The sequence below is a fragment of the Cupriavidus sp. 21MJTG02-4 genome, from assembly GCF_057798975.1.
On record NZ_JBYOJP010000008.1, the window covers coordinates 1 to 57,179 of the forward strand.

Below are 57,179 nucleotides of genomic sequence, written 5' to 3' on the forward strand. Positions count from 1 at the left end.
AAGGAAGGCTCCTCGCGCGTGGTCACGCAGTTCCTGGGCCATATCGTGCGCGGCGAACCGATCAAGCTCGTTGACGGCGGTGCGCAGCAGCGCGCGTTTGCCGATATCTCGGACGGTATCTCGGCGCTGATGCACATCATCGAGAACAAGGATGGCGTCGCCAGCGGCAAGATCTTCAACATCGGCAACCCGTCCAACATCCACTCGGTGCGCGAGCTGGCCGAGATGATGCTGAAGATGGCCGCCGACTACCCGGAGTACGCCGAAGAGGCCCGCAAGACGCAGATCATCGAGACCTCGTCGGGCGACTTCTACGGCAAGGGCTACCAGGACGTGCAGCACCGCGTGCCGAAGATCGACAACACCATGCAGGAACTGGGCTGGAAGCCCGAGGTGACGATGGAGCAGGCGCTGCGCCGGATCTTCGAAGCGTACCGCGACAAGGTGGTGGAAGCGCGCACCCTGGTCAGCGACTAAGCCATACGCGGCGCTTGCGCGTCGGCGCGGTCAAAGCCCGCCTTGCGGGCCAGCACAATGGCCTGCGACCGGTTTTCCACTTCCAGTTTGGAAAATATGCTGGTGATGTGGTTGCGGACGGTCTTCTCGCTGAGGTCGAGGCGGGCAGCAATCTGGGCGTTGTCGCGTCCCTGCGCGATCAGCTCGACGATATCGCGCTCCCGGCGCGTCAGCGCCAGGAACGCCGGATCGGCCACCGCCACGGGGGCCGGCAGGAAGTTGTGAACCTCGTCGAGCCAGCGCTGCCACTCGCGTTCGGTTTCGAGCAGAAGGTGATTGCCGCTTTCCAGCGGCACGAAACGTGCGCCGGGAATCTCGCTGGCGATCAGGCGCCCCTCGTCGAACGGCACGCGCGCATCGCGCACCGCATGCAGCACCAGCGTCGGGCAGGACACCCGCGGCAGCAGCGCCACCACGTCGATCTCGTTGAACACCCGCATGAAGCGCGCCGCGTTAACCGGCGAGGTCGAGACCCTTTCCAGTTCATTGAACCACCGGTGCTGCTCGGCCGTGCCGCCGGGAATGAACTGCGTCGTGAAGAACTGGCGGAAGGCGGGGTTCTCCTGGCCCCAGCCAAGTTCGGCAAGCTTGTTCATCAGCTCGGCTTCGTCGCGCAGGTGCGGATTCAGGTGCAGATCGCGCTTGAGCCGCCCGCGCGCGTAGCCGCCATGCAGGATCAGGTGGCTGACCCGCTCCGGGTGCGCCACCGCGTACGCCACGGCAATCGATGCGCCCTGCGAGATACCCAGCAGCGGAAAATGGTCCACACCCGTGGCATCGACGATCGTTTCCAGGTCGCGCAGCCACGCGTCGAACGACAGGTCTTCGACCTCGCGATCGGACAGCCCGCAGCCGCGTTCGTCATAGCGGATCAGCGTGTGGTCGCTGGACAATGCCGTCAGCAGATGGCTCCACACCGGGCTGCCGACATCGAACTCGAGATGGCTCATCCAGTTCGCCGCCTTGACCAGCGGCGGGCCGCTGCCGGTGATGGCATACGCCAGCCGCACGCCTTCGCGGCTGGTGCACAGGCGGATCTGCTGCTTGAACATCGGCATTTCGGCTCAGGCCGCACAGGTTGCCGGCGCGGGCAGCAAACGGCCCACGCAATTGGCGCGCGACGTGACCTACCTAGAGTAGCAAAGGAATCCGCTTGCCGAGATGGCAAAGCGCTGCCACGCCCGGTGAAAACCGGGATCCGGCGCGCCTGGCCTCAGGCCTGCGCCGGCGCGGGCGTGTGGCGGTCATGGCGCACACGCCGCGCGGCGCAGGATCAGCGGGCGAGCATCAGGAAGGTTGCCCTGGGATGGCGAGCGTGACTACGCGTGCTGGACCTCCCGTATCAGGCATGCTCCGCCACGGTCTTCTCCTTGCTGCGCGCGAGCGCCATCGGTGAACGGATCGTAGCGGCCGCCCTGCCGGCTGCCGTCGGTGTAAGCATCAGGTTTGCCCATGCGCATCGCGCCCTGGTCAGCGCCCGAGCCATCGACCGCGCACACGGACATGCCCTGACGAGCGATGACGGGCTGCGCTTCGGTTCGCGCTTCGGTTCGCGCTTCGGTTCGCGCTTCGATTCCCGTATCGGCCTGTGCTGCGCCGCGGGCGCCATCGGTGAAAGGATCGCGAGGGCCGTGATGGCCCGGCGCGGCAGCGGCCCGTGGGGCTTCGCCACGCACGTCGGCGTGGGCCATGCTGCAAAGCCCGGCGGCGAGTGCGGCGGCGGCAAGCATGGTCTTGGCAAGGTTCATACGCATGGATGACTCCAGACAGGACCCGCCGGACCGCCTCGCACGGCACCGGGGTACGGCATGGCCTTGTACAGGCGATCTCGCTCGATGAGCACCTTCAGAACGGGCCGCACGGTGATCGCCTTTGCCGTGCCTGGCCGAGGTCGGCGCGCGTTTGCCGCCATCCCATCGTGGCGGCGCCGGCGTACCGGACTGCCGTGTCGTGTCAACTTTGCAGGCAGGCCGCATGGCTGCAGCGGCGCCGGACAAGCAGAAGAAGGCATTGTCGGCCGCCCGCCAGGCGCACACATGAGGCGCTTGTCCCAACTCGGGCCCGACTGCGTTTGCCGACCGCAGGCATGGCGGGACCCATGCCCCGGATCCCCTCCGCCACGGCCATGCGCATGGCGGAGATATCCACCGCGCAAGCGGTTGCGGCGCATGCGGACCGCACCCGTCATCACTGGTCTCGCGCACTGCGCGCTCAACGGGGTGGCAAGTGAGGCCAAGCCGTCGAACCGGGACCGATGTCCCGCCAGCGGCCGGCAAAGCTGCCGCGTCAGGCCACCCGATCGGGACGTGCGCCTCATGCCGTGACGGCCCGATGCGTGAATGATTCGCTCACCGTCAATCGCGACGGCGCTATCCCGACAGGAGTTGCCATGCAAGACCTCGCCCCGACCACCGACACGCAGCGCTATGCCCGCTGCATCGCCGCATCCCGCCGCATTCGCTGGGACATCGACCGCGACGTGATCCGCGACCGCAGTTTCGACCTGAACCACAAGTTCCTGCCGGACGGCCTGTCGCTGGTCGATGAGCTCACCTTCCTCACGCCGGACGAACAACGCTTCCTGAGCCAGGTGCAGGGGCGCACGTACGCCAATATGTTCGGGCTGGTCGAGCGCTTCGTCAGCGCGAAGATCCTGGAGCTGACGCAGAACCACCGCCTGGGCGACCAGACCGCGCTGGAAGCGCTGATCCGCTTCACTGACGAAGAGCTGAAGCACCAGGAACTGTTCCGCCGCATCGAGCGCCTGGTGGCGGCGCACATGCCCGCCGGCTACCACTTCGATGCCGCGCCGAACGACGTCGCCGCTTTCGTGCTCGGCAAGCGGACCTGGGCCGTGCTCGCGATGACGTGCCAGCTCGAGCTGTTCTCGCAGGCGCACTACCGTGCCAGCATCGGCATGGCACCGGACCTGTCCGAGTTGTACAAGGATGTGTTCCTGTTCCACTGGCGCGAGGAGTCGCAGCACGCCATCCTCGACGAACTGGAGTGGAAGCGTGAAGACCTGCGCATCTCCGCCGCCGAGCGCGATGCCGCCGTGGACGACATGATCGCGCTGGTCGCCGGCATGGACGAGATCCTGCAAGCCCAGGCCAGTGCCGATGCGGAATACTTCCTGCGCGTGACCGGCAAGCCCGCGGAATCGGCCCAGGCCACGCAGGTGCGAGAACTCCTGCTCAAGGCCTATCGCTGGACCTATATCGTCACTGGCGTGCTGGAGCCGCGCTTCGGCAAGCTGCTGGGTGACATGATCAGCCCGGCACAGGCCGCGCGCATCGAGGCAGCCATGGCCCCGCTGATGTACGCCATGCCTGCTGCCGGCCAGCCCTCACCGGCCATGGCGGCCTGACGCCGCTGAAACGACGAAGCCCCCGCAGGGCGCGCCTGGGGGGCTTCGTACTGCCGTGGCTCAGATCAGATCTCGACCTTGGTGCCGAGCTCGACCACGCGGTTGGCGGGAATCTGGAAGAAGTCCGACGGCTTGGCGCCGTTCTGATGCATCCACGCGAACAAGCTCTCGCGCCACATCGACATGCCCGGCAGCTTGGACGGAATGACCGATTCGCGCGCGATGAAAAAGGACGTCTCCATCAGCTCGAACTGCATGCCGAGCTTGCGCTGGGCCAGGTCCAGCACCTTGTGCACGTCCGGGGTTTCCTTGAAGCCATAGTCCGACTTCAGAATGTACACGCCGCCGCCCAGGTCCTTGCAGCTCAGGCGATGCTCGTCGTCGACATACGGAATGTCGCGCGTGACAAAGCTGAGGAAGACCACGCGTTCATGCAGCACGCGGTTGTGCTTGAGGTTGTGCAGCAGCGACACCGGCACCGACTCGGTATTGCCGGTCAGGAACACGGCCGTGCCTTCGACGCGGTGCGGCGGGTGCGCCAGCAGGCCGGCAATGAACGGCTCCAGCGGGATGCCGTCTTCGAGGCTGCGTGCGCGCAACAGCTTGCGGCCGCTGTACCAGGTCATCAGCAGGAAGAACGCCATGCTGCCCAGCAGGAGCGGGAACCAGCCGCCTTCGGCGATCTTGAGCAGGTTCGCGGCGAAGAATGCCAGATCCACCAGCAGGAACGACAGCCCCAGCAGCGTCACGAGCGCCGGGTTCCACTTCCAGACGTTCCGCATGACCACCGCCGCGAGGAAGGTGGTGATGACCATGGTAGTGGTCACGGCGATGCCGTAGGCCGCCGCCAGGTTCTCCGACTTCTTGAAGGAGACCACCACGGCCACGACCAGCACCAGCAGGATCCAGTTGATGACCGGCAGGTAGATCTGCCCGATCTCGGCCGCCGACGTGTAGCGCACGCGCATGCGCGGCACGAAGCCGAGCTGGATGGCCTGGCTGGTCAGCGAGAACGCGCCCGAGATCACGGCCTGCGACGCAATCACCGTGGCGCAGGTGGCCAGGAGCACCATCGGGATCAGCAGCGGTTCCGGCACCATCAGGTAGAACGGGTTCTCTGCGCCAGCCGGGTTGTGCATCAGCATCGCGCCCTGGCCGAAATAGTTCAGCATCAGGCACGGCATGACCAGCACGAACCAGCCATAGCGGATCGGGCGCGCGCCGAAGTGGCCCATGTCGATGTACAGCGCCTCGGCGCCCGTCAGGACCAGGAACACGGAGCCCAGCACGATAAAGGCCAGCAGCGAATGCTCGAACAGGAACGAGATCCCGTAGTACGGGTTGACGGCCTTGAGGATCTCCGGCGCCTGCACCAGGTTGTACACGCCGAGCAGGCCGAGCGTCACGAACCACACCACCATGATCGGCCCGAACAGCTTGCCCACCGCCGATGTGCCATTGCGCTGGATCAGGAACAGAGCCACCAGGATGATCAGCGTGATCGGTATCACGTACCGGGACAGCTGTGGCGCGGCGATTTCCAGCCCCTCCACCGCCGACAGCACCGAAATGGCCGGCGTGATCACCGCATCGCCATAGAACATGCACGCGCCGAAGATGCCCAGCATCATCAGCACCCTGGCCCAGCGCGAGCGTGGCGCCGCCGTGCGCAGCACCAGTGCCATCAGCGCCAGCACCCCGCCTTCGCCGTTGTTGTCCGCACGCATCACGAACACCACGTACTTGATCGAGACCACGATGATCATGGCCCAGAACAGCAGCGAAATGATGCCCAGCACCGCATCGGGACTGAACGGGATGCCGTGCTCCTTGCTGAAGCACTCCTTGAGCGAGTACAGCGGGCTGGTGCCGATGTCGCCGAACACGACGCCGATGGCGCCGATCACCAGCGCGCGCGTGCTCGGGCTTTCGACAAAGTAGTGGCTGGTGGTTGCGGTTTGGGTGGTCATGAATTCTGGTCTGAACGACCGGTTCGCGGACAGTGGTCAGGCTTATCCGGAACTCGGCCAGACACAGCAGCCGCCGATCGGCCGCCTCCCTGCTCTTCTGTAGTTCTATTGCGTTGCACAAACGGGCGCATTCTAGAGCAACTGTGGTCCGTCGGCCACTGACGATCTGCCCCATACCGCGGGTGGAACGCATCAAGCATGGGAGGGAAGTGGCGGATGGTCAAGTCCCGCCAGCAAATCGGGAGAACTCGGCCCGCGTGGGCGCGACGTTGCGATGCCGCCACATCCCGTGGCTTATAAGGCTCATTTTCCTGGCCGGGATTTCATACCCCCAGGTAGCGATCCAGGGCCTCCGGCCGCGCCACCAGCTCCGTGGCGGGTCCGGTCAGGACGACACGCCCCTTTTCCAGCACCACCACGCGGTCCGCATTGGCCAGCACCGAGCGGAAGTTGCGGTCCACGACGACGGAGGCGATGCCGGTGGCCCGAATGGTGGCGATGACTTGCCAGATCTCGCGCACGATACGCGGCGCCAGGCCTTCGGTAGCTTCGTCCAGCACCAGGCAGTCGGGATTGGTCATCAGCGCGCGGCCGATCGACAGCATCTGCTGCTCGCCGCCGGACAGTTGCTGCCCGCCATGGTCCAGGCGCTCCTTGAGCCGCGGAAACAGGTCGAGCACGCGCGCCTCGTCCCAGTCGTGGCGGCCGTTGCAGCCTTTGCGCGCCGCCATGACCAGGTTCTCGCGCACCGACAGGTTCGGAAACACGCCCCGCCCTTCGGGCACGTAAGCCACCCCCAGGCGCGCCACCTCGTAGGGCTGGGCCCGGGAAACTTCGCGCCCCGCCACGTGGATGTTGCCGGTGCGCTGGCGCACATGGCCCAGCAGCGTGCGCAGCAGCGTACTCTTGCCCATGCCGTTGCGGCCGAGCAAGCCCACGGTCTCGCCGATGCCGACGCGAAAATCCACGTCCCGCAGGATATGGCTGGAGCCGTACCAGGCGTTGATGCCGCTGGCTTCGATCATGGCAGCGCTCATGCCGGCACCTCGCTGTCTTCCGCCTCGCCCAGGTAGGCGAGCTGGACTTCGCGGTTGGCGCGGATGGCATCGGGCGTGCCGCTGGCGATGACCGTGCCATTGACCATGACGGTAATGCGGTCGGCAACCGAGAATACGGCGTCCATATCGTGCTCGACCAGCAGGATCGCGTGACCTTCGCGCAGGCCACGCAGCAACGCCAGCATGCGCGACGACTCCTCGGCACCCATGCCTGCCAGCGGCTCGTCCAGCAACAGGGCCACGGGTTGCGTAGCGAGGCACATCGCCACTTCAAGCTGTCGCTTCTGGCCGTGCGCCAGTTCGCTGGCCAGCCGCCCGGCATGCGCAGACAGCCCGGCGCGCTCCATGGCTTCGTCGGCAAGCGCCCCGCTCATGCGGCATTCGCCCGCGCCTTCCCAAAGCCGCCATGCGCGCTGGGCGCGCGACTGCGCCGCCAGCCGGCAGTTCTCGCGCACGGTCAGCGGCAGGAAGATATTGTTGCGCTGGTAGCTGCGGCCAATGCCATGCCGGGCCAGCCGAGGTTGGGACCAGCCTGTCACGTCCCGGCCCTGCAGGTGGAGCTGCCCTTCCGAAGGCGGCAACTCGCCGGAGAGCATGTTGATCAGCGTGGACTTGCCCGCGCCGTTCGTGCCGATCACCGCATGGATCTCGTGCAGCGCCAGCGAGAGATCCACGCCGGCCACAGCGGTCAGGCCGCCAAAACGGCGCGTCAGGCCCGTGGCCTGCAATACCGGTACCGGTGTGCTCATGCGGCCTCCGTGTTGCGAGGGCGGCGGCGATCGCCGCCCGCCTCGTGCGCCGTGTCGTCATCATCGCCCGCGGTCCCGCCATTGCGCGCGCCCGGAGCGCGCATCTTCACGCGCAGCACGGACGGCAGGCTCACCAGCCCGCGCGGCAGCAGCGCCACCGCGACGATGATGAAACCGCCCATCAGCAGTTGCCAGTGCTTGGTCATGGTGCTGAACCACTCGGCCACCAGCACGAAGGAGAAGGCCCCGAGCACCGCGCCGGCCAGGCTGCCCACGCCGCCCAGGATGACCATCAGCATGGCGTTGCCCGACTGGTGCCACGAAGCGATTTCCGGGTTGACGAAGCCGAACTGCACCGCATACAGGAAGCCCGCCAGCCCCGCCAGCATGCCGCCCGCGACGAATGCGCCGAGCTGGTAGCGGTACGTGGCATAGCCTGCGGCGCGCATGCGCTGCTCGTTATGGCGGATGCCCACCAGCGCGTGGCCGAAGCGCGAACGCAGCAGCAATGCCAGGACGACCACGGTCACGCCCATGGCGCCCCAGACCATCCAGTAGAAATGGCTGGGATCGTTGACCGTCATCTGCCGCAAGCCCGGCACCGGGAATTCCGGGCGGAAGTAAATATACGTGCCGTCGCTGCCGCCGGCGATCTTGGTGTCGTGGAAGACGAAATACACCATCTGCGCGAACGCCAGCGTCACCATGATGAAGTACACCCCGCGCGTGCGCAGCACCAGCATGCCGACCAGCATGGCCAGCGCTGCCGCCGCGGCCAGGGCCCCGGCCAGCAGCAGCCAGCCGTTGCCCGGTCCCGATTCAGGCGCCAGGATGGCCGTGGCATAAGCCGCCGCTGCGAAGTAGGCGGCGTGGCCCAGGCTGACCAGGCCGGTATAGCCGATCAGCAACTGCAGCGAGAGCGCGAAGATGGCCATGATCATGACCTTGCTGAGCAGCTCGATATAGAACTTGTTGCTGTCGGCGGTCAGCAGCAGCGGCAGGCTGGCCAGCACCGCGAATGCCACCAGCCACGCGAAAGCGACGCGCGCATTGCCATGCGATGGCGCCGGGGAAAGCTTGGTATCCATATCAACCCGCCTTGAACAGGCCTTGCGGCTTCCACAACAGGATCACCGCCATCAGGAGGTAGATCAGTACGCCTGCCGCATCCTGCCAGAACACCTTGCCGAAGGTGTCGACGAAGCCCAGCAGCAGCGAGGCCACCAGCGCGCCCTTCACCGAACCGATGCCGCCGATCACCACCACCACGAAGCAGACGATCAGCACCTGCGCGCCCATGCCCGGGTACACGGACGACACCGGCGCGGCAATCATGCCCGCCAGCACAGCGAGCGCCACGCCAAGCGCGAACACCACGCGGTACAGCACGGTCACGTTGATGCCCAGGGACTGCACCATTTCACGGTTGGTGGCGCCGGCGCGGATCATCATGCCGAGGCGCGTGCGCCGGATCACGTAATACATGGCCGCCGCCACCAGCAGGCAGACGGCCGAGATGCACAGCCGGTAGATCGGATACGTCATGTCGTTGCCGATCGGCAAAGAGCCGTCGAGCAGCGCGGGTACCGGCACGCCATGCACATCGTCGCCGACCAGGATGCTGCGCAGTTCCTCGAACACCAGGATCAGGCCATAGGTCATCAGCACCTGCTGCAGGTGGTCGCGTTCATAGAGGAAACTGAAGAACACCCATTCGAGCACGTAGCCGAATGCCACGGCCAGTACGATGCCGAGCGGCACGGCGATCAGCAGGTTGCCCGTGAGGCTGGCCAGCGCGAACGCCAGGTAGGCACCGAGCATGTAGAAGCTGCCGTGCGCCAGGTTGATGACGCCCATGATGCCGAAGATCAGCGTCAGGCCGCTTGCCACCAGGAACAGCAGCAGCCCGTACTGCACGCTGTTCAGGCACTGGATCAGGAAAGAGACGATGTCCATGCTGCGTGGGGAAGATGCGCGGTGCGCGACAGGCCGCGCACCAAGGCATCAAGCCGATCGAAAGGTGGAAATCAGAGACGGCAGCCGCGCGCCGGATCCGCGAGCGACTTCACTGCCACGGTGCTCACCTTGTTCTCGCGGCCGTCCACCTTGCGCAGGTAGAAATCCTGCACCGGGTTGTGCGCCTTGGACAGCGTGAAGGCACCGCGCGGGCTGTCCACCTTGGCCGCTTCCATGGCCTTGTAGAGCTCGGCCTTGCGGGACATATCGCCCTTCACGGCGGTCGCTCCGGCGGCCAGCAGCTGCGCGGCGTCGTAGCCCTGCACGGCGTACACGTCGGGCTGCAGCTTGTAGGTCTTGGCATAGTCCAGGCGGAAGCTCTTGTCGCGCGCGTTGCTCAGGCCATCGGCGTAGTGCAGCGTGGTTTCGAGGCCCTGCGCCGCATTGCCCTGCGCTTCCAGCGTGCCATCGGTCAGGAAGCCCGAGGCATAGAGCGGGATCTTGTCCTTGAGCCCGGCGGCGGCCCAATCCTTGACGAACTTGACGGCACCGCCGCCCGCGAAGAAGACAAAGACGGCGTCGGGCTTGAGCGCTGCCACTTCGGTGATCAGCGCCTGGAATTCCACGTTCGGGAACGGCAGGCTCAACTCTTTCACCACCTTGCCGCCCTTGCCTTCGAAGGCATCCTTGAAGCCCTTCACGGATTGCTCGCCAGCCGCGTACTTCCAGGTCAGCGTGACCACCTTCTTCATGCCGCGCTCGGCCAGCACATGGCCCATGGCATAGCCAGGCTGCCAGTTCGAGAACGACGAGCGGAAGATGTTCGCGCCGCACAGCGGACCGGTCGCTTCATCGACGCCGGCGTTCGGGATAATCAGCAGCGTGTTGTTTTCCTTGGCCACCTTGACGATGCCCATCTGCACGCCCGAATGCACCGTGCCGACCACCACGTCGACCTGGTCGCGCTTGATCAGCTTGGTGGCGTTCTCGGGCGCCTTGGCGGGATCGGATTCGTCATCGACCTTGAAGTACTCGATGTCGCGGCCGCCCAGCTTGCCGCCCTGCTGCTGCACGTACATGCGGAAGCCGTTCTCGATGGCCGTGCCCAGTGCCGCATACGTGCCCGTGTAAGGCAGCATGAACCCTACCTTGATCTTCCCGCCCGGCGCGCTTTGCGCCTGGACGGCCCCGGTGGCGGCAAGCATTGCAGCAACGGCAAGGCAGGCAGGCGCGAGCCTGCGCGATGTGAAGCGGTGCATGATGTCTCCTGGTGGTCAAGCCGGCGGCTTTGGAACCGTGATCGGCCCTGCCCCAGGTTCGTTTTGCATGTCCGGACGCATGCCAGGATGCAAACGCGGGGGGCGGGCGACGAATTATTTTAGGTATGAAGTATGTGCGGTTATAAACCGTACCGCCTCCTGCGTCAACGGCGCCGGCTGGTCGCGATGTGGCGAATGACCGCACCGCGCGAGTTTAAGCAAGGCGGTTTGTGGGGCATATCGATGGATACCCTCGATCTGGGCCATGGTGCCGTACTCGTCGTCCTCGCCCTGCACCGCCAGTACCGGGCAGCGTAGTTGCGGCAGCAGCGCATGCAGGTTCCACTGGCGGAACGCGGGGTCGAGCCAGATGTCGTTCCAGCCCCAGAAGACCGAATCCACATCGTCGTGATAGCGCGCCAGGCGGCTGCGCAGGTCGGTCTGCAGGTAGGCCTGGCGCGCGGCTTCGATGCTGCGCACGGAGCGGTCCTCGACGACGATATGCGGAGCCAGCACCGTGATGCCATCCACGGCATCGGGAAAGCTCGCGGCGTGGATCAGCGCGATCGAGCCGCCGTCGCTGTGGCCGAACAGCCATGGCTTGCCACGGCTGCGGCCGGGACCGATATCGAGCGCGTCGAACAGCGCCGGCAACGCCTCGCGCGCCTGCCGGTGCATGAAGTCGACGCCCCACTTCTCGTCGTGCGGCCGCGGCGTGGAGCGCCCGTAGCCGTAGCGCGAGAACACCAGTCCACGGAAGTCGCCGGCCTCGCAGAAGCGCTGCGGAAAATCGCGCCACATGCTGACCGAGCCCAGCCCTTCATGCAGAAACACCACGAGCGGACGCCCCGTGCGCTCCGCGCGCAGCCACTGGTGCTCGATGCGGATGCAGCGGCCATCAAACGGAATGTCGACCCAATCGGTGTGCATGCCGTCCCTGTCGTCAGGCATTGGCGGCGGCCGTTGCGTGCCGCGCCGCTTCCTCGCGCTGGCGCAGCCGGAAGCGCTGGATCTTGCCCGTGGCGGTCTTCGGCAATTCCTCGACGCATTCGATCTGCCGCGGATACTTGTACGGCGCGAGCCGCGACTTGACGAAGGCCTGCAACTCGGCAGCCATGCCCGCGTGCCATTGCTGCCCGGGCCGCATCACGACAAAGGCCTTCGGCTTGACCAGGTCATCGGCATCGGCCACGCCAATCACCGCCGCTTCCAGAATTGCCGGATGCTGGGCGAGCGCGGCTTCGACCTCGAATGGCGAGACATAGATGCCGCCGACCTTGAGCATGTCGTCGCTGCGTCCGGCGTAGATGTAATAGCCGTCGGCATCCTGCAAATACTTGTCGCCACTGCGCGTCCATTCCCCCACGAACGTGTCGCGACTCTTGTCGCGGTTGCACCAGTACATCAGCGCCGCAGATGGCCCCTTGATGTACAGATCGCCGATCTCGCCGGGCTGGCTGGGTTCGCCGAGCTCGTCGAGCAGCTTGAGTTCATAGCCGGGCACGGGCTTGCCGGTGGTGCCGTAGCGCACGTCTCCCGGCCGGTTCGACAGGAAGATATGCAGCATCTCGGTGGAGCCGATGCCGTCCAGGATGTCGCAGCCGAAGTGGGCGCGGAAGCGCTCGCCGATATCCCGCGGCAAGGCCTCGCCGGCCGAGGTGCAGACGCGCAGGGCCACATCGCTGCGCGGCGGCAGCTCCGGCGCGGCAAGCATGCCGGCAAACAGCGTTGGTACGCCGCAGAACACCGTCGGCCTGTGTTCGCGCAGGCGCCGGAACACCGCAGGCGGTGTCGGACGTTCCGACATCAGCACCGTGGTGGCGCCGACCGACAGCGGAAACGTCAGCGCATTGCCAAGACCATAGGCAAAAAAGAGCTTCGCCGCCGAGAACACCACGTCGTCTTCGCGCAGGCCCAGCACGCGGTGCGCATACAGGTCGGCGGTATGGAACAGGTTGGCGTGCGTATGCACGGTGCCCTTGGGGCGGCCCGTGGAACCGGACGAATAGAGCCAGAACGCCATGTCGTCCGGACCGGTGCTGACCGCCGGCGGCGCCGACCGCGTGCGCGCCACGACGGCCTCAACGCTGCAGCTGGGTGCCGAGTCCTGATGCGGCCCCGCCTGGATCACCAGCGGCGACAGGCCGCTCTTGGCGATCGCGGCCTTCATGGTCGGCAGCAAGGCCTCGGACACCACCACCGCACGCGCGCCGCAGTGGTCGAGCATGTAGGCGTAGTCCTCCGCCGTCAGCAGTGTGTTGACCGCGACCGGCACCACGCCCGCGAGCAGGCAACCCAGGAACACCGTCGGAAAATCGATGGTATCGAGCGCGCACAGCAGCAGCCGCTCTTCGCGCCGGAAGCCGGCGTCATGCAGCGCGGCGGCAAAGCGGCGGCTGCGCGCATCGAGCTCGGAGAAGGTCAGCGTGCCGGCATCGTCGACATACGCAATCTTGTCGCCACGGCCAGCGGCCAGGTTGCGGCCGAGCAGGTCGGCGGCCGCGTTGTACCGGGCTGGCAAGGCGGTGATGCCGGCTTCGGCAGGTCCGGGCGAATGCGATACACCCGCCGGCGAACCGGCAGCGGTATTGGGGGGCGTCATGTCTCCACTCCTTGGTGTCGCCCGCTGCCGGCGCAAGCACCGGAGGCGCGGCGCCGTCAGGCCGGTCGCTCTAGGATTGCCGGTGCGCTGAGGCGATCGCAGCGGCTTGTTGATGCATTTTATTTCATATCGCCTATCATGCAAGTCAGTAGATGCACTATATGACACCGGAGCGCCGGCCCAGCCCAACAGACTCCCTTATAATTCGCCTCTTTTTTCCGGCCGGATGCTGCACAAGAGCCGGCCAAACCGCTTGATTCGCCCGCCATGCGCCGAGACCCCGAACCGCTGCCCTCGCCTGATGCCCAAGCCACCGGCGCCAATGGCGAACGCGATCCCTATCTCACGCAACTGGGCGAACGCATCCGCTCGTTGCGGGCCGCGCGCGGCATGTCGCGCAAGGACCTGGCGCGCGGCGCGGATGTCTCGGAGCGCTACCTCGCCAACCTGGAGACCGGCACGGGCAATGCCTCCGTGCTGTTGCTGAGGCAGGTCGCGCGGGCGCTCGATGTGCCGCTGCCTGTCGTGCTGGCGGAGGTGGACGGGCTCAACGGCCAGCAGGCCACCGAGTTCGCGCGGATGGTGCAATGGCTGGCACAACTGCCCGCGGGCGACCTGGCGCGCGCGCGGGAAGCTTGCCGCCATGCGCTCGCCCCCGCCGAATCGCGTGATGCGCGCCATCGCCGGATTGCCCTGATCGGCCTGCGCGGCGCGGGAAAATCCACGCTTGGCCGCGCCCTGGCGGCTTCCGAAGACATGCCGTTCGTCGAACTCAACAATGTGATCGAGCAGGAAGCCGGCGCCAGCCTGTCGGAGATCCATTCACTGTACGGCCAGGCTGCGTACCGCCGCTACGAGATGCGCGCGCTGGAACGCGCGCTGCGCGAGCACGACAGCATGGTGCTGGCCACGCCGGGCAGCCTCGTCTCCGAGCCAGCCACCTTTAACCTGCTGCTCGCGCGCTGCTACACGGTATGGGTCAAGACCTCGCCGGAAGAGCATATGGCCCGCGTGGTGGCCCAGGGCGACATGCGCCCGATGCAAGGCAACCGCGAAGCCATGACCGACCTGCGCCGCATCCTCCAGGCACGCACGCCGCTCTACGCCCGCGCCGACATTGCCCTGGACACCAGCGGACAAGACGTCCACACCTCGCTGCAGGGACTGCGCGCCCAGCTTCCCAACGTCACCGCCTGAGGCGGCACCGCTTGCCCGCGCCGGAGGCACAGAAAGGGATTGCGCCGCCCGACACCATGCACTATATTTCATTAAAAGCCGCAAGGCACTATAGTGCATCAAGGAGACAGCCATGTCCGCGCCGGCCACCGCCCCAAGCCAAGCATCAGACCAACCCGTCACTTTCGAACGCCGCCCCGATCAATACCGCCACTGGAAGCTCACATTCGACGGCCCGGTTGCCACGCTGGCGATGGACGTCGACGAAGAAGGCGGGTTGCGGCCGGGCTACACGCTGAAGCTGAACTCTTACGACCTCGGCGTCGACATTGAACTGCACGACGCCCTGCAGCGCATCCGCTTCGAGCACCCGGAAGTGCGCACGGTGGTGATGACCAGCGCGCGCGACCGCATCTTCTGCTCGGGCGCCAATATCTTCATGCTCGGCCAGTCGTCGCATGCGTGGAAAGTGAACTTCTGCAAGTTCACCAACGAGACGCGCAACGGTATCGAGGACGCCAGCCGGCACTCCGGACTGAAGTTCATCGCCGCCTGCAACGGCACCACGGCGGGCGGCGGATATGAGTTGGCGCTGGCGTGCGACGAGATCGTGCTGGTCGACGACCGCTCGTCCGCCGTCAGCCTGCCCGAAGTGCCGCTGCTGGGCGTGCTGCCGGGCACCGGCGGCCTGACGCGCGTGACGGACAAGCGCCATGTGCGCCGCGATCATGCCGACATCTTCTGCACCACGACCGAAGGCGTGCGCGGGCAGCGCGCCAAGGACTGGAAGCTCGTGGACGACGTGGTCAAACCCGCCCGCTTTGCCGACTATGTCGCCGAACGCGCCGCCGCGCTGGCCGCCACCAGCGATCGCCCGCAAGGTCACCATGGTGTCGAACTGACACCGCTGTCGCGCACGGTGGAAGACGACGGCTATCGCTACGACACCGTTCGGGTCCATTTCGACCGCGCCGCGCGCAAGGCAACCATCACGGTCTTCGGGCCGGACCGCCACCAGCCGACGGATCTGGCTGGCGTCGTGTCCGCAGGCGTGCAGTGGTGGCCGCTCAAGATGGCGCGCGAACTCGATGACGCCATCCTGACGCTGCGGACCAACCATCTCGATATCGGCATGTGGATCATGAAGACCGATGGCGACCCCGCCGCAGTGCTGGCCGCCGATGCCCTGATGGAAGCGCACGCCAGCCACTGGTTCGTGCGCGAAACCATCGGCATGCTGCGCCGTACGCTGGCACGGCTGGACGTGTCTTCGCGCAGCTTGTTCGCACTGATCGAGCAGGATTCATGCTTTGCCGGCACGCTGCTGGAACTGGCGCTGGCGGCTGACCGCAGCTATATGCTGCACTTGCCCGATGCACCGGATGACGCGCCACGCGTGTTTCTGAGCGAAGCCAACTTCGGCCGCTACCCGATGCCAAACGGCCTGTCGCGGCTGGCCGCGCGCTTCTATCAGGACGAAGCCGCCATCGCCGCCGCGCGCGAGCACATCGGCGCGCCGCTGGACGCGCTCAGCGCGGATTCGCTTGCCCTGATCACTGCGGCACCCGACGACATGGACTGGGAAGACGAGATCCGCATTGCGGTCGAAGAGCGCGCCAGCCTGTCGCCCGATGCGCTCACCGGCCTCGAAGCCAACCTGCGCTTCGGCCCCGGTGAAACCATGGAAACCCGCATCTTCGGCCGCCTGACGGCATGGCAGAACTGGATCTTCAACCGCCCCAACGCGGTGGGGGAAAACGGCGCGCTCAAAGTATTCGGTTCAGGCAACAAACCCCGCTTTGACTGGAACCGCGTCTGACGCCATCACACCCCGACAAGGACAAGGAGACACCCCGTGAGCATCGACTACAGCCAGAAGATCCCCAACAACGTCAACCTGGCGGACGATCGCGCGCTGCAGCGCGCACTGGAGCACTGGCAGCCGGCGTTCCTGGACTGGTGGCGCGACATGGGGCCGGAAGGCTCGCACAACTTTGACGTGTACCTGCGCACTGCGGTGTCGGTCGACCCGTCGGGCTGGGCGCATTTCGACTACGTGAAGATGCCCGACTACCGCTGGGGCATCTTCCTGCAGCCCGCCGATGCGGCGCGGCAGATCCATTTCGGCGAGCACAAGGGCGAAGCCGCGTGGCAGGACGTGCCCGGCGAGCATCGCGCCAACCTGCGCCGCATCATCGTCACGCAGGGCGATACCGAACCGGCCTCGGTCGAGCAGCAACGGCACCTCGGCCTGACCTGCCCGTCGCTGTACGATCTGCGCAATCTATTCCAGGTGAACGTCGAGGAAGGCCGCCACCTGTGGGCCATGGTGTATCTGCTGCACCGCTATTTCGGCCGCGACGGGCGCGAGGAAGCGGAGGCGCTGCTGGACCGCCGCTCGGGCGACCAGGACAACCCGCGCATCCTGGGCGCGTTCAACGAGCGCACGCCGGACTGGCTGTCGTTCTTCATGTTCACCTACTTCACCGACCGCGACGGCAAGTTCCAGCTGTGCGCGCTGGCCGAGTCGGGCTTCGATCCGCTCGCGCGCACCACGCGCTTCATGCTGACCGAGGAGGCGCACCATATGTTCGTGGGCGAATCGGGCGTGTCGCGCGTGATCCAGCGCACCTGCGAGGTCATGCGCGAGCGCGATATCCATGATCCGGCCGACGTGCGCGCCGCGGGCGTGATCGACCTGGAGACCATCCAGCGCTACCTGAACTTCCACTACAGCGTCACCATCGACCTGTTCGGCGCGGACCAGTCGTCCAATGCCGCCATCTTCTACAGTGCGGGACTGAAGGGCCGCTTCGAGGAAGGCAAGCGCACCGACGACCACGTGCTCAAGAGCGACGTCTACCGCGTGCTCGAAGTGCGCGACGGCCAGCTCGGCGAACGCGAGGTGCCGATGCTCAACGCGCTCAATGAAGTGCTGCGCGACGACTACATCCGCGATTCGATCGGCGGTGTGGCGCGCTGGAACAAGGTGATCGAGAAGCATGGCATCCCGTTCCGGCTGACCGTGCCCCACAAGGCCTTCAATCGCAAGATCGGCACGCTTTCCAACGTGCGTGTATCGCCAACCGGAGAGGTGCTGACCGAAGCGCAGTGGCAGGCCAACGCACCCAAATGGCTGGCCACGGAAGCCGACCGCGCCTATGTCGCCTCGCTGATGGGCCGCGTGGCCGAGCCGGGCAAATATGCGAACTGGATCGCGCCGCCGGCCGTCGGCGTCAATCGCCAGCCGATGGATTTCGAGTACGTGCGGTTCAACTGACCGACTGCATCGAGCGCAACACATCAAGAAAGACAGCACTGTCAGCCCCGGGGCCGCATATGGCCCCGCCCACATGGAGACATACCATGGGCGCCCCCGAAATCATCAAGCAGCACCTGATCGATCCGGAAATCTGCATTCGCTGCAATACCTGCGAGGACACCTGCCCGATCGATGCCATCACCCATGATTCGCGCAATTACGTGGTGAAGGCCGACGTCTGCAACGCCTGCAACGCCTGCCTGTCGCCCTGCCCGACCGGCGCCATCGACAACTGGCGCACCATGCTCAAGGGCCAGGCCTACCCGATCGAGGAACAGCTCCTGTGGGACGAGTTGCCAGCCGAGGTACCCCTGCCGGCAGCCGATCTCGATGCCGCGGGCACCGCTGAAGCCGTGCGCGCCGACACTGTCGCCGCGGCCGATGAGAGCGGCGTGACGGTGCAGGCCGTGGAAACGAGCCACCACACGTCATCGCGCGCGCCGTGGTCGGCGGCCCACCCGTACGCGAACCTGCACGGCGTGCGCGCGCCGTTGACGGCCACGGTGGCGGGCAACTACCGGCTGACCGCGGAGGGTGCCTCCAGCGATATCCACCATATCGTGCTGGATTTCGGCACGCACTTCTTCCCGGTGCTGGAGGGGCAGGCCATCGGCATCCTGCCGCCGGGCACCGACGCCGCCGGCAAGCCGCACTACATCCGCATGTATTCGATTGCGAGCCCGCGCGATGGCGAGCGCCCGGGCTACAACAACCTGGCGCTGACGGTGAAGCGCGTCGAAGAAGACCATGACGGCAATCCGGTGCGCGGCGTGGCGTCGAACTTCCTGTGCGACCTGTCCAAGGGCGACACGGTGCAGGTGGTGGGGCCGTTCGGCACCACGTTCCTGATGCCGAACCATCGCGAGGCCAGCATCATGATGGTGTGCACCGGCACGGGCTCTGCTCCCATGCGTGCCATGACCGAACGCATGCGGCGCAATATGGAGCACTTCGGCGGCCGCCGCATGCTGTTCTTCGGCGCCCGCAACGCGCGCGAGCTGCCCTATTTCGGTCCCCTGCTTAAGCTGCCTAAAGATTTCCTCGACATCCACTTCGCTTTCTCGCGCGATGCCGAAGTGCCGCGTCGCTATGTGCAAGACGCAATCCGGGAAGCGTCCTGCGGCGTGGCTGCCTTGCTGGCCGATCCGCATGGCCATGTCTACATCTGCGGCCTGAAGGGCATGGAGGAAGGCGTGCTGTCGGCCTTTGGCGAGGTGTGCGCTGCGGCCGGCCAGTCCTGGCAGCAACTGGAGGCCACCATGAGGAGCGAAGGTCGCCTGCATATCGAGACCTACTAAGGGCGGGCGTCGCATCTGGGACTTCCCTTCTGAAATGACTCGCCTATAATGTTTCTGAAGAAACAGGAGCAGAGGCGATGCAATCCAGGCGAATTCCGGAAGCAGAACCCGCCAGCGGTCCCGACCCTGGCGCCACGCTGACCAAGGCCGTCATGCGCGCGGCCGGCTTCCTGGGCATCAGCCAGGCGATCGTCGCCAGCGTGCTCGGCATCAGCACGGCGTCGGTTTCACGTATGGCGTCCGGCCTGTATATCCTCGACAAGCATCGCAAGGAGTGGGAATTCGGCGTGCTGTTCGTTCGGCTGTTCCGCTCGCTCGATGCCATCCTCGGGCATGGCGACCAGGCCCGGCTATGGCTGACCAACGAGAACCTCGCGCTTGGCGGCAAACCCCTTGAAATGATCCGCACCACCGAAGGTCTCGTTCGTGTCGTTCACTACCTGGACGCCACCCGCGGTCGCGTCTGAGCGCCGGCCGTTCGCGCTCAGCCTCTGGCGTGCGGTGGAAGCCCAGCACGTGGTGTCGACCATGCCGCTGGTCGACAGCCTCGAGGAGCAGGCCGTGCTGGAAGCCGTGCTCGATGCCGGCAAACCCGCCGTGCCGGCCGAAGCGCGCCATCTCCACTATCTGCTCTTCACGCCGTTCCGCTATCCTCCATCGCCGTGGGGCTCGCGTTTCCGGGCCGCGCAGGACCCGGGGGTGTTCTATGGCGCCGAGGAAATCCGCACCGCCTGCGCAGAACTCGGCTACTGGCGCTGGCGCTTCCTGAACGACAGTCCGGCCCTGCCCCGCATTGACGCGCGCGCCCAGACCCTGTTCGAAGTCAGCGTGCGTACCGATGGCGTGGCACTGGACGCGCCGCCTTTCGACCGGGACAGCGCGCACTGGATGGACCCCGACAGCCACGAAGCCTGCCAGGCATTCAGCCGCGTCGCCCGCGAAACGGGCATCGGCCTGATCCGCTACACCTCGGTGCGCGACCCGCGGCATGGACCTTGCGGCGCCGTGATGACTCCCCGTGCGTTCGCGCATCCGCAACCGCTGACCACCACCACGTGGATGCTGACCGTGCGGCGCGAACGGGTGATCTGGCAACGCGACGACCTGCTGCAACGCGACAGCTTCGAGTTCGCCGCGTCGCTGTGGCAACGCACAAGCGAAAGCCCGACAGAAGGCTGAACCTTGCCAGCGGCCCGGCCGTCTAATGGTTATGGCAGGCGGCATTGTCCGGTGCGTCACAATTTTTTCAGCTAGATGTTGCAATGCGGCGGCCGGTGCCTTATAATCTTTTCTTCGACGGACGCGGGGTGGAGCAGTTGGCAGCTCGTCGGGCTCATAACCCGAAGGTCGCAGGTTCAAGTCCTGCCCCCGCAACCAAAGCATCAAAGCGTCGAATCAGCAAAGCCCGCCATCGCGGGCTTTTTGCTTTCCGGGTCTCCTGGTCCAGCAACGCACGCACTGGCGCCTTGCCTCTCCGGCATGCGGGCCGCGCGGTGATACACTTTGCCCCATTCCTCCCGGACGCCCCTCATGAAATTCTGCTCGAACTGTGGCCATGCGGTTGTGTTGCGCGTACCAGACGGCGACAACCGCCCGCGCAGCATTTGTGACAACTGCGGCACCATCCACTACGTGAATCCGCGCAACGTGGTCGGCACGATCCCCGTCTGGGAAGACAAGATCCTGCTGTGCAAGCGCGCGATCGAGCCGCGCTATGGCTTCTGGACGCTGCCCGCCGGCTTCATGGAAATCGGCGAGACCACGGCGCAGGGCGCCTCGCGCGAAACGCTGGAAGAAGCCGGCGCGCGCGTGCAGGTGGGGGAACTGTTCTCGATCCTGAACGTGCCGCACGTGCACCAGGTACACCTTTTCTACCTGGCTACGCTGGACGACCTGGACGTCGACCCCGGCGAGGAAAGCCTGGAAGTGAAGCTGGTGACGGAAGCCGACGTGCCCTGGGATGAACTCGCCTTTCCCACGGTGATCCACACGCTGCGCTGCTTCTTTGCCGACCGTGCCGCCGGCCGCCTGCAGGATGGCAGCTTCCGGCTGCACAGTCTCGATATCGACAAGCCCATGCGCCCGCTGACCAGCCGGGCGACGGTCACTCCCTGATCCAATTTCCCCCGGCCGCCCCAGCATGATTGCCTGGCTGGATCCGCAGGATCCGTTTCCGCCGGTGGAGCGCGCGCTGGGGCCGGCCACCGAAGCGCCGGGCCTGCTGGCCGCGAGCCGCGACCTGTCGCCGCAGCGGCTGCTGCTGGCTTACCGCCAGGGCATTTTCCCGTGGTACTCGGTTGGCCAGCCGGTGCTGTGGTGGAGCACCGATCCACGCATGGTGCTGGCACCGCAGGCACTGAGAATCTCCACCACGTTCCGCAAGACGCTGCGCCGAGTGCTGCGCGACCCCGACTGGGAAATCCGCGTCGACGATGATTTCCTGGCCGTGATGCGCACCTGCGCGCTGACGCCGCGCGAAGGCCAGGATGGCACCTGGATCACCCAGGAGATCATCACGGCCTACAGCGCACTGCATGGCAGCGGCATGGCGCACTCGGTGGAGGCCTGGTATCGCGGCGAACGTGTGGGCGGCCTCTATGGCGTGGCGCTGGGCCGCATGTTCTATGGCGAATCGATGTTCGCGCACCGCACGGATGCCTCCAAGATCGCGCTGGCGGCGCTGTGCGCGTTCCTCGGCAACCACGGCGTGCCGATGATAGACTGCCAGCAGGAAACCGATCACCTGGCCTCGCTTGGCGCGCGCCCGATCTCGCGCGCGGAGTTCCTGGCCCATGTGCGGACTGCCTCGGCACAACCGGCGATCACGCCGTGGCGGTTCGACAAATCGGTGCTGGAGCGGTGGACCGCCACGCCCGCCACCCCGGCCGTCTGACAAGCTGGCTGCATCATCCGCCCCAGGTCCGAGCCATGAGCAAGCTGAAGGAGCTTCCGCTTTCCGCGCTGCAGTTCTATGCCACGGCGCCCTACGCCTGCAGCTATCTCGAAGGCCGCATGGCCCGCTCGCAGGTGGCGACGCCGGCCCACCTTATCAATGCGGACGTCTACTCGCGGCTGGTGCGCGCGGGCTTCCGCCGCAGCGGCATCTTCACCTACCGGCCGTATTGCGATGAATGCCACGCCTGCACGCCGTGCCGCGTGCTGGTCGACCAGTTCGAACCGGACCGCTCACAGCGCCGCGCCTGGCGCCGCCACGGCCACCTGCAAGCGCTGGTGGCGCCGCTGACGTACGTCGAAGAGCACTACGCGCTGTACCTGCTCTACCAGTCGATGCGCCACGCCGGCGGCGGCATGGACCAGGACAGCCGCGACCAGTACGAACAGTTCCTTCTGCAGAGCCGCGTCAACTCGCGCCTGGTGGAGTTCCGCGAACCGCCGGGCTCGCCCGAGGCCGGCAAGCTGCGCATGGTGAGCATGATCGACGTGCTCGATGACGGCCTGTCATCGGTCTACACCTTCTACGATCCGCTCGCGCGCAACGCCAGCTACGGCACCTACAACATCCTCTGGCAGATCCGCCAGACGCACGAACTTGGCCTGCCGCACCTGTACCTGGGCTACTGGATCGCCGAAAGCCGGAAGATGGCCTACAAGGCACGTTTCCGCCCGCTTCAGGTGCTGACCGGCAACCAGTGGCAGGCGTTCGAGGACGACGCGCGCAGCACCCCGTCGGCCGCATCGGAAGACGCTCCCGGCCCCGCGCAGGAATAGCCAGCGGTAGCGGGCAGGCACGGCCGCCCGGCGCGCGGGCAAGCGCCCCAGCCGCTACAATGCCGGCTTGGTTTTCACTCTGCACCGGCCCTCCGGTCGCCTCTCCCCGTGCTCAACGCGCTCTACCCCCTGCTCCGCCCCGCCCTGTTTTCGATGGACGCGGAGGACGCCCACCACTTCACCCTGAACAACCTGCTGCGCGCCAGGCGCATGGGCCTGGCCGGCTGCATCGGCAACCGCGTCGCCGCCGATCCGCGCACGGTGATGGGCGTACGCTTCCCCAACCCGGTAGGCCTTGCCGCCGGCCTGGACAAGGATGGCGCCTATATCGACGGGCTCGCGGCGTTCGGCTTCGGCTTCATCGAGGTGGGCACGGTGACGCCGCGCGCGCAGGCCGGCAACCCTCGCCCGCGCATGTTCCGACTGCCGCAGGCCGATGCGCTGATCAATCGCATGGGCTTCAACAACGGCGGCGTCGATGCCTTCATCGCCAACGTCAGGGCATCGCGCTGGAAGGCCGAAGGCGGCGTGCTGGGCCTGAACATCGGCAAGAATGCCGACACGCCGATCGAACGCGCCGCCGACGACTACCTGTACTGCCTGGAGCGCGTCTATCCGCACGCGAGCTACGTGACGGTGAACATCTCGTCGCCCAATACCAAGAACCTGCGCCAGCTTCAGGGCGCCAGCGAACTCGACAGCCTGCTGTCGACGCTCAAGGCCGCCCAGCAGCGCCTGGCCGACCAGCACAAGCGCTACGTGCCGGTGGCGCTGAAGATCGCGCCGGACCTCGATGCCGACCAGATCGGCAATATCGGCGACGCACTGGTGCGCCACAAGATCGACGGCGTGATCGCCACCAACACCACGATCTCGCGCGATGCCGTGAAAGGCCTGCCGCATGCGGAAGAAGCCGGCGGCCTGTCCGGCCGGCCGGTGTTCGAGCAGTCGACCCATGTGGTGCGCGCGCTGCGCCAGGTGGTCGGCGACGCGGTGCCCATCATCGGCGTGGGCGGCATTTTCAGCGGCGCCGACGCGCGCGCGAAGATCGATGCCGGCGCGAAGCTCGTGCAGGTGTACAGCGGCCTGATCTACCGCGGCCCGACCCTGGTGCGCGATTGCGCCGCCGCGCTGCGCGCCTGACGCCCCGCAAGACAGCAAGGAGAGCCACATGGAAACCATCCGCCTCGGACGCAGCGACCTGCAGGTCTCGCGCATCTGCCTGGGTACCATGACCTTCGGCGAGCAGAACACCGAAGCCGAGGGCCATAGCCAGCTCGACTACGCTTTCTCGCGCGGGGTCAACTTCATCGATACCGCCGAGATGTACCCGGTCAGGCCGTGCGCCGAAACCTACAGCCGGACCGAACAGATCATCGGTAACTGGCTCCGCAATCAGCCGCGCGACCGCGTGGTGCTCGCCACCAAGGTGGCCGGCCCCGGCCGAATGCCCTGGATCCGCAATGGCGATGACCTGACCCCCGCGGGCATCCGCGCGGCGGTGGACGCCTCGCTGCAGCGGCTGCAGACCGACTACATCGACCTGTATCAAATCCACTGGCCCGCGCGCAACGCGCCGATCTTCGGCCAGACCAGCTTCGACCCGGCCAAGGAACGGCCCTGTGCCTCGATCCAGGCCCAGCTCGAAACCTTTGCCGAATTGGTGCAGGCAGGGAAGATCCGCTATGTCGGCGTCTCCAACGAAACGCCGTGGGGCGTGGCGGAATTCGTCAGGCTGGCGGAGCAGCACGGGTTGCCGCGCATCGCCACCATCCAGAACCCGTACAACCTGGTCAACCGCAGCTTCGAACAGGGCCTCGACGAGGCCTGCTTCCGCACCGACGTGAGCCTGCTGATCTACAGCCCGCTCGCGTTCGGCCAGCTCACCGGCAAGTACCTGAGCGGCGATCCGGCCAGGCCAGTGTTCAACGACGCCGCAATCGGCCGCCTGACGCGCTTCGGCGCCGACTGGAGCCCGCGCTACATGCGTCCGGAGACCATGGCGGCCTCCGCCCGCTATGTCGAACTGGCGCGCACGGCCGGACTGTCGCCGGCGGCGCTGGCCCTGGCCTGGTGTTATTCGCGCTGGTTCGCCGCCAGCACCATCGTCGGGGCCACGTCGCTCAATCAATTGCGTGAAAACATCGATGCGTGGCAAACGCAATTGCATGAAGACGTGATTACCGCAATCGGGGAAATCCACAAGGAAATCTGCAATCCCGCGCAATAATCTGCGCCTGGATGGCTAATAACGGGGCTCCCGCAGCATCGGATGCCCCGCATTCCCTCCGAGACTTCGCATATCGTGCGCGAGAAGTGGTATCCTCGCAGGCTTATCGCTGTCTTGCTTTCGCGCAGGCGCGCCCTTCCATCAGCCGCCGGAAGCGCCCCGCCGCCCGGAGCAGGTGCCGCCCACGTGGGGGCGCCGGCAGCGAGACCAAGCTTGTGCGCGGCATATCATCCAGAACCGAGTCACTCGGAGGAGAACAGATCAAAATGAAGGGTCTCAAGGCAACCAAGTCCATCCTCGGCGGCGCAGTCGCGCTGGCATTGCTGTGCGGCGGCGCCGTGCACGCCCAGACCGTCAAGGTCCTGTCGATCGTGGACCACCCCGCGCTGGACGCCATCCGCGACGGCGTGCGCGAGGAGCTGAAGGCCGCCGGCTATGACGCCGACAAGAACCTGAAGTGGGAATACCAGAGCGCGCAGGGCAACACCGGCACCGCCGCCCAGATCGCCCGCAAGTTCGTCGGCGACAACCCGAACGCGATCGTTGCCATCGCCACGCCGTCGGCCCAGGCCGTGGTCGCCGCCACCAAGACCGTGCCCGTGGTGTACTCGGGCGTGACCGATCCGGTCGCCGCGCAACTGGTCAAGAGCTGGGCGCCGTCGGGCACCAACGTGACCGGCGTGTCGGACAAGCTGCCGCTGGACAAGCAGGTGGCCCTGATCAAGCGCGTGGTGCCGAATGCCAAGACCGTCGGCATGGTCTACAACCCCGGCGAAGCCAACTCGGTCGTGGTGGTCAAGGAACTGAAGGAACTGCTGGCCAAGCAGGGCCTGACGCTGAAGGAAGCCGCCGCGCCGCGCACGGTTGACATCGGCGCCGCCGCCAAAAGCCTGATCGGCAAGGTGGACGTGATCTACACCAACACCGACAACAACGTGGTTTCGGCCTACGAAGCGCTGGTCAAGGTCGCCAACGAATCGAAGATTCCGCTGGTTGCCGCCGACACCGACAGTGTCAAGCGTGGCGCCATCGCCGCGCTGGGCATCAACTACCTGGACCTGGGCCACCAGACCGGCAAGGTCGTGGTGCGCATCCTGAAGGGTGAGAAGCCTGGCGCGATCGCGTCGGAAACCAGCAGCAACCTTGAACTGTTCGTGAACACCGGCGCCGCCCAGAAGCAAGGCGTGACGCTGTCGCCGGAGCTGATCAAGGAAGCCAAGACCGTCATCAAGTAAGCAGAACGTCTGACCTGTGCCGTCCGCGCCGCGCGGACGGCCGCGCGTCCGCTAGTCCACTACAGTACAAGATCCAGACTGCCCTACCCGGGCCCGCCCCCTGAACGAGACGGCGAGCCGACCGACCTTATCCGGGCGGGCCGCGCCAGCTGTCAACAGGATTCACCATGTCCCTCTTTTCCCTTCTGGGCGCCCTGGAGATCGGCCTGATCTTCAGCCTGGTTGCCCTCGGGGTGCTGATTTCCTTCCGCATCCTCAATTTCCCCGACCTGACCGTCGACGGCAGCTTCCCGCTGGGCGGCGCCGTGGCCGCGACGCTGATCGCCGCCGGGCAGGACCCGTTTGTCGCCACCGCCGTCGCCATCGTGGCCGGTGCCCTGGCTGGCTTCATCACCGGCTGGCTCAATGTGCGGCTCAAGATCATGGACCTGCTCGCCAGTATCCTGATGATGATCGCGCTGTACTCGGTCAACCTGCGCATCATGGGCCGACCCAATGTGCCGCTGATCACGGAGCCGACGCTGTTCACCATCCTGCAGCCCGACTGGCTGCCCGACTACGTGCTGCGCCCGCTGGTCCTGTTCATCGTGGTGGTCATCGCCAAGGTTGGGCTGGACTGGTTCTTCTCGTCGCAGCTCGGCCTGGCCATGCGCGCGACCGGCGCCAATCCGCGCATGGCGCGCGCGCAGGGCATTGCCACGGGCCGCGCCACGCTGGCCGGCATGGCGCTTTCCAACGGGCTGGTCGCACTGGCCGGCGCGCTGTTCGCGCAGACTCAAGGCGGCTCCGATATCTCGATGGGCATTGGTACTATCGTGATCGGCCTGGCCGCCGTGATCATCGGTGAAAGCATCCTGCCGGCACGCCGCCTGGTCTGGACCACGCTCGCCGTGGTGCTGGGGGCCATCCTGTACCGCTTCTTCATTGCGCTGGCGCTGAACAGCGACTTCATCGGCCTCAAGGCGCAGGACCTGAACCTGGTCACCGCCGCGCTGGTGACGATCGCCCTGGTGCTGCCCGCCACCCGCAAGAAGCTGTTTGCCCGCAAGAACGGAGGTGCCTGAGATGCTCCGCGCACAAGACCTGAAGCTCACCTTCAACCCCGGCACCCCGATCGAGACCCGCGCGCTGCGCGGCCTGAGCCTGGAGATCCCGAGCGGCCAGTTCGTGGCCGTGATCGGTTCCAACGGCGCCGGCAAGTCGACCTTCCTGAACGCGATCAGCGGCGACCAGATGGTCGATTCCGGCCGCATCACGATCGATGACACCGACGTGACGCGCAAGCAGGCCTGGGATCGCGCCCACCTCGTGGCACGCGTGTTCCAGGACCCGATGGCCGGCACCTGCGAAGCGCTGACGATCGAAGAGAACATGGCGCTGGCGATGGCCCGCGGCGCCCGGCGCGGCTTTCGGGCGGCGCTGAACCGCGGCTCGCGCGAGCTGTTCCGCGAGAAGCTGCGCCTGCTGAACCTGGGCCTGGAAAACCGCCTGACCGACCGCATCGGCCTGCTCTCCGGCGGCCAGCGCCAGGCGGTGAGCCTGCTGATGGCCTCGCTGCAGCCGTCGCGCATCCTGCTGCTCGACGAGCACACCGCCGCGCTGGACCCGAAGACCGCCGCGTTCGTGCTGGAACTGACCGCGCGCATCGTCGAGGAAAGCAAGCTGACGACGATGATGGTCACGCACAGCATGCGCCAGGCGCTGGACTATGGCCAACGCACGGTGATGCTGCACCAGGGGCAGGTCGTTCTGGATGTGTCCGGTGACAAGCGCAAGGGGCTAGATGTGCCGGATCTGCTGCGGATGTTCGAGCAGACGCGGCACGAACAGCTGGACGACGACGCGTTGCTGCTGGGCTGATCAGGCTGCGGCACACATGAAGAAAGGGAGCCTAGGCTCCCTTTCTTTTTTCAGTCAGACCGTAGCAGCCTTGTCCAGCCAGCGCCTTAGCTGATCCGTCACCGCCGTGCTCGAAAACGAGCAGCTGTCCTGCGCGAACACGGCCGACATCTCCAGCCGGCGCAGCAGTTCTTCCATCGCCTGACCGAACACCGGTGGCAGCGTCAGCGCGGGCGCTGCCTCGCGCCACGCCTTCACGAGTTCGGCCGCCGGCAGCGTGCCGCCGGTGTGCTGGTCCAATGCCGAACGCATGCGCGCCAGCGTCTCCGTATTGGCCGTATTGGCCGTATTGGCGGCGCTCATGTGCGTGCCCTCCTTTCCTTGTAAAGCTCGCGGAACGTGCGTCCCGAGGGTGCGGGCATGTCCCGCGTCTGGGTCCAGCCCTTGCCCGCCATGGGCAGGCTGGCGATCAACCGGTTGCTACCGCCCATGCGCGCCAGCACGCGCGCGCCGAGACGGCTGGCCAGCGCATAGAGTGCCGGACGCCGGGCAACGAAGCCCCACGCCTGCAGCGCGAAGCGCTCCTGCCACGGACGCAGGCCGCGCTCCATCTGCTTCTCGCGCAGCTTGCGCAGCAAATCCGACAAGGGGATCGATGCCGGGCACACGCGATTGCATTCGCCACACATCGTGGCCGCCTGCGGGAGGTCCACGGCATTGGCCAGGCCCACGTAGCTGGGCGTCAGCACGCTGCCCATCGGCCCCGGATAGACCCAGCCATAGGCATGGCCGCCGATCTTCTGGTAGACCGGGCAATGGTTCATGCAGGCGCCGCAGCGGATGCAGCGCAGCATCTCCTGGAACTCTCCGCCGATCAACCCGCTGCGGCCACCGTCGACCAGCACGAAATACATATGCTCGGGACCATCGCGCTCGCCTTCGGCACGCGGGCCGGTCAATAGCGAGAAATAGTTCGAGATGGCTTGCCCGGTCGCCGAACGCGGCAGCAGCCGCATCACGGTCGCCAGGTCTTCCAGCGTCGGCAGCACCTTCTCGATGCCAGTGACGGCCACATGCACGCGAGGCATGACGGTGCACATGCCTTCATTGCCTTCGTTGGTGACGACCGCCACCGAACCGGTTTCGGCAATGATGAAATTGCCCCCCGTCACGCCCATGTCGGCGGACAGGAACTCGGGGCGCAGCACCTCGCGCGCTTCACGCGTCATTTCCGGGATATCGGTCAGGCGCGGCTTCTGGTGGACTTTCGCGAACAGGTCGGCGATCTCGTCCTTGTCCTTGTGCACCACCGGCGCAATGATGTGCGACGGCGGCTCGGAGTCGTTGATCTGGAGGATGTACTCGCCGAGATCGGTTTCGATGCTTTGCACGCCCATCTCGCCGAGCACCTGGTTCAGCCGCATTTCTTCGGTCACCATGGACTTGCTCTTGATGACCTTCTTCACGCCATGCTTCTGCGCGATCTCCGCGACCAGGCGCGCCGCATCGGCGGTGGTCTCGGCGAACAGCACCGTGGCGCCGCGGCGCGTGGCGTTTTCCTCGAACGTGGCGAGCCAGACATCCAGGTTTTCCAGCGCGCGGTTGCGGCGCTCTTTCAGTGCGGCGCGGGTCGCATCGAAATCGATATCGCGGATGGCATCCGCGCGCGCGGTGACGAACTTGGTGGAGAGCTTCTTGAGGTTCTGCTGCAGGCGCTGGTCAGCCAGCTTCTGGCCGGCGCGCGCCTTGAATTCCATGCTGTGGACTTGCATCGTCGCGTCTCCGGTGCTCAGGCGTCGCCCGCCAGGACCTGCGCGATATGCAGCACGCGCGTCTGCGTGTCGCCGCTTCGGCGCAGGCGGCCTTCGATATTGAGCATGCAGCCCAGGTCGCCCAGCACCACCGCATCCGCGCTGCTGGCCTTGATATTGGCGCACTTCTCGTCGACGATGGCCGTCGAGATATTGCCGTACTTGACCGAGAAGGTGCCGCCAAAGCCGCAGCAAGCCTCGCAGTCCTTCATCTCGGTGAACTGCACCCCGGGCAGCTTGCCCAGCAGTTCGCGCGGCTGCGCCTTGACGCCCAGTTCGCGCAGGCCCGCGCAGGAATCGTGATACGTGACGTGGCCGGCGAAACTGGAATCGAACCGTTCGATCTTCGCTACGTTCACCAGGAAATCGGTCAGTTCGAACACGCGTTCGCGCAGGCGCTCATAACGGCCGTTGAGTTCCGGGTCATCGCGCAACAAGTCCGCATAGTGCTGGCGGATCATGCCGCCGCAGCTTCCCGACGGCACCACCACGTAGTCGAACATCTCGAATTCGCGCAGGAATTTTTCCGCCAGGTCACGCGACACGGCGCGCTCGCCCGAGTTGTAGCTGGGCTGGCCACAGCAGGTCTGGGCTTCGGGCACCATCACCTCGTAGCCGGCGCCTTCCAGAAGCTTCAGCACGGAGAAGCCGATCTCCGGGCGCATGAGGTCCACCAGGCAGGTGGCGAACAGGCCAACTCGCATTTGCTTTCTTTCTCCAGACCCCGAAACCCCGCAATTATGCGCGTTTGCGCCGCGGGGTGGCGCACAAACCATTCAGGCGCGCCGTGCATTCCGTTCAGGCCGCAATACCGTCATCGGCGACACATCACCAGAGGATTCTTACCGGAATGTCATTTCACCTATTGAAATTTTCACGATGCGAGATAGAATCAGGCAAACGCTTAATTTGCCGCAGGGCAACATTTCCTTATGTCAGACGCAGACAAGTCGCCTGGAAAGACATCGATCCAGGTTATTGAACGCATGATGACGCTGCTGGACGCACTGGCCCAGCACGCCGACCCGGTCAGCCTGAAAGAGCTGTCGATGTCTACCGGACTGCACCCTTCCACCGCGCACCGTATCCTCAACGACATGGTTGCGTGCCGCTTTGTCGATCGCTCGGACCCGGGCAGCTACCGGCTGGGCATGCGCCTGCTGGAGCTTGGCAACCTGGTCAAGGCACGCCTGTCGGTGCGCGACGCGGCGCTCGCGCCAATGCGCGCACTGCACCGTGTCACCGGGCAGACCGTCAACCTGTCAGTGCGCCAGGGCGACGAGATCGTGTATATCGAGCGTGCCTACAGCGAGCGCTCCGGCATGCAGGTGGTGCGTGCCATTGGCGGACGCGCGCCGCTGCACCTGACGTCGGTGGGCAAGCTGTTCCTCGCCGCCGACGAGTCCACGCGCGTGCGCAGCTATGCCACGCGCACCGGCCTGGCCGGGCATACGCGCACCTCGATCACCGACCTGACCAAGCTCGAGCGCGAACTGGGCTGGGTGCGCAGCAACGGCTACGCCCGCGACAACGAAGAGCTGGAACTGGGCGTGCGCTGCATCGCCGCCGGCATCTACGATGATTCGCGCCGGCTGGTGGCCGGCCTGTCGCTGTCGGCACCCGCCGATCGCCTGCAGGACAGCTGGCTGCAGAACCTCAAGGATACGGCGCTGCAGATTTCGCGCGGCATGGGGTACGTGATGGAGTCTGAAGCCGCCTGATCGGCTTCGGCTTGCCGGCGGCTAAGGGCAACGTCTGCCCGCCGCCGGTTCAGCAGATCATGGCCACGCGATTTAAGGGTTTACCTGTAGTTTTCAGATAACCTGCAAACCCTATAATCGGGCCGCTATGCGAACCCGAGCCATTACCTTGACCGAACAGGTCACGCGCCAGATCCGGACCGACATTGAGAACGGCGTTTATCCCGTAGGCAATCGACTGCCCACGGGCAAGCAGTTGGCCGACCAGTACGGCGTCAGTGCTGCAGTGATCCGTGAGGTGACCGAACATCTGCGTTCTCAAGGCTTCGTGGAAACGCGCCAAGGCGTGGGTTGCACCGTGCGTTCCCGTACCGGTGCCGCGGGCTTCCAGCTCCCCCGCGAGCCCGACCTGGGACGGGCCGAGCTGGCCGACCTGTATGACCTGCGCATGGACCTGGAGAGTGCGGCCGCGGCACTGGCCGCCATGCGGCGCAGCCATGACGACGTCGATGCCCTTGCCGGGCTGCTGCATCGGCTGAAGACGCATCTTTATGATGCCCAGCCGGCGGTCGATCTCGATGCCGCGTTCCACATCGGCATTGCCAGCGCCACCCACAACCCATACTACCGCCAGCTGCTGCAGTACATGAACCTGCAGCTGCACCAGGCCGTTGCCACCGCGCGCGCCAACACGCTGCAGCAAGCGCATTCGCCCGAGTCCGTGCACCAGGAACACGAGGCCATCTTCGAGGCGATCCGTGACGGCAATGCCGAAGCGGCGCGCCAGGCCACCATCCGCCACCTGCAATGCGCGGCGCAGCGACTGGGCTTGCCCCTGCGCGCACGCGCCGCCGATCCCCTGCCCTGAAAACCGAAAGCTGAAATCGCTCCCTCCATGCCAGCCACCAACCTGTCCCAGCGTCTCACCGAAGCCCTTGGTCCCGACACCGTGCTCACCCAGCCCGACGACATTGCGCCGTGGCTGTCCGACTGGCGCGGCATCTACCGGGGCCAGGCCCAGGCGGTGGTCCGCCCGCGCACGGTCGACGAGGTCTCGCGCTGCCTCGCGCTCTGCCAGCAGGGCGCGGTACCGGTCGTGCCACGCGGCGGCAACACGGGCCTGTGCGGCGCGGCCACGCCCGACGGCCAGCCGCTGAACGTGGTGCTGAGCCTGGACCGCATGCATGCGATCCGCTCGCTCGACACCGTGGCCAACACCATGGTTGCCGAAGCCGGCTGCATCCTCGGCAACCTGCGCCGCGCCGCGGCCGACGCCAACCGGTTGCTGCCGCTGAGCCTGGCGGCGGAGGACTCGTGCCAGATCGGCGGCAACCTGGCCACCAATGCCGGCGGCGTCAACGTCGTGCGTTATGGCATGACGCGCGAACTGGTGCTCGGCGTCGAGGCCGTACTGCCCAACGGCGAGGTCTTCCACGGCCTGCGCACGCTGCGCAAGGACAACACCGGCTACGATCTCAAGCAGTTGCTGATCGGCTCGGAAGGCACGCTCGGCGTCATCACGGCTGCTGCACTGCGCCTGTTCCCGCGTACCGATACGCGCAGTGTCGTGCTGGCGGCAGTGGAATCGCCGCAGCAGGCGCTGGAGCTGTATTCCCTGCTGTTCGAGCAGTGCGGCGCACGGCTGCAGGCTTTCGAGTTCTTCACCGGCGCGTGCCTGGACCTGGTCCTGACGCATGCCGAGGGCGTGCAAGAACCCTTTGCGCAGCGCTATCCCGCCTGCGTGCTGGTGGAACTGGCCGACACCGCCGAAGAAGAGGCGCTCAATGCGCTGCTGGAGCGCGTCATTGGCGATGCGCTCGAACGCGGCCTGTGCCTCGATGCGGCGGTGTCTGCATCGCTGGCCCAATTGCAGGCGCTGTGGAAGCTGCGCGAAGAAATCTCCGAAGCGCAGCGCGCCGACGGGCCGCACCTGAAACACGACGTGTCGCTGCCGATCGAACAGATCCCGGCGTTCATGGTGTCGATGGAAGCGCGCCTGCGCACGCTGGACCCGGCGATCCGGCCCTTCATCTTCGGGCACTTTGGCGATGGCAACCTGCACTACAACCTGTCGCGCCCGGCGGGAGCGCCGAAGGACTGGGCAGCGACGCACGAAGACGTGGTGACCGGCACCGTGCTCGATGAAGTGATGCGCTACGACGGCAGTATCAGTGCGGAACATGGCATCGGCCAGCTCAAGCGGCATGCATTCCTGCAGTACAAGGATCCGCTGGAGCTGCGCTTGATGCGCGAGGTCAAGCGCGCGTTTGACCCCGCCGCCATCATGAATCCGGGCAAGCTGCTCTGAAGGTGAAGCCCATAAAAAAACGCGCCAACCGTGGCGCGTTTTTTTGGGCAGGCGGAGTTCAGGTTCCGCGCGCCGAAGTCAGGATCGCTTGCGCGCCGCCGGGCGACTGCGTGAGGTTCGGCGACGACGGAAACGCATGGGGCTGCGGCACCGATGGCGAGGCATGTTCCAGCCAGTCCCGAACGCGCGTGGCATCGGCAAAGCGCGAGAGCTTGCCCACGGAATCCAGGAACACCATCACAACGTTACGGCCGTTGACCTTGGCCTGCATGACCAGGCATTGGCCAGCTTCGGAAATGAAGCCGGTCTTCTGCAGGCCGATATCCCAGTTGCCGCCACGCACCAGGCGGTTGGTGCTGACGTAGTGCTGCGTACGGCCCAGCACATTCACTTCATGCTCGGTCTGCGTAGAGAACTCGCGAATGGTCGGGTTGCGGTAGGCCGCGTTGACCATGCGCGCGAGGTCCATGGCGCTCGACACATTGCTGCTCGACAGGCCGTTCGAGTCCACGAAGTGGGTGTCGTTCATGCCCAGTTCACGGGCCTTGCGGTTCATGGCCTGAACAAACGCGGGCAGACCACCCGGATAGTTGCGACCCAGCGCCGATGCCGCGCGGTTCTCGGACGACATCAGCGCCAGCAGCAGCATTTCCTGGCGCGTGAGCTGGGTACCGAAGCGCAGGCGCGAGCTGCTGTGCTTCTCGGTGTCCCGGTCTTCTTCCGTAATGGTCAGGCTCTCGTCCATCGGCAGGCGGGCATCCATCACCACCAGCGCAGTCATCAGCTTGGTGATCGACGCGATCGGCAGCACCGCGCTCGGATTCTTCTGGAACAGCACCTCGTTGGTGTTCTGGTCCATCACGAGCGCAACGCTCGATCGCAGGGCCAGCGCATCTTCGGTATCGCGCAGCCCCATGGCCTCGCCGAGCGACGGCTTGGCCGGCGTAAACACCGCCCGCACAGGCGCGGCCCGGTTCGACGCCACGACACGGTGCCGGCCGTTCTTCACGACGATCACCTTGCGGGAAGACGCGGCCTCGGCCTTGGCCGTCGTGCGCTTGCTGCCCGAACTGGCTTTCTCTGCTTTGAGCGACTTCGTCGGCTTTTTCGTGGACTTTTCAGTGGAAGTCGACTTGGTGGCAGCCTCGGCCAGGGGGGCTGCCAGCATCGACGCGGATGCCAGCACGGCTACGGCTACGGCGCTCAGGGGCGTCGAGCCGAAGAATCTGGAAAAAATGGAATCAGACCGGAACATGATTCGTTCAGCGCATCGGGATGGCGCTAGTGTAGGAAATTAAGAAATTGTTAGCAAGATTAAAGACTTACGAAGGCTAGTTAAAGTTCGATTTGCAAACATTTCCACAATGCGGAAATTGTTGACTCTTCGTCACGTGCATCATCGTAGACCTCCTGTAAGTCACTGCGCCGCTGCGGGGTTCACCCGCCACTGCGGCAGTCTTCCTTTGTATGTCGGCGCGAATCGTTACACATTGATACACATCTCACTATGAGAGGAAACGCGCAAACCCACTAACCGGTTCACGTTCAGTGTTGAGACGATTCTCTATCGCCTCCGGATCCGCATAGCCCAGGGACATGCCGCACACCACCATCTCCTCGCCTGGCAGGCGGAGGTGATCGCCAATGATCTTGTGGAATTGCGTGAACGCGGCCTGGGGGCAGGTATCGAGCCCCCGCGCCCGGGCGGCGACCATGATGCTTTGCAGGAACATGCCGTAGTCGAGCCAGCTGCCCAGCTCCATGATGCGGTCGATGGTGAAGATCATGCCGACGGGCGCATCGAAGAAGCGGAAGTTGCGCGCGTGCTGTTCGTGCATGCGCGATTTATCCTCGCGGCTGATTTCCAGCAGGCCATACAGGTCCCAGCCCACCTTGCGGCGCCGGTCCAGGTACGGGTTCACCCAGGAGCGCGGGTAGTACGGATACTCTTCCAGGTACTTGCTGTCGCGCTCGGGGTCTTCGTAGGCGGTCAGCAGGTCCGCGCACAGCCTGGCCTTGGCGTCACCCGCCAGCACATAGACATGCCACGGTTGCGTGTTGGTGCCGGAGGGCGCACGGCTGGCGACGGCGAGAATCTCTTCCACCGCTTCGCGTGGCACGGGCGTATCCAGGAACGCCCGGACCGAGCGGCGCGTGAGGATGGCCCGGTCGACGCAGTCGACCGCCTGCTGCGCAGCAGCCTCGGCGGCCGCTTGCTTGCCAGCTTGCGCGTCCTGCGACATCTTTCCTTCCTCCATCACGCCACGCCCGGCGCTTGTGCGCCAGACACCGTCAGCGGCTGCAGCGCGCGGCGCAGCGGCTCGGGCAGGGGCACCGGGCGACGCGTGACGCGATCGACATAGACGTGGACAAAATGCCCTTGCGCCGCCGCAATCTCGTTGTCGCCGCTGAACAGCCCCACCTCATAGCGCACGCTGCTGGTTCCCAGCCGCGCCACCCGCAAGCCAGCCGTGACCGTGTCCGGGAAGCTTAGCGACGAGAAGTAGTTGCACTGCGTCTCGATCACCAGCCCGATCGTGCTGCCCGATTCAAAGTCGAGCACGCCTTCCCGGATCAGGTACGCATTCACGACGGTATCAAAATAACTGTAGTAGACAACGTTGTTCACGTGGCCATAGACATCGTTATCCATCCAACGCGTGGTGATGGCCTGGGCGTGCGGATAGGCACTGCGGTGCTCGGCTTGCGGTTTCATGTGGACGTTGCGGAACAGGAATGAAAGAAGAACGCGAAACGACTAGCGGCGGATGACCAGTGCGACGCCCGCCGCGGCCAGGGCCATCCCGGATGCCGCCAGGGGCGGAAAGCGCTCGCCGAACAGCAGCCATGCCATCACGGCCGTGGTCGGCGGCGTCAGGTACATGAGGCTGGAGACTCGCGTCGCGGCACCCTGCCGGATCAGCAGGAACAGCAGCGAAATGGCTCCGATCGAGAGCGCGACCACCGACCACGCGAGCGCGCCGACCATCTCGGCGGTCCAGTCGACGTGGCGAGTCTCGAACATGAACATAAAGGGCACGCAAGCGAGCGCGGATGCCGCGAACTGGATGACGGAGCCGATGCGCAGGTCGAACACGGCGCAGAAGCGCTTCTGGTACAGCGTGCCGAAGGTGATGCTGAGCAATGCCCCGACCGCGAGCAGCACGCTTGCCGTGGAAAGGCCGCTTGTGCCCAGCTTGTTCGCCACCACCAGCCCGACCCCCACGATGCCAAGCAGCAGACCAAGCCACTGGCGCATGCTGATGCGTTCACCCAGGCGCGCGGAAATCAGTGCGGTCAGGATCGGTTGCATGCCGACGATCAGTGCCGACATGCCGGCTGGCATGCCCAGCTTGACGGCAGCCCAGACGCCGCCAAGATAACCGGCCTGCAGAAACAGCCCGGCTACCGCGATATGGCTGACCATGCGCCAGTCGGTACGCCCTTCGCGTTGCGGCAACGGCACGCGCGCCAGCCACACGAATGGCACCATCAGCACCAGGACGCCGATGAACCGCAGGAACAGGAAGGTCATCGGCTCGGCATGCGGCATGCCATACCTGGCCACGATAAACCCCGTGCTCCAGATCAGCACGAACAGCCACGGCATGCTGGCAGACCAGAGGGTTCGCCGCGCGCTTGCGCCGGCTTCAGCCATCGTGCTCATGCCGACACCGTTCGCGCCGGCGTGACACCGTCGCCGGCATAGCGCGCGTGATAGCGGGCAGCAAGGCCGATGGTCTGCGCATGCACCGCGACCGTGTCTTCGATTCGATTGCCGTAGCCGCCGGCCATGGCCACCGCGACCGGAAGCCGGCGCGAGATCGCGGTCTCGAACACCAGGGCGTCGCGCCGGGCCAGGCCGTCCATGGAAAGCTTCAGCCGCCCGAGGCGATCGCCCTCATGCGGGTCGGCCCCTGCCAGGTAGATCAGCAGGTCCGGCGCAAAGCGTTCGAACAGCTGGTCCAGTGCGGCCTGAAGCGCTTCGGCGTAGGCGTCGTCGCCGCAGCCGTCCGGCAGCCCGACATCGAGATCGCTGGCTTCCTTGCGAAAGGGATAGTTCTTCTCACCATGCAGCGACAGGGTAAAGATGGTCGGGTCCGACTGCAGGATGGAAGCCGTGCCATTGCCCTGGTGAACATCGAGATCGATCACCGCCACGTGCCGGACCCGGCCGTCGCGCTGCAATACCCGCGCGGCAATGGCGGCATCATTGAAGACGCAAAAGCCGCCGCCCTTGTCGGCATACGCGTGGTGGGTGCCTCCCGCGAGATTCGCGGCAAGGCCTTCGTCCAATGCCGTGCGGCAGGCTTCGATGGTCGCGCCGGCCGAGCGGCGCGAGCGCTCGACCATCGCTGCCGACCAGGGAAACCCGATTTCGCGCTGGCGCGCCGCGTCGAGCGTGCCAGCCGATGCGTCGGCTACGTACGCCGCCGTGTGGGCGAGCAGCAGCGCGTCGTCCCCGGCCCGCGGCGCCTCGCGAAACTCCAGCCCGGGGATGCCGGTCACGGCTTCACGCAGCATGCTGTATTTGCGCATTGGGAAACGATGGCCCGGCGGCAGCGGCAGCACGAAGTGATCGGCGTAAAAGGCAAGCATGGCGTGGCGAAAGGGGCGTTCTTGATGTGGGCGCGACGCTTGCATAGTCAAGCGTCGGCAGGCTGCGATGGTAGCACTGCTGGAAAACCCGCGGTACCGCGCACCATGCATGGCGCTGCCAGCACATTCCGAGCCGATATCCGTTGCATTTTGTGCGATGCACAAAAACTGCTTGACACCGGCCCGGCTTTCCCTAGAATTGCAATTGTTGCGGCGCACCAAAGCGACTGAGCGAGCGCCCCGACCTTGATCCCAACGCCTGGGCTGGACGACGCGGAACGACATCCGTCACGGTCCTGACATCCAGGCGGTTTAATTTTGCTTGACCTTGAAGTTCACCACTGGAGACCAGCAATGATCCTCACCCCGGAACAAGTCGCAGCAGCGCAAAAGGCTAACCTGGAAACCCTGTTTGGCCTGACCACCAAGGCTTTCGAAGGCGTCGAGAAGCTCGTCGAGCTGAACCTGCAGGTCGTCAAGACCACCTTCGCCGAAAACGTCGACAACGCCAAGAAGGCGCTGTCCGCCAAGGATGCCCAGGAACTGCTGGCCATCCAGGCTTCGCTGGTTCAGCCGGTCGCTGAAAAGACCCTGGCCTACACCCGTCACCTGTACGAAATCGCTTCGGAAACCCAAAGCGAATTCACCAAGGTCGCCGAAGCCCAACTGGCTGAAGGCTCGAAGAAGGTGCAGGCTCTGGTCGACAACCTCGCCAAGAACGCACCGGCCGGTTCGGAATCGACCGTGGCCATCGTGAAGTCGGCCATCTCGGCTGCCAACAACGCCTACGAGTCGGTCCAGAAGGCCACCAAGCAGGCTGTCGAGATCGCGGAAAGCAACTTCCAGGCTGCCGCTTCGGCTGCCAGCAAGGCTGCCCAGCAGGCCAGCGCCACGGCCCGCAGCGCCGCTGTCAAGAAGACCGCCTGATAGCCAGCACGGCTGACAGGTAGTGCCAGCGACCGGCCCCGTGCCGGTCCGTTGGCAAAGCGCACCGCCGGACGGCGCGTTTTGCCAACGATGATGGCGACAGCCCGCAACAGGCTTGCCGCTCGCGTGCCAGTGTCTCCTCGGTACCACGGTCTCCTTGTCCAAAGGTATCGTTCAAGCCCGACCCAGAAGGTCGGGTTTTTTTTCGCCTTCTGCACCCGCGCTGCCCTCTTTCACTCGGATTTCCGGCCGCGCCGATGCCTTCCAAAGCGCGTCCGCAGCGTTGTCCTTGCCCAATGCCGGAGCGGGCGACTATCGTTAGCAAGGTGCAGCCCGCGGCATTCTGGCATGCCAGGGCCCCGCCCTTCGGATTCACATGGCGCGGCGCAATACCGGGCCATGCCGGCATGCGTGGCGCAGCGCTTGCGCGACGCAACAGCATCTAGGAGATGCCATGAAGACGCAGCGCCACATCACGACCTACATCGTCATCGCGATGATCCTCGGCGGCGTGGTCGGCTACGGCTGTCATGTCGCGTTTCCCGATCCCAAGCTGGCAAAAGAGATCGCGGGCTACATCTCGATCATCACCGACGTCTTCCTGCGGCTGATCAAGATGATCATCGCGCCGCTGGTGTTCTCGACGCTCGTCATGGGCATTGCCCACATGGGCGATGCCAGCACCGTCGGCCGCGTAGGCATCAAGGCGATGGGGTGGTTCATCACCGCATCGCTGGTGTCACTGACGCTGGGCCTGATCATGGCCACCATGCTGCAGCCGGGCGTCAATATCGGCCTGCCGCTGCCCGACGTCGGCTCCGCGACCAATCTCAAGACCAATGCCTTCACGCTGAAGGATTTCGTCGCCCATCTGGTGCCCAAGTCGGTAGCCGAGGCCATGGCCAACAACGAGATCCTGCAGATCGTGGTGTTCTCGATCTTTTTCGGCACGGCCCTGGCCACGCTTGGCGAACACGGCAAGCGCATGGCCGGCGTGATCGAGGATCTCGCCCAGGTCATGCTGAAGATCACCGGTGCGGTGATGTGGCTGGCGCCGGTTGCAGTGTTCGCCGCGATCGCATCGACGGTGACGACCCAGGGCCTTGGCATCCTGCTGACCTTCGCCAAGTTCATGGGCAGCTTCTACCTGGCCCTGTTCGTGCTCTGGGGCTTGCTGACGCTGGCAGGCTTCGTGTTCCTGGGGCGGCGGATCTTCAACCTGATCAAGCTGATCCGCGAGCCGTTCCTGCTGTCGTTCTCGACCGCAAGCTCCGAAGCCGCGTATCCGAAAATGCTCGACGCGCTAGACAAGTTCGGCGTCAACCGCAAAATCTCCAGTTTCGTGCTGCCGCTGGGCTACTCCTTCAACCTGGACGGGTCGATGATGTACTGCACCTTCGCCGTGCTGTTCATCGCCCAGGCCTATGACATCCACTTGCCGATGGGTACGCAGATCACCATGCTGTTGCTGCTGATGCTTACCTCCAAGGGGATGGCCGGCGTGCCGCGCGCCTCGCTGGTGGTCATCGCGGCCACGCTGAACCAGTTCAATATCCCGGAAGCCGGCCTGCTGCTGATCATGGGAGTAGATCAGTTCCTCGACATGGGCCGTTCGGCCACCAACGCCGTCGGCAATTCGATCGCCTCCGCCGTGGTGGCCAAGTGGGAAGGCCAGCTCACCAGCGAATCGACGCTCGATACCGGCGACCAGGGCGGCATGGGCGGGGTGGACGACGAACGCGAGGCGCTGGCCAAGCCCGAGACCGCGCGTGCCTGAGCGCTGGCGCGCAGACCGCAGAGGAGCGACCCATGTCTTGCACTGTTGCCCGGTGTGGCCGCTATGTGTGGTGGCGGATCGCGGGGCTATGCCTGGCGCTGTCCGCCGGCCTGGCGCTGGCGCAGGAGCCGATCGCCCTTTCCGGCACACTGAAAAAGGCCAAGGAAACCGGCACGCTGACCATCGGCTACCGGGAATCTTCGCTGCCCTTCTCGTACCTGAACCAGATTCGCCGGCCGATCGGCTATTCGATCGATATCTGCTCGGCCATCGTTCAGGCCGCCGGTGCCGACGTCGGCCGCGACCTGACCATCAACTGGGTGCCGGTGACTTCCGAAAACCGCATCGAAGCGATGACGTCCGGCAAGATCGACCTCGAATGCGGCTCCACCACGCGCAATGCCGAGCGCCAGCAGCGCGTGTCGTTCTCACCGGTGATTTTCGTCGCAGGCACCAAGCTGCTGGTGCCGCACGGCTCGCCAATACGGACCTTCCAGGACCTCAAAGGCAAGACCGTCGTGGCAACAGCCGGCACGACCAATGCAGATGCCATCGAGCGGCTGTCCACACGCTTCAATCTTGGCGTGACCCTGATCCGCGCCCGTGACCATGCCGATGCCTTTGAAGTGCTGCGCCATGGCGGCGCGGACGCCTATGCGGGCGACGACGTACTGCTGTACGGCTTCCTCGCCAAATACGGGCTCGGCAAGAAATATGACGTGACGCGCGATTTCCTGTCCTACGACCCCTACGGCATTATGCTGCGCAAGAACGATCCGCAATTTGCCGCAGTCGTCGACAAGGCGGTTCGCGACCTGATGACCTCAGGCGAGCTTGAGCGCCTGTACAAGCAGTGGTTCGTCAACCGCCTGCCCACTGGCGAACGCCTGGGCATCCCGATGAGCGCCCAGCTCGAAGACATCATCCAGTCCACGCCTCAGCAGCCGGAATAGACGTCAACTGGCTAGCCCGGCCGTCCCCTGCCGGGCCAAATCGGTGGTGGCTCCAAATTCCTGTCGGTTAATTGCGCAATCGGGTAAAAAGAAACCCGCCGCGCGGACGGGTTTCGATGCTTGCAGCTTGCCGCAATCAGCGCTTGCGCGGCGGCGGCACGTCGGTGCAGGTGCCTTCGTAGATTTCCGCGGCCATGCCGATCGACTCGCCCAGGGTCGGGTGCGGGTGGATCGTCTTGCCGATATCCACTGCGTCCGCGCCCATCTCGATGGCCAGGCAGACTTCGCTGATCAGGTCGCCGGCATGCGTGCCGACGATGCCGCCGCCGATGATGCGATGGGTTTCCTCATCGAAGATCAGCTTGGTAAAGCCCTCGTCGCGGCCATTCGCAATGGCACGGCCCGAAGCAGCCCACGGGAACACGCCCTTGCTGTACTTGATGCCCTGCTCCTTGCACTGGTCCTCGGTCAGGCCGGCCCAGGCCACTTCCGGATCGGTGAAGGCGACCGACGGGATCTGCTTGGCATCAAAGTAAGCCTTCTCGCCGTGCGCAGCTTCCGCGGCCACGTGGGCCTCGTGCACGGCCTTGTGCGCGAGCATCGGCTGGCCGACCACGTCGCCGATCGCGAAGATGTTCGGCACATTGGTGCGCATCTGCGCGTCGACGTTGATAAAGCCGCGGTCGGTCACGGCCACGCCTGCCTTCTCGGCGCCGATGCGCTTGCCGTTGGGCGAACGGCCCACCGACACCAGCACCAGGTCGTAGCGCTGCGGCTCGGTCGGGGCCTGATCGCCTTCGAACTTCACGTAGATGCCGTCCGGCTTGGCTTCCACCGCGACGGTCTTGGTGTTCAGCATCACCTTGCCGAAACGGTCCTTGTTCTTCTTCTCCCAGACCTTGACCAGGTCGCGGTCGGCGCCGTTCATCAGGCCCGGCAGCATTTCGACGACGTCGATGTCCGCGCCCAGCGTGCTGTACACCGTCGCCATCTCCAGGCCAATGATGCCGCCGCCGATGACCAGCATCTTGTTCGGCACCTCAGGCAGTTCCAGCGCGCCGGTCGAATCGACGATGCGCGGATCTTCCGGGATGAACGGCAGCTTCACCGCCTGGCTGCCGGCGGCGATGATCGCCTTCTCGAAGCGGATCACGGTCTTCTTGCCCGTGGCCTGCTTGCCGTCGCCTTCGGTGGCGTCCACTTCCAGATGGTGCGGATCGAGGAAGGTGCCGATGCCACGCACCACCTGCACCTTGCGCGCCTTGGCCATGCCGGCCAGGCCGCCGGTGAGCTTGCCGACCACCTGGTTCTTGTAGTGGCGCAGGCCGTCCAGGTCGATCTTGGCTTCGCCGAACAGGATGCCGTGCGCGGCCAGCGCCTTGGCTTCGTCGATCACCGCGGCGTTGTGCAGCAATGCCTTGGACGGGATGCAGCCGACGTTCAGGCAGACGCCGCCGAGCGTGGCGTAGCGTTCCACCAGCACGGTATTCATGCCCAGGTCAGCCGAACGGAACGCTGCCGAGTAACCGCCGGGACCGGCGCCCAGCACCAGCACGTCGCACTGGATGTCGGCGCTGCCCGCGTGGCTGGCGGCCACTGGAGCCGGAGCCGGAGCGGCCGATGGCGCGGGGGCCGCAGCGGCGGGCGCAGGCGCCGGCGCCGGCGCAGCGGCGGCAGCGGCTTGCGCTTCCACCGTGCAGATCACCGCGCCCTGGCCGATCTTGTCGCCCACTTTCACGCGCACGTCGACCACCTTGCCGGCCGCCGACGACGGCACTTCCATGCTGGCCTTGTCCGACTCCAGCACGATCAGCGACTGTTCCTGCTCGACCGTATCGCCCGGCTTGACCAGGACCTCGATCACTTCCACCGCGTCGAAATCGCCGATATCCGGCACCTTGACTTCGATCACACTCATGTTTGCTCCTCTTTGCGCGCCGGGCCTGGTTGGCCTCAGGGCGCGCCGTCGTTGTTGGTTGCCGCTGCGCCGGGGGCGCCGGCCTCGTGCAGCCTTACGGTATGGACTTCAATCGGGCCTGCGGAACTCTTGTCGAACTCGATGCCGGCATCGACGCCGATGCGCGCGATGGCTGCTGCATCCAGTTCAGGCTTGTCGTAGACCGCATGCATGGCCCCGAGCGCGTAGTTGCGGCCTGAGCCAATGCCCCAGAAGCGGTCGAAGGAAAAGACCTCGCGATACGAATAGACGCCGAAAATCCCGGCCGGATTCGCGATCAGGCAGACGATCTGCGACGATTCGTACGGATCATCCTCGTCTTCCTTGGTGTTGATGAAGTACTCCGACTTCAGCTTCTCATGCACCTTCAGGAAGGTCCGGAACACGTCATCGCGCGAGCCGAGCCGGCATTCCTCGCCCATTCCCGCCAGCAAGGCGCGCATGACCGGGAAATGCGCCGTGGTGCCGGCCAGCGCGACAAAGCTGTCGGCGATCGGAAACACCTTCTGGTTGCGCTCGTAGGCGCGCGACAGGCGCGTGTCACCGAACGTGACCAGCGCATCGGCCGCGATCGCCACATCGGCACCCTTCCTGACGACGACACAGGTAGTCATGGCTCGCCTCGCTCGGCTGCAAGCGCCAGGGCCATGCCCGTCACGGACATGGCCGCGGCCGCTTTAGAGAAGGATGCGGCGGAAGTCCGCCAGCAGTTGGCCGAAGTACGTGTTGAAGCGGGCCGCCTCGGCGCCGTCGATGACGCGGTGATCCCACGACAGCGACAGCGGCAACGTCAGGCGCGGCGCGAACTGCTTGCCGTCCCAGACCGGCTTCATGTACGACTTGCACACGCCCATGATGGCCACTTCCGGCGCATTGATGATCGGCGTGAAGTACGTGCCGCCAATACCGCCCAGCGACGAGATCGAGAAGCAGCCGCCCTGCATCTGGTCGGGCTTAAGCTTGCCGTCGCGCGCCAGCTTGGCCAGTTCGCTCATTTCCTGGCTGATCTCGAGCACGCCCTTCTTGTCGGCGTCCTTGATCACCGGCACGACCAGGCCGTTCGGCGTATCGGCCGCGAAACCGATGTTGAAATACTTCTTCAGCACCAGATTGTCGCCGTCGAGCGAGGCGTTGAAGTTCGGGAACTTCTTCAGCGCCGCCACGGTGGCCTTGATCATGAACGCCAGCATCGTCACCTTGACGCCCGACTTCTCGTTTTCCTTGTTCAGCTGGACGCGGAAGGCTTCCAGGTCGGTGATGTCCGCTTCGTCATGGTTGGTGACATGCGGGATCATGACCCAGTTGCGGTGCAGGTTGGCACCCGAGATCTTCTTGATGCGCGACAGGGCCTTGCTTTCGATCTCGCCAAAACGCGTGAAATCGACCTTCGGCCACGGCAGCAGGCCGAGCTCCCCGCCACCGCCGCCAGCCGCGGCCTGCGCGGGCGCAGCAGCCTGGCCGGTCATCACGCCCTTGACGTAGCGTTGCACGTCTTCCTGGGTGATGCGGTTCTTCGGGCCGGTGCCCGGCACGCGGGAAACATCCACACCCAGTTCGCGCGCGAACTTGCGCACCGACGGCGACGCGTGCGCGGCCTTGCCGGTCACGCCGACCGGGGCAGCAGCAGGCGCTGCCGGGGCCGGGGCCGCGGCAACAGGCGCCGGGGCCGGAGCCTGGGCAGGCGCTGCGGCGGGAGCCGGCGCGGGTGCCGCGGCGGCCGGTGCCGGAGCGGCTGCGCCAGCGGCGCCTTCCAGCAGGATCAGCAGCGTGCCCTGGGCCACGTTGTCGCCGACCTTGACCTTGACTTCCTTGACCACGCCGCCTTGCGGGGACGGCACGTCCATGGTGGCCTTGTCCGATTCCAGCGTGACAACGGCGTCTTCGGCGTTGATGGTGTCGCCCGGCTTGACATGGACTTCGATCACGGGGACCGCGTCGTAGTCGCCGATATCGGGCACCTTGACTTCGATGGTGCCGCCCGCGGCGGGCGCGGCCGCAGCTGCCGGGGCAGCAGCCGGGGCCGGAGCAGGCGTCGCGGCCGGGGCCGGCGCGGGAGCCGGTGCAGCGGCGGCGGGAGCCGGGGCCGGCGCGGCGGCACCGGCGGCTTCCAGCATTACCAGCACGGAGCCTTCGGACACGTTGTCGCCGACCTTGATGCGGACTTCCTTGACCACGCCGGCTTGCGGCGAGGGCACGTCCATGGTGGCCTTGTCCGATTCCAGCGTGACCAGCGCGTCTTCCGCGTTGATGCTGTCGCCGGGTTTCACGTGCACTTCAATGACGGGAACGGCGTCATAGTCGCCGATGTCCGGCACCTTGATTTCAATCGCTTGACTCATTCAGTGTCTCCTGGGCAGGCCGGCACGCGCGCGCATCCGCAAGCGGCGAGATTACCCTCGCCGCCCGCATCTGTCACGCCGCTGTGCCGCAAGGCGCCTACGAAAATCTACGGGGCGCCCGCGGCACGGCGTTACCGTACTGCGGGGGTTAGTGCAGGAAGCCGGTCAGACCGACATCGGATTCGGCTTGTTGGGGTCGAGGTTGTACTTCTTGATCGCTTCAGCCACCTTGTCGCGGCTGATGGCGCCCTCGTCGGCCAGCGCCTTCAGCGCGGCCAGCGTGACCCAGTGGCGATCCACCTCGAAGAAGTGGCGCAGCTTTTCGCGGGTGTCCGAGCGGCCGAAGCCGTCGGTGCCCAGCACCACATAGCGGCGCGGCACGAACGGACGGATCTGTTCGGCAAACGCGCGCACGTAGTCGGTCGAGGCAATGACCGGGCCGCGGGCCGACTTGAGCTTCTGCGCAACGAACGACTCGCGCTGGGGCTCGGCCGGGTGCAGCAGGTTGTAGCGCTCGGCGGCGGCGCCTTCGCGGGCCAGCTCGGTGAAGCTCGGGCAGCTCCACAGGTCCGATTCGACGCCCCAGTCCTTCTTCAGCAGGTCGGCGGCGGCGATCACCTCGCGGAAGATCGTGCCCGAGCCCAGCAGCTGCACGCGCGGCGCGTTGCTGTTCTCGACGCCCTTGCGGAACTGGTACATGCCCTTGACGATGTCCTGCTCTACGCCAGCCGGCATTTCCGGATGCTCGTAGTTCTCGTTCATCACCGTCAGGTAGTAGTAGACGTCTTCCTGCTCGGCATACATGCGGCGCAGGCCGTCGTGCATGATGACCGCCAGTTCATACTGGAAGGTCGGGTCATACGAGATGCAGTTCGGGATCACCGCGTGGAACACGTGCGAGTGGCCGTCCTCGTGCTGCAGGCCTTCGCCGTTCAGCGTGGTGCGGCCAGCGGTGCCGCCCAGCAGGAAGCCGCGCGAACGCATGTCTGCAGCCGCCCAGCACAGGTCGCCGATACGCTGGATGCCGAACATCGAGTAGTAGATGTAGAACGGGATCATCTGCACGCCGTGCGTCGAGTACGACGTGGCGGCCGCGATCCAGTCGCACATGGCGCCGGCTTCGTTGATGCCTTCCTGCAGCACCTGGCCAGTCTGCGATTCCTTGTAGAACATCAGCTGGTCGTGGTCTTCCGGCACGTACTTCTGGCCTTGCTGGTTCCAGATGCCGATCTGGCGGAACAGGCCTTCCATGCCGAACGTGCGCGATTCGTCCGGGACGATGGGCACCACGTGCTTGCCGATCTGCTTATCTTTCAGCAGCGTGTTCAGGATCCGCACGAAGGCCATGGTGGTGGATACTTCGCGGCCTTCGCCGGTGGCCTTGAGCAGCGCGTCGAACGCGGACAGCTGCGGCACCTGCAGGGCTTCGGCCTTCTGGCGGCGTGCCGGCAGGTAGCCACCCAGGTTCATGCGCGCCTGGCGCATGTATTCCAGTTCCTTCGAACCTTCCTCGAAGGTCAGGTACGGCACTTCGGCGAGCTTGTCGTCGGGCACCGGGATGTTGAACTGGTCGCGGAACGTGCGGATCGCGTCCACCGGCATCTTCTTCTGCTGGTGGGCCACGTTCATGGCCTGGCCGGCATCGCCCATGCCATAGCCCTTGATGGTCTTGGCCAGGATCAGCGTGGGCTGGCCCTTGTGCTCGCTGGCGGCCTTGTAGGCAGCGTAGATCTTGTGCGGATCGTGGCCGCCGCGGTTCAGGCGCCAGATGTCGTCGTCGGACCAGTCGGCGACCATCGCCTTCAGTTCAGGCGTGTTGAAGAAGTGCTCGCGAACGTAGGCGCCGCCCTTGGACTTCATGGTCTGGTACTCGCCGTCCACGCAATCCATCATGCGCTTCATCAGCAGGCCCTTGGTGTCGCGCGCCAGCAGGGAATCCCACTTGCTGCCCCACACCACCTTGATCACGTTCCAGCCGGCACCGCGGAATTCCGATTCCAGTTCCTGGATGATCTTGCCGTTGCCGCGCACCGGGCCGTCCAGGCGCTGCAGGTTGCAGTTGATGACAAAGACCAGGTTGTCCAGCTTCTCGCGGCCGGCCATGCCGATCGCGCCCAGCGATTCCGGCTCGTCGGTCTCGCCGTCGCCCAGAAAGGCCCAGACCTTGCGGTCGCCGGCCTTGGCCAGGCCGCGGCTGTCCAGGTACTTCATGAAGCGGGCCTGGTAGATGGCCATGATCGGGCCCAGGCCCATCGATACCGTCGGGAACTGCCAGAAATCCGGCATCAGCCACGGGTGCGGGTAGGACGAGATGCCCTTGCCATCCACTTCCTGGCGGAAGTTGTCGAGCTGCTCAGGCGTCAGGCGGCCCAGCAGGAACGCGCGCGAGTAGACGCCCGGTGCCGAGTGGCCCTGCACGAAGACCAGGTCGCCGCCGCTCTGCTCCGACGGGGCACGCCAGAAGTGGTTGTAGCCGACGTCATACAGCGTCGCGGCCGAGGCGAACGACGAGATGTGGCCGCCGACGTTGGTGTGCTTGTTGGCGCGCAGCACCATCGCCATGGCGTTCCAGCGCGTGTACGAGCGGATGCGGTGCTCGATGTCCTGGTCGCCCGGGATGCGGGCCTGCTGCTCGACCGGAATCGTGTTGATGTACTGGGTTTCGGCGTGGAACGGCTGGGTAACGCCATTCACGCGTGCGTACTCGATCTGCTTGTCGATCAGGAACGCGGCGCGCTCCGGGCCTTCGGCACCCAGAACGCCCTGCAGGGCGTCCAGCCATTCATGGGTTTCCTGGGGATCGGCGTCGTTGGCGCTGGATGCGCCGAGAATCTGCTCGGGTACGGCGGACATGACTGTCTCCTGTGAATTCCTGCTCCGGAGCCCTCGCTTTTGGCATTTCGGGCCCCGGGGTGACGGGGTATCGGGGTATGACTTGCGGATGCGTCGCCGCAGCGCCTTGCATCGGAGCCGCCGCCGGGAGCCCTGTTCCGGACTCTCTCGCGCGGCAGGCGCATGGTTACCGCCCGCTTTTTGGTCGGACCGATTCTATGGAAGCAGAATGGCCAGCACAAGGGAAATTTTCAAATTGCGATATCGTTTTTTATAATGTGAAATATTGACGCGGCGCATCAAACCTCACACGGCCTGCGATCACCCGCACGGGTCAAGCGCGGCCGCGTCGCCAGCCTTGTCGGTGATTTCATTGGCGCTTTCCCCAAGCGACGCACCGCAATAATCCCGCTACACTGGCCGGTCAGCCGTCAATCCCTGTCATGCCGTTTTTCGATCGTTTCCTGTCCAGCCTGCGCGCAGCCATCCTCCCCCCCACCGCCTCCGATACGGGCAGGGCAGCCGGAGGCGACGGCGCGCACGCCGCGCCGCCGGCCAGCACGCTGGGCGCCATCGACACGATGGCACAGGTCGATGACGGCGGCATCGTGGCCGCCCCGCCGCGCGGCCTGTGGTGGCTGCGCTGGCGCAACCTGGTCGCCACGAGCTGGTTCATGTTCATCCCGCTGGTGGCTATCGTGCTGTTCAGCGCGGCGATGGGCGTCATCCTCTGGTCACTGCACGAGACCGAGCGCCAGCAGCAGCGCGACGCCCTGTACCGCGACGCCGCCTGGGCGCAGCAACGCGTGCGGCTGTCCCTGCTGAGCAACCAGGACCAGCTCGCCTCGCTGGCGCGCGACATTGCCGCGGCACAGCTCGAACAAGGTGCATACCGGACCGCCGCGCAGGAAATCCTGCGCGAGAACCCCGAGATCGTCTTTATCAACTGGCTCGACGCCACGCGCCGCGGGCGCTGGTCCCTGCCGTCGACGTCCGAGTTCGCGGGCAGGCTGCGCGAGAACCAGGACCAGCCGCTCGAACCCGAGGTGCTCGACACCTTCGACGCCGCGCGCGAGACCCAGCGCGTGGTCTATTCGCGCCCGCTCACCAACGACCGCGGCGACAGCTTCATGCTGATGGAAGTGCCGATCGTGCGGGACAACGAGTTCCTCGGCACGATCGGCGCGCTCTACTCCATCAACGGCATCCTCACGCACCTGCTGCCGCCGGAACTGACCGAGCGCTACCGCTTCTCGCTGATCGACAAGAACAACCAGACGCGCGCCAGCACGTCGCTGCGGCCGGTGCCCGGCAATGCGCTGTCGTACGAGGTGCTGCTCGACCCGCCCGGCCACTCGCTGTCGCTGCGCGCCGACGCCTACCCGCCGCCGTCCAACCTGCCCAACAACATGCTGCTGTGGCTGGTGGTCGGGCTGTCCTGCTTCCTGTTATGGAGCCTGTGGAGCATGTGGCGGCACACCAGCCGCCGCTCCGAAGCGCAGCGCGCGCTGCTGGCCGAGACCTCGTTCCGCCGCGCCATGGAAAACTCCATGCTCATCGGCCTGCGCGCGCTGGACCTGAACGGGCGCATCACCTACGTCAACCCGGCGTTCTGCCGCATGACCGGGTGGCAGGAGAACGACCTGGTCGGACGCCTGCCGCCCTTCCCGTACTGGCCGCCTAACGACCAGCCGGAGATGCAGAAGCAGATCGACCTGACGCTGCAAGGCAAGTCCCCCGCCGGCGGCTACGAGATGCGCGTGATGCGCCGCGATGGCAGCAGCTTCTTCTCGCGCATGTACGTGTCGCCGCTGGTGGACAGCCGCGGCCGCCACACGGGCTGGATGAGCTCGATGACGGACATCACCGAGCCCAAGCGGGCCCGCGAGGAACTGGCCGCCGCGCATGACCGCTTCACGACCGTGCTGGAAAGCCTGGACGCCGCGGTGTCGGTGCTCGCCACCGACAAGGCCGAACTGCTGTTCGCCAACCGCTACTACCGCCAGCTGTTCGGCTGGGAGGCCGATGGCCACCTGAAGCTGGCTGGCGATGACGTCGACAAGGACCAGGTCTCGAGCGACAACACCGACTACGTCGATGCGTACGCCGGCCTGCCCGCCTCGGAGCTGATGCCGTACGCCTCCGACGCGCGCGAAGTGTTCGTGCCCGACATGCAGAAGTGGTTCGAGGTGCGTCGCCGCTATATCCAGTGGGTGGATGGCCACCTGGCGCAGATGCAGATCGCCACCGACATCACCATGCGCAAGGCGGCCGAGGAAATGACGCGCCAGCACGAAGAGCGCCTGCAGTTCACCAGCCGCCTGACCACCATGGGCGAGATGGCGTCTTCGCTCGCGCATGAACTCAACCAGCCGCTGGCCGCTATCAACAACTACTGCATGGGCGCGGTGGCGCGGCTGCATTCGGGCCGCAGCACGCCCGAGGACCTGATCCCGGTACTGGAGAAGACCTCGGCGCAGGCGGTGCGGGCCGGCACCATCATCAGCCGTATCCGCGGCTTCGTGAAGCGCAGCCAGCCGCAGCGGCGCGAAGCCTCGCTGCACGACATCGTGGCCGACGCCGTGGGCCTGGCCGACCTGGAGGCGACGCGCCGGCGCGTGACCATCCTGACGCGCCTGCCCGCCCCGCCCATGATGATCTACGTGGATCCGGTGCTGATCGAACAGGTGCTGGTGAACCTGCTCAAGAACGCCGTGGAAGCCATGTCCGGCATGCCGGCACCCCGCGCCGGCGGCGTCGTGCGCCTGCACGCGCGCGTGGAGCCGGGCGAATTCGGCAACAACGTGCATATCGACGTGATCGACCAGGGCCCCGGCGTCGACGAAGCCACCAAGGAACGGCTGTTCGAGCCGTTCTTCAGCACCAAGTCCGATGGCATGGGCATGGGGCTGAACATCTGCCGCTCGATCATCGAATCCCACCAGGGCAGGCTGTGGGTCGAGAACAATGTCGACGGCATCGGCTGTACGTTTAAAATCATGCTGCCGCTGCAGCCGGCCATGGCCGACCAGTAACGACGCAAGGCGACGCGATATCGACGCGCACCCGATCACGGGACGCCCGGCACCCCTCGCCGGTGGGGTGCCGGATCTGTTACATAGCGCCGCGGACGGTTACACTGCTGCCGCAAATGAATGGTTGTCCCAGGAGACTTCATGACCGCAACGCCAAACCCTGCCCCTCACCGCGGCGAGACCGTCTTTATCGTCGACGACGATGAAGCGATGCGCGACTCGCTGACCTGGCTGCTGGAGGGCAATGGTTACCAGGTGCGCAGCTACAACAGCGCCGAACAGTTCCTGGCGGCCTATGACGCCAGCCAGGTTTCCTGCCTGATCCTCGACGTGCGCATGCCCGGCATGAGCGGCCCGGAACTGCAGGAACGCATGATTGCCGAAAACATCGACATTCCCATCGTCTTCATCACCGGCCACGGCGACGTGCCGATGGCGGTGTCGACGATGAAGCGCGGCGCCATCGACTTCATCGAAAAGCCGTTCGACGAATCGGAACTGCGCGCGCTGGTCGAGCGCATGCTGCAGAAGGCCCGCACGGACCACTCGGCCGCGCGCGAACAGCGTGCCGCCAAGGACCTGCTGGGCAAGCTGACCACGCGCGAGCAGCAGGTGCTGGAGCGCATCGTGGCCGGCCGCCTGAACAAGCAGATCGCCGACGACCTGGGCATTTCCATCAAGACAGTGGAGGCGCACCGCGCCAACATCATGGAAAAGCTCAACGTCAATACCGTTGCCGACCTGCTGCGCCTGGCGCTGTCGCGCAACAGCTGATCCGCAAGAAGCCCCGGCGCCTGCCGGGGCATGGCAAGGCACCCGTTCCCGCCCTCTCGCTCCCGGCCACGCCCGCGCCGTTTTAGTCGCGCAGGTATTCCTCATCCCGGAACGTCACCACCCATTGTGGCCGGTAGACCACAAAGACGGCGACCAGCATGCCGGTCAGGAACGCCTCGCCAAACGCCAGGATAACGATGGCCGCCAGCGTATCGGCGGCACTGAAAGGAAGCCCCGGGGCCATCCAGTGGCGCCAGGCAGTCTCCGCCGCGCCCGCGCCCATGGCCGCCAGGCCCGCGCAGAAATAGCCGTGACCGAGGATGAACACGAACGGATGGCGCGGCAGCGTGCGGCGCATGAGCCCCTGCAACGCAGCCGAGATCAGCGCCGGCAACAGCGCCAGCCAGACATAGCGCATCCATAGGGACGGCCAGTCGAACAAGGCCCAGCTGTGACCTGCCAGGTATTCGAGGCCGAGCATCGAGACGACGTCGACCACGAACAGCGATACCAGCGCCAGCGGCAGCCCGAACAGTGTCACCATCAGCGTCGCGCCGAGGAGCTGGACCACCAGGCCGCCTACCAGCGTGGCGCGGACCGTCCACAACAGGGCCACGAACACGATGGCGCCCAGCCAGGCATGCTGCAGGGAACTGCGCCGCAACAGGTGCCAGGGACGACGGCTCAACGCCCACGCCAATCCGGCGACGGCCACGAAGATAAGCAGCGGATCGGACAGCAGGGATGGGAGCGCGGTATGCATGCATCGATGCTACCAGCGCCGCCGCGTGCCCCGGCTTGCCAGCCGTCAAATATCCAGGGGGGCCATCGCGGGCGCGGAAGGGCTCTCCGCGACCCCGTATAATTCGCCTTTGAGCTCTGCCGGCCGGGCGCCGCCCCGCGACGGCGCCTTCACTCCGGCCACAAACCCGCCCTCTCCCCATGTCTGCACAACTGATCGACGGCAACGCGCTTGCCAAACAAATCCGTTCCGAAGCCGCCGTCCGCGCCGGCCGCCTGACCGAACGCGGCCACCAGCCCGGCCTGGCCGTGGTCCTGGTCGGCGAGGACCCGGCCAGCCAGGTCTATGTGCGCAACAAGGTCAAGGCCTGTGAGGACAACGGCTTTTACTCGTCGCTGGACCGCTATCCGGCCGACCTGTCCGAAGCCGACCTGCTGTCGCGTATCGACGCACTGAACAAAGATCCGAAGATCCACGGCATCCTGGTCCAGCTGCCGCTGCCCAAGCACATCGACAGCCACAAGGTGCTCGAGGCGATCGCCCCGGAAAAGGACGTCGACGGCTTCCACGTGGCCAATGCCGGCGCGCTGATGACCGGCGCCCCGCTGTTCCGCCCGTGCACGCCGTATGGCTGCATGAAGATGCTGGAATCGATCAACTACCCGCTGCGCGGCGCGCGGGCGGTGGTCGTCGGCGCCTCGAACATCGTCGGCAAGCCGATGGCCATGCTGCTGCTGCAGGCCGGCGCCACGGTCACGATCTGCAACAGCAAGACGCTCGATATCGGCGCCCATACGCGTGAGGCCGACGTGATCGTCGCCGCAGTGGGCAGGCGCAACCTGATCACCGCCGACATGGTCAAGCCCGGCGCGGTCGTGATCGACGTGGGCATGAACCGCGACGACAACGGCAAGCTGTGCGGCGACGTGGATTTCGCCGGCGTGCGCGAAGTGGCCGGCTATATCACGCCGGTACCAGGCGGCGTCGGCCCGATGACCATCACCATGCTGCTGATCAACACGCTGGAAGCCGCCGAGCGCGCCGCCGGCTAAGCTGGCCCTGTTGTTGCGGCAGGCGCCGCAACAACACTGGAAATGCCGCGGGGCTGCCCCCATCTCCAAGCCATTGCCTCTTCAGGCCAGACAAACGAGAACCGCCATGGACCAAGCCATCAACAATCCACTGCTGGACTTCACCGACCTGCCGCGCTTCTCCGAGATCCGCCCCGAGCACATCAGCCCGGCGCTCGATGTGCTGCTCGAGCGTGCGCAGGAAGCCGTGGCGCGCGCTGAAGACCCGTCCACGCCGTCCGATTGGGCGAACGCCGTGGAAGCCCTGGAAGCCGTCACCGAGCCGCTGGGCCGCGCCTGGGGCGTGGTCGGTCATCTGAGCGCCGTCGCGGATACACCGGAACTGCGCAAGGCGCACGCCGAAAACCTGCCGCGCATGACGGAGTTCTGGTCGTCGCTCGGACAGAGCCTGGCTCTCTATGAAAAATACAAGGCGCTCGCGGCCAGCCCGGAGTTTGGAGGCATGAGCGCCGCCCGCCATCAGCTCATCGAGAACGAGCTGCGCGGCTTCCGTCTGGGCGGCGCCGAACTGCCCGAGGACCAGAAGCCCCGCTTTGCCGAGATCCAGGAACAGCAGGCGCAGTTGTCGAAGGCATTCTCCGACCACGTGCTGGACGCCACCAACGCTTACGCACTGTTCATCGAAGACCCGGCGCGACTGGCTGGCCTGCCCGAAGACGCGCAGGAAGCTGCCCGCCACGCGGCGGAGAAGGATGGCAAGCCCGGCTGGAAATTCACGCTGCACTTCCCGTCCTATTTCCCCGTACTGCAGTACGCGGACGATCGCGCGCTGCGCCAGACCCTGTACGAAGCCAACGTGACGCGTGCCTCGGAACATGGCGCCCAATATGGCAGCGGCCAGGCCGACTGGGACAACACGGCCAATATGCGCGAACAGCTTGCGCTGCGCCGCGAAGAAGCCCAAATGCTCGGCTACCAGTGCTACGGCGAAGTGTCGCTGGTGCCGAAGATGGCCGAATCGCCGGCCGAGGTGCTCAAGTTCCTGGACGAACTCGCGGTCAAGGCGCGCCCGTATGCCGAGCAGGACTGGACCGAACTCAAGGCCTTCGCCGCCGAACTGGGACTGACCGAACTGGCGCCGTGGGACGTGGCCTACGCCTCGGAAAAACTGCGCCAGCAGCGCTATGCGTTCTCGGAACACGAGGTGAAGCAATACTTCCCCGAGCCCAAGGTGCTGCAAGGCCTGTTCGGCGCTGTCGAGCGGCTGTTCTCGGTCAAGATCCAGCCCGATACGTCGCAGACCTGGCACAAGGACGTGCGCTTCTTCCGCGTCAGCGCGGCCGACGGCACGCTGCTGGCCCAGTTCTACATCGACCTCTACGCGCGCGAAGGCAAGCGCGGCGGCGCCTGGATGGACGATGCGCGCGGCCGCAAGGTGCTGGCCAACGGCAAGGTGCAGACGCCAGTGGCCTACCTCACGTGCAATTTCTCGGCACCGGTTGGCGACAAGCCGGCACAGTTCACGCACGACGAAGTCATCACGCTGTTCCATGAGTTCGGTCACGGCCTGCACCACATGCTGACGCAGGTGGGCGAGCTTGGTGTATCCGGCATCAATGGCGTGGAATGGGACGCGGTGGAGCTGCCGTCCCAGTTCATGGAGAACTTCTGCTGGGAATACGAGGTGCTGACCGGCATGACCCAGCACGTCGACACCGGCGAGCCGCTGCCGCGCGCGCTGTTCGACCGCATGCTGGCGGCGAAGAATTTCCAGAACGGCATGATGACGCTGCGACAGATCGTGTTCTCGTCGTTCGACATGCACCTGCACACCGACTTCGATCCGCTGGGCGCGAAGACCGTGCTGGACCTGTCGCGCGAGATTAACGACCGCGTGCACGTGGTGCCGCAGTACCCGCTGTCGCGCTGGCCCAATACCTTCAGCCACATCTTCGCCGGCGGCTATGCGGCGGGCTACTACAGCTACAAGTGGGCCGAAGTGCTGTCGGCCGACGTGTACGCCGCCTTCGAAGAGGCCGCGCAGCTTTCGGGCACCGTGCTTGACAGCGAAACCGGCGCGCGCTACCA

Annotated in this window: 49 protein-coding genes and 1 tRNA gene (1 of these 50 running past the window's edge); 27 read left to right on the forward strand and 23 right to left on the reverse strand. The window is 65.6% G+C overall.

All coding sequences use genetic code 11. The annotated features are described in order from the left end of the window. Positions 1-477, forward strand: a 477-nt coding sequence (locus tag AC3FKH_RS17095) for an NAD-dependent epimerase/dehydratase family protein (protein WP_488677063.1), incomplete at its 5' end; no start/stop codon positions are given. Here the strand turns inward: AC3FKH_RS17095 and AC3FKH_RS17100 are convergent. Both AC3FKH_RS17100 and AC3FKH_RS17105 read right to left on the reverse strand, forming a co-directional pair. After that, positions 474-1,574, reverse strand: coding sequence for an alpha/beta fold hydrolase (locus tag AC3FKH_RS17100; protein ID WP_488677064.1), 1,101 nt, complete (start codon positions 1,572-1,574; stop codon positions 474-476). The two genes, AC3FKH_RS17095 and AC3FKH_RS17100, sit on opposite strands and share 4 nt — an antisense overlap. A gap of 261 nt (positions 1,575-1,835) precedes the next feature. After that, positions 1,836-2,264: a hypothetical protein gene (locus AC3FKH_RS17105; RefSeq protein WP_488677065.1), complete on the reverse strand. Its 429-nt coding sequence runs from the start codon at positions 2,262-2,264 to the stop codon at positions 1,836-1,838. 641 nt (positions 2,265-2,905) lie between these two features. Here AC3FKH_RS17105 and AC3FKH_RS17110 point away from each other — a divergent pair. Continuing rightward, the gene (locus tag AC3FKH_RS17110) at positions 2,906-3,883 is read left to right on the forward strand and encodes a hypothetical protein (protein ID WP_488677066.1); all 978 of its coding nucleotides are present in this window, start codon (positions 2,906-2,908) and stop codon (positions 3,881-3,883) included. A gap of 65 nt (positions 3,884-3,948) precedes the next feature. Here AC3FKH_RS17110 and AC3FKH_RS17115 read toward each other — a convergent pair whose 3' ends face one another. The 8 genes from AC3FKH_RS17115 to AC3FKH_RS17150 form a co-directional block, all read right to left on the reverse strand. Then, positions 3,949-5,853 carry a potassium transporter Kup gene (locus tag AC3FKH_RS17115; protein ID WP_488677067.1) on the reverse strand — a complete coding sequence of 635 codons (1,905 nt, stop codon included), beginning with the start codon at positions 5,851-5,853 and terminating at the stop codon, positions 3,949-3,951. 323 nt (positions 5,854-6,176) lie between these two features. Further along, positions 6,177-6,890, reverse strand: a complete 714-nt coding sequence (locus tag AC3FKH_RS17120; RefSeq protein ID WP_488677068.1) for an ABC transporter ATP-binding protein — start codon at positions 6,888-6,890, stop codon at positions 6,177-6,179. Further along, positions 6,887-7,660 carry an ABC transporter ATP-binding protein gene (locus AC3FKH_RS17125; RefSeq protein WP_488677069.1) on the reverse strand — a complete coding sequence of 258 codons (774 nt, stop codon included), beginning with the start codon at positions 7,658-7,660 and terminating at the stop codon, positions 6,887-6,889. Before AC3FKH_RS17125 ends, AC3FKH_RS17120 begins: the two co-directional genes overlap by 4 nt. After that, positions 7,657-8,748: a branched-chain amino acid ABC transporter permease gene (locus tag AC3FKH_RS17130; RefSeq protein WP_488677070.1), complete on the reverse strand. Its 1,092-nt coding sequence runs from the start codon at positions 8,746-8,748 to the stop codon at positions 7,657-7,659. The genes AC3FKH_RS17125 and AC3FKH_RS17130 overlap by 4 nt, the downstream gene beginning before the upstream one ends. Position 8,749: 1 nt before the next feature. After that, positions 8,750-9,616, reverse strand: a complete 867-nt coding sequence (locus AC3FKH_RS17135) for a branched-chain amino acid ABC transporter permease (RefSeq protein ID WP_483711187.1) — start codon at positions 9,614-9,616, stop codon at positions 8,750-8,752. A gap of 71 nt (positions 9,617-9,687) precedes the next feature. Then, positions 9,688-10,875 (reverse strand): ABC transporter substrate-binding protein, encoded by a 1,188-nt coding sequence (locus AC3FKH_RS17140; RefSeq protein WP_488677071.1) that lies wholly within the window; start codon positions 10,873-10,875, stop codon positions 9,688-9,690. Positions 10,876-10,989: 114 nt separating this feature from the next. Next, a complete protein-coding gene (locus AC3FKH_RS17145) occupies positions 10,990-11,805 on the reverse strand; it encodes an alpha/beta fold hydrolase (RefSeq protein WP_488677072.1) in 816 nt (271 codons plus the stop codon). 13 nt (positions 11,806-11,818) lie between these two features. Further along, the gene (locus AC3FKH_RS17150; RefSeq protein WP_488677073.1) at positions 11,819-13,477 is read right to left on the reverse strand and encodes a benzoate-CoA ligase family protein; all 1,659 of its coding nucleotides are present in this window, start codon (positions 13,475-13,477) and stop codon (positions 11,819-11,821) included. Between the two features lie 267 nt (positions 13,478-13,744). Between AC3FKH_RS17150 and AC3FKH_RS17155 the strand changes: the two genes are divergently transcribed. The 15 genes from AC3FKH_RS17155 to AC3FKH_RS17225 all read left to right on the forward strand — a co-directional run bounded on the left by AC3FKH_RS17155 (position 13,745) and on the right by AC3FKH_RS17225 (position 28,327). Then, positions 13,745-14,674, forward strand: coding sequence for a helix-turn-helix transcriptional regulator (locus tag AC3FKH_RS17155; RefSeq protein WP_488677074.1), 930 nt, complete (start codon positions 13,745-13,747; stop codon positions 14,672-14,674). Between the two features lie 112 nt (positions 14,675-14,786). Then, positions 14,787-16,472, forward strand: a complete 1,686-nt coding sequence (gene boxC, locus AC3FKH_RS17160; RefSeq protein WP_488677075.1) for a 2,3-epoxybenzoyl-CoA dihydrolase — start codon at positions 14,787-14,789, stop codon at positions 16,470-16,472. 36 nt (positions 16,473-16,508) lie between these two features. Beyond that, positions 16,509-17,933 carry a benzoyl-CoA 2,3-epoxidase subunit BoxB gene (boxB, locus tag AC3FKH_RS17165; protein WP_483731959.1) on the forward strand — a complete coding sequence of 475 codons (1,425 nt, stop codon included), beginning with the start codon at positions 16,509-16,511 and terminating at the stop codon, positions 17,931-17,933. Between the two features lie 86 nt (positions 17,934-18,019). Next, positions 18,020-19,273 (forward strand): benzoyl-CoA 2,3-epoxidase subunit BoxA, encoded by a 1,254-nt coding sequence (gene boxA, locus AC3FKH_RS17170; RefSeq protein WP_488677076.1) that lies wholly within the window; start codon positions 18,020-18,022, stop codon positions 19,271-19,273. Positions 19,274-19,350: 77 nt separating this feature from the next. Continuing rightward, entirely contained in the window at positions 19,351-19,740 is a 390-nt protein-coding gene (locus tag AC3FKH_RS17175) for an antitoxin Xre/MbcA/ParS toxin-binding domain-containing protein (protein ID WP_483731957.1), read from the forward strand. After that, on the forward strand, positions 19,700-20,452 hold the full coding sequence (locus tag AC3FKH_RS17180) for an RES family NAD+ phosphorylase (protein ID WP_488677077.1): 753 nt from the start codon (positions 19,700-19,702) through the stop codon (positions 20,450-20,452). The genes AC3FKH_RS17175 and AC3FKH_RS17180 overlap by 41 nt, the downstream gene beginning before the upstream one ends. Positions 20,453-20,574: 122 nt before the next feature. Further along, positions 20,575-20,650 (forward strand) — tRNA-Met (locus AC3FKH_RS17185). A gap of 153 nt (positions 20,651-20,803) precedes the next feature. Continuing rightward, a complete protein-coding gene (locus tag AC3FKH_RS17190) occupies positions 20,804-21,388 on the forward strand; it encodes an NUDIX hydrolase (protein ID WP_488677078.1) in 585 nt (194 codons plus the stop codon). A 25-nt stretch (positions 21,389-21,413) separates the two neighbouring features. Continuing rightward, a complete protein-coding gene (aat, locus tag AC3FKH_RS17195; RefSeq protein ID WP_488677079.1) occupies positions 21,414-22,166 on the forward strand; it encodes a leucyl/phenylalanyl-tRNA--protein transferase in 753 nt (250 codons plus the stop codon). 35 nt (positions 22,167-22,201) lie between these two features. Next, entirely contained in the window at positions 22,202-23,002 is an 801-nt protein-coding gene (locus AC3FKH_RS17200) for an arginyltransferase (protein WP_488677080.1), read from the forward strand. A 108-nt stretch (positions 23,003-23,110) separates the two neighbouring features. Then, the gene (locus AC3FKH_RS17205; RefSeq protein WP_488677081.1) at positions 23,111-24,145 is read left to right on the forward strand and encodes a quinone-dependent dihydroorotate dehydrogenase; all 1,035 of its coding nucleotides are present in this window, start codon (positions 23,111-23,113) and stop codon (positions 24,143-24,145) included. Between the two features lie 28 nt (positions 24,146-24,173). Then, positions 24,174-25,232, forward strand: a complete 1,059-nt coding sequence (locus AC3FKH_RS17210) for an aldo/keto reductase (RefSeq protein ID WP_488677082.1) — start codon at positions 24,174-24,176, stop codon at positions 25,230-25,232. A gap of 266 nt (positions 25,233-25,498) precedes the next feature. Then, a complete protein-coding gene (locus AC3FKH_RS17215) occupies positions 25,499-26,467 on the forward strand; it encodes an ABC transporter substrate-binding protein (protein WP_483711172.1) in 969 nt (322 codons plus the stop codon). Between the two features lie 167 nt (positions 26,468-26,634). Further along, positions 26,635-27,531 (forward strand): ABC transporter permease, encoded by an 897-nt coding sequence (locus AC3FKH_RS17220; protein ID WP_488677083.1) that lies wholly within the window; start codon positions 26,635-26,637, stop codon positions 27,529-27,531. Position 27,532: 1 nt separating this feature from the next. Next, positions 27,533-28,327, forward strand: a complete 795-nt coding sequence (locus AC3FKH_RS17225; RefSeq protein ID WP_488677084.1) for an ABC transporter ATP-binding protein — start codon at positions 27,533-27,535, stop codon at positions 28,325-28,327. A 54-nt stretch (positions 28,328-28,381) separates the two neighbouring features. On the opposite strand, the gene AC3FKH_RS17230 is transcribed toward AC3FKH_RS17225, so the two are convergent. Genes AC3FKH_RS17230 through AC3FKH_RS17240 form a run of 3 tightly spaced genes read right to left on the reverse strand, consistent with a single transcriptional unit; the run spans position 28,382 to position 30,821 of the window. Next, positions 28,382-28,669 carry a hypothetical protein gene (locus AC3FKH_RS17230; RefSeq protein WP_488677085.1) on the reverse strand — a complete coding sequence of 96 codons (288 nt, stop codon included), beginning with the start codon at positions 28,667-28,669 and terminating at the stop codon, positions 28,382-28,384. After that, entirely contained in the window at positions 28,666-30,078 is a 1,413-nt protein-coding gene (locus AC3FKH_RS17235; RefSeq protein WP_488677086.1) for a LutB/LldF family L-lactate oxidation iron-sulfur protein, read from the reverse strand. Before AC3FKH_RS17235 ends, AC3FKH_RS17230 begins: the two co-directional genes overlap by 4 nt. A 17-nt stretch (positions 30,079-30,095) precedes the next feature. Continuing rightward, on the reverse strand, positions 30,096-30,821 hold the full coding sequence (locus AC3FKH_RS17240) for a (Fe-S)-binding protein (protein ID WP_488677087.1): 726 nt from the start codon (positions 30,819-30,821) through the stop codon (positions 30,096-30,098). A gap of 228 nt (positions 30,822-31,049) precedes the next feature. Here AC3FKH_RS17240 and AC3FKH_RS17245 point away from each other — a divergent pair, with 228 nt between their 5' ends. The 3 genes from AC3FKH_RS17245 to AC3FKH_RS17255 all read left to right on the forward strand — a co-directional run bounded on the left by AC3FKH_RS17245 (position 31,050) and on the right by AC3FKH_RS17255 (position 34,125). Next, positions 31,050-31,838, forward strand: a complete 789-nt coding sequence (locus AC3FKH_RS17245; protein ID WP_483711166.1) for an IclR family transcriptional regulator — start codon at positions 31,050-31,052, stop codon at positions 31,836-31,838. 127 nt (positions 31,839-31,965) lie between these two features. Beyond that, positions 31,966-32,685 carry a FadR/GntR family transcriptional regulator gene (locus AC3FKH_RS17250; RefSeq protein WP_488677088.1) on the forward strand — a complete coding sequence of 240 codons (720 nt, stop codon included), beginning with the start codon at positions 31,966-31,968 and terminating at the stop codon, positions 32,683-32,685. Between the two features lie 27 nt (positions 32,686-32,712). Further along, positions 32,713-34,125: an FAD-binding oxidoreductase gene (locus AC3FKH_RS17255; RefSeq protein ID WP_488677089.1), complete on the forward strand. Its 1,413-nt coding sequence runs from the start codon at positions 32,713-32,715 to the stop codon at positions 34,123-34,125. Positions 34,126-34,183: 58 nt separating this feature from the next. On the opposite strand, the gene pbpG is transcribed toward AC3FKH_RS17255, so the two are convergent. The 5 genes from pbpG to AC3FKH_RS17280 all read right to left on the reverse strand — a co-directional run bounded on the left by pbpG (position 34,184) and on the right by AC3FKH_RS17280 (position 38,724). Continuing rightward, a complete protein-coding gene (gene pbpG, locus AC3FKH_RS17260; protein WP_488677090.1) occupies positions 34,184-35,380 on the reverse strand; it encodes a D-alanyl-D-alanine endopeptidase in 1,197 nt (398 codons plus the stop codon). Between the two features lie 250 nt (positions 35,381-35,630). After that, a complete protein-coding gene (locus AC3FKH_RS17265) occupies positions 35,631-36,368 on the reverse strand; it encodes a nitroreductase (RefSeq protein ID WP_488677091.1) in 738 nt (245 codons plus the stop codon). 14 nt (positions 36,369-36,382) lie between these two features. Continuing rightward, positions 36,383-36,841 carry an acyl-CoA thioesterase gene (locus AC3FKH_RS17270; RefSeq protein ID WP_488677092.1) on the reverse strand — a complete coding sequence of 153 codons (459 nt, stop codon included), beginning with the start codon at positions 36,839-36,841 and terminating at the stop codon, positions 36,383-36,385. Positions 36,842-36,883: 42 nt separating this feature from the next. Next, a complete protein-coding gene (locus tag AC3FKH_RS17275; RefSeq protein ID WP_488677289.1) occupies positions 36,884-37,783 on the reverse strand; it encodes a DMT family transporter in 900 nt (299 codons plus the stop codon). A 5-nt stretch (positions 37,784-37,788) separates the two neighbouring features. Beyond that, positions 37,789-38,724 carry a histone deacetylase family protein gene (locus AC3FKH_RS17280; protein ID WP_488677290.1) on the reverse strand — a complete coding sequence of 312 codons (936 nt, stop codon included), beginning with the start codon at positions 38,722-38,724 and terminating at the stop codon, positions 37,789-37,791. 354 nt (positions 38,725-39,078) lie between these two features. Here AC3FKH_RS17280 and phaP1 point away from each other — a divergent pair, with 354 nt between their 5' ends. The 3 genes from phaP1 (at position 39,079) to AC3FKH_RS17295 (ending at position 42,381) form a co-directional block, all read left to right on the forward strand. Further along, complete coding sequence (phaP1, locus tag AC3FKH_RS17285; protein WP_483711159.1) at positions 39,079-39,651, forward strand: TIGR01841 family phasin PhaP1; 573 nt, start codon at positions 39,079-39,081, stop codon at positions 39,649-39,651. Between the two features lie 454 nt (positions 39,652-40,105). After that, positions 40,106-41,428 carry a dicarboxylate/amino acid:cation symporter gene (locus AC3FKH_RS17290; protein WP_488677093.1) on the forward strand — a complete coding sequence of 441 codons (1,323 nt, stop codon included), beginning with the start codon at positions 40,106-40,108 and terminating at the stop codon, positions 41,426-41,428. 32 nt (positions 41,429-41,460) lie between these two features. After that, positions 41,461-42,381, forward strand: a complete 921-nt coding sequence (locus tag AC3FKH_RS17295; protein ID WP_488677094.1) for an amino acid ABC transporter substrate-binding protein — start codon at positions 41,461-41,463, stop codon at positions 42,379-42,381. 136 nt (positions 42,382-42,517) lie between these two features. Here the strand turns inward: AC3FKH_RS17295 and lpdA are convergent, their stop codons facing one another. The 4 genes from lpdA to aceE all read right to left on the reverse strand — a co-directional run bounded on the left by lpdA (position 42,518) and on the right by aceE (position 49,530). Continuing rightward, on the reverse strand, positions 42,518-44,299 hold the full coding sequence (gene lpdA / locus AC3FKH_RS17300) for a dihydrolipoyl dehydrogenase (RefSeq protein WP_488677095.1): 1,782 nt from the start codon (positions 44,297-44,299) through the stop codon (positions 42,518-42,520). A 35-nt stretch (positions 44,300-44,334) separates the two neighbouring features. Further along, the gene (locus AC3FKH_RS17305) at positions 44,335-44,952 is read right to left on the reverse strand and encodes an MFS transporter (protein ID WP_483711155.1); all 618 of its coding nucleotides are present in this window, start codon (positions 44,950-44,952) and stop codon (positions 44,335-44,337) included. 63 nt (positions 44,953-45,015) lie between these two features. Next, positions 45,016-46,677: a dihydrolipoyllysine-residue acetyltransferase gene (gene aceF, locus AC3FKH_RS17310; protein WP_488677096.1), complete on the reverse strand. Its 1,662-nt coding sequence runs from the start codon at positions 46,675-46,677 to the stop codon at positions 45,016-45,018. Positions 46,678-46,842: 165 nt separating this feature from the next. Continuing rightward, positions 46,843-49,530 (reverse strand): pyruvate dehydrogenase (acetyl-transferring), homodimeric type, encoded by a 2,688-nt coding sequence (gene aceE / locus AC3FKH_RS17315; protein ID WP_488677097.1) that lies wholly within the window; start codon positions 49,528-49,530, stop codon positions 46,843-46,845. 422 nt (positions 49,531-49,952) lie between these two features. On the opposite strand from aceE, the gene AC3FKH_RS17320 reads away from it, so the two are divergent. Further along, entirely contained in the window at positions 49,953-52,544 is a 2,592-nt protein-coding gene (locus AC3FKH_RS17320; RefSeq protein WP_488677098.1) for a PAS domain S-box protein, read from the forward strand. A 141-nt stretch (positions 52,545-52,685) separates the two neighbouring features. After that, positions 52,686-53,318, forward strand: coding sequence for a response regulator transcription factor (locus tag AC3FKH_RS17325; protein WP_483711151.1), 633 nt, complete (start codon positions 52,686-52,688; stop codon positions 53,316-53,318). Between the two features lie 82 nt (positions 53,319-53,400). Here the strand turns inward: AC3FKH_RS17325 and AC3FKH_RS17330 are convergent, their stop codons facing one another. Next, positions 53,401-54,081, reverse strand: coding sequence for an energy-coupling factor ABC transporter permease (locus AC3FKH_RS17330; RefSeq protein ID WP_488677099.1), 681 nt, complete (start codon positions 54,079-54,081; stop codon positions 53,401-53,403). A gap of 179 nt (positions 54,082-54,260) precedes the next feature. Between AC3FKH_RS17330 and folD the strand changes: the two genes are divergently transcribed. Continuing rightward, positions 54,261-55,112, forward strand: a complete 852-nt coding sequence (gene folD / locus AC3FKH_RS17335) for a bifunctional methylenetetrahydrofolate dehydrogenase/methenyltetrahydrofolate cyclohydrolase FolD (protein WP_488677100.1) — start codon at positions 54,261-54,263, stop codon at positions 55,110-55,112. Between the two features lie 106 nt (positions 55,113-55,218). Then, a protein-coding gene (locus AC3FKH_RS17340) for a M3 family metallopeptidase (RefSeq protein WP_488677101.1) crosses the window boundary here: on the forward strand, positions 55,219-57,179 show its 5' portion. The gene runs 115 nt beyond the window's last position; 1,961 of the gene's 2,076 nt are visible here — the first part of the coding sequence; its start codon is at positions 55,219-55,221; its stop codon lies beyond the right edge, outside the window.

Excerpts from the sequence above, each read along its gene's own strand:
- AC3FKH_RS17140 (WP_488677071.1), bottom strand. The coding sequence starts at position 10,875 with ATGCACCGCTTCACATCGCGCAGGCTCGCGCCTGCCTGCCTTGCCGTT.
- aceF (WP_488677096.1), bottom strand. The coding sequence starts at position 46,677 with ATGAGTCAAGCGATTGAAATCAAGGTGCCGGACATCGGCGACTATGAC.
- AC3FKH_RS17215 (WP_483711172.1), top strand. The coding sequence starts at position 25,499 with ATGAAGGGTCTCAAGGCAACCAAGTCCATCCTCGGCGGCGCAGTCGCG.
- AC3FKH_RS17145 (WP_488677072.1), bottom strand. The coding sequence starts at position 11,805 with ATGCACACCGATTGGGTCGACATTCCGTTTGATGGCCGCTGCATCCGC.
- AC3FKH_RS17280 (WP_488677290.1), bottom strand. The coding sequence starts at position 38,724 with ATGCTTGCCTTTTACGCCGATCACTTCGTGCTGCCGCTGCCGCCGGGC.
- AC3FKH_RS17275 (WP_488677289.1), bottom strand. The coding sequence starts at position 37,783 with ATGGCTGAAGCCGGCGCAAGCGCGCGGCGAACCCTCTGGTCTGCCAGC.
- pbpG (WP_488677090.1), bottom strand. The coding sequence starts at position 35,380 with ATGTTCCGGTCTGATTCCATTTTTTCCAGATTCTTCGGCTCGACGCCC.
- AC3FKH_RS17240 (WP_488677087.1), bottom strand. The coding sequence starts at position 30,821 with ATGCGAGTTGGCCTGTTCGCCACCTGCCTGGTGGACCTCATGCGCCCG.
- AC3FKH_RS17325 (WP_483711151.1), top strand. The coding sequence starts at position 52,686 with ATGACCGCAACGCCAAACCCTGCCCCTCACCGCGGCGAGACCGTCTTT.
- folD (WP_488677100.1), top strand. The coding sequence starts at position 54,261 with ATGTCTGCACAACTGATCGACGGCAACGCGCTTGCCAAACAAATCCGT.
- AC3FKH_RS17130 (WP_488677070.1), bottom strand. The coding sequence starts at position 8,748 with ATGGATACCAAGCTTTCCCCGGCGCCATCGCATGGCAATGCGCGCGTC.
- AC3FKH_RS17135 (WP_483711187.1), bottom strand. The coding sequence starts at position 9,616 with ATGGACATCGTCTCTTTCCTGATCCAGTGCCTGAACAGCGTGCAGTAC.
- AC3FKH_RS17305 (WP_483711155.1), bottom strand. The coding sequence starts at position 44,952 with ATGACTACCTGTGTCGTCGTCAGGAAGGGTGCCGATGTGGCGATCGCG.
- AC3FKH_RS17220 (WP_488677083.1), top strand. The coding sequence starts at position 26,635 with ATGTCCCTCTTTTCCCTTCTGGGCGCCCTGGAGATCGGCCTGATCTTC.
- boxC (WP_488677075.1), top strand. The coding sequence starts at position 14,787 with ATGTCCGCGCCGGCCACCGCCCCAAGCCAAGCATCAGACCAACCCGTC.
- AC3FKH_RS17175 (WP_483731957.1), top strand. The coding sequence starts at position 19,351 with ATGCAATCCAGGCGAATTCCGGAAGCAGAACCCGCCAGCGGTCCCGAC.
- phaP1 (WP_483711159.1), top strand. The coding sequence starts at position 39,079 with ATGATCCTCACCCCGGAACAAGTCGCAGCAGCGCAAAAGGCTAACCTG.
- AC3FKH_RS17115 (WP_488677067.1), bottom strand. The coding sequence starts at position 5,853 with ATGACCACCCAAACCGCAACCACCAGCCACTACTTTGTCGAAAGCCCG.
- AC3FKH_RS17110 (WP_488677066.1), top strand. The coding sequence starts at position 2,906 with ATGCAAGACCTCGCCCCGACCACCGACACGCAGCGCTATGCCCGCTGC.
- AC3FKH_RS17190 (WP_488677078.1), top strand. The coding sequence starts at position 20,804 with ATGAAATTCTGCTCGAACTGTGGCCATGCGGTTGTGTTGCGCGTACCA.
- AC3FKH_RS17125 (WP_488677069.1), bottom strand. The coding sequence starts at position 7,660 with ATGAGCACACCGGTACCGGTATTGCAGGCCACGGGCCTGACGCGCCGT.
- AC3FKH_RS17120 (WP_488677068.1), bottom strand. The coding sequence starts at position 6,890 with ATGAGCGCTGCCATGATCGAAGCCAGCGGCATCAACGCCTGGTACGGC.
- AC3FKH_RS17230 (WP_488677085.1), bottom strand. The coding sequence starts at position 28,669 with ATGAGCGCCGCCAATACGGCCAATACGGCCAATACGGAGACGCTGGCG.
- lpdA (WP_488677095.1), bottom strand. The coding sequence starts at position 44,299 with ATGAGTGTGATCGAAGTCAAGGTGCCGGATATCGGCGATTTCGACGCG.
- AC3FKH_RS17235 (WP_488677086.1), bottom strand. The coding sequence starts at position 30,078 with ATGCAAGTCCACAGCATGGAATTCAAGGCGCGCGCCGGCCAGAAGCTG.
- AC3FKH_RS17295 (WP_488677094.1), top strand. The coding sequence starts at position 41,461 with ATGTCTTGCACTGTTGCCCGGTGTGGCCGCTATGTGTGGTGGCGGATC.
- aceE (WP_488677097.1), bottom strand. The coding sequence starts at position 49,530 with ATGTCCGCCGTACCCGAGCAGATTCTCGGCGCATCCAGCGCCAACGAC.
- AC3FKH_RS17225 (WP_488677084.1), top strand. The coding sequence starts at position 27,533 with ATGCTCCGCGCACAAGACCTGAAGCTCACCTTCAACCCCGGCACCCCG.
- AC3FKH_RS17210 (WP_488677082.1), top strand. The coding sequence starts at position 24,174 with ATGGAAACCATCCGCCTCGGACGCAGCGACCTGCAGGTCTCGCGCATC.
- AC3FKH_RS17255 (WP_488677089.1), top strand. The coding sequence starts at position 32,713 with ATGCCAGCCACCAACCTGTCCCAGCGTCTCACCGAAGCCCTTGGTCCC.
- AC3FKH_RS17270 (WP_488677092.1), bottom strand. The coding sequence starts at position 36,841 with ATGAAACCGCAAGCCGAGCACCGCAGTGCCTATCCGCACGCCCAGGCC.
- AC3FKH_RS17250 (WP_488677088.1), top strand. The coding sequence starts at position 31,966 with ATGCGAACCCGAGCCATTACCTTGACCGAACAGGTCACGCGCCAGATC.
- boxA (WP_488677076.1), top strand. The coding sequence starts at position 18,020 with ATGGGCGCCCCCGAAATCATCAAGCAGCACCTGATCGATCCGGAAATC.
- AC3FKH_RS17100 (WP_488677064.1), bottom strand. The coding sequence starts at position 1,574 with ATGCCGATGTTCAAGCAGCAGATCCGCCTGTGCACCAGCCGCGAAGGC.
- AC3FKH_RS17105 (WP_488677065.1), bottom strand. The coding sequence starts at position 2,264 with ATGAACCTTGCCAAGACCATGCTTGCCGCCGCCGCACTCGCCGCCGGG.
- AC3FKH_RS17265 (WP_488677091.1), bottom strand. The coding sequence starts at position 36,368 with ATGTCGCAGGACGCGCAAGCTGGCAAGCAAGCGGCCGCCGAGGCTGCT.
- AC3FKH_RS17320 (WP_488677098.1), top strand. The coding sequence starts at position 49,953 with ATGCCGTTTTTCGATCGTTTCCTGTCCAGCCTGCGCGCAGCCATCCTC.
- AC3FKH_RS17290 (WP_488677093.1), top strand. The coding sequence starts at position 40,106 with ATGAAGACGCAGCGCCACATCACGACCTACATCGTCATCGCGATGATC.
- AC3FKH_RS17330 (WP_488677099.1), bottom strand. The coding sequence starts at position 54,081 with ATGCATACCGCGCTCCCATCCCTGCTGTCCGATCCGCTGCTTATCTTC.
- AC3FKH_RS17150 (WP_488677073.1), bottom strand. The coding sequence starts at position 13,477 with ATGACGCCCCCCAATACCGCTGCCGGTTCGCCGGCGGGTGTATCGCAT.
- aat (WP_488677079.1), top strand. The coding sequence starts at position 21,414 with ATGATTGCCTGGCTGGATCCGCAGGATCCGTTTCCGCCGGTGGAGCGC.
- AC3FKH_RS17200 (WP_488677080.1), top strand. The coding sequence starts at position 22,202 with ATGAGCAAGCTGAAGGAGCTTCCGCTTTCCGCGCTGCAGTTCTATGCC.
- AC3FKH_RS17245 (WP_483711166.1), top strand. The coding sequence starts at position 31,050 with ATGTCAGACGCAGACAAGTCGCCTGGAAAGACATCGATCCAGGTTATT.
- AC3FKH_RS17155 (WP_488677074.1), top strand. The coding sequence starts at position 13,745 with ATGCGCCGAGACCCCGAACCGCTGCCCTCGCCTGATGCCCAAGCCACC.